We start from the raw sequence: 55165 nt of genomic DNA, 5'->3' as shown, positions 1-55165 counted from the left end.
GCTTTGCGTACGCCTGATCGATGTGAACGATCTTGGTCCCGCTGGCGCGTGATCCGTGAAACGCATAGGCCTCTACAGTGTGTTGATCGGCCTGATGATGGCCTCGCCTGCATCGGCACAAAACCTGTCGCTGGATTTTGGCGACGGCGGGTCCATCACCGCCGCGACGCTGCAATTGATCGCATTGATCACCGTGCTGAGCATTGCGCCGGGCATCGTGGTAACCGTGACATGCTTCCCGTTTATCGTGACCGTGCTGTCAATCCTGCGCCAGGGGATTGGTCTGCAGCAATCGCCACCGAATATGTTGATCGTCAGCATCGCACTCTTTCTGACGTTTTTCGTGATGGAGCCGGTTCTGATCGACTCATGGGAGCAGGGAATTCGACCGCTTCTGGATGAGCAGATCGACGTCGAAGAGGGTTTTCGACGAGGGTTCGAGCCGTTTCGCATATTCATGGCGGCGCAAGTCGACCCCGACACGTTTGCAACCATGTCCCGCATTCGGACGGATCTGAACCTGACCGAACCCAGCCCGGAAACCCCCCTCTCGGTCCTGATTTCGACCTTTCTGCTTTCGGAACTGTCCCGAGCGTTTCAGGTGGGGTTTCTGATCTTCCTGCCATTCCTGATTATCGACCTGGTCGTTGCGGCCGTGCTGATGTCGATGGGCATGATGATGGTGCCGCCTGCAATCGTATCGCTGCCGTTCAAGCTGGCGTTTTTTGTCGTTGCGAACGGTTGGGCGCTGGTGGCCGAAAGCCTTGTCAGGTCGTACCAATGAGGTCAGCGGCAGAACGACCCACCGCGATGCCGTGCCGTGTCGAAGTGGAAGTGATCCTTGTGAAACCGGTCTGAATCCGGGCCGAGAACCGTTCCGAAGATGCCGCACGCGCGCTGATGCATCTTGCGCAACTTTGCACCCGTGTCACGACGGTTCCAATCCTGCAGGAGCGTGATCTCTGACCCGTCACGCAGGCGGAACCCGGAAATGTCGATTGCCCGACCCTTGCCATGCTCGCTGATTTGCGCTCCGGGCTGATTGTTGCGCGTCCGGCAGGCATAGTGCGCCGCAACCTTGATCTGGGACACGCCACCGCCCGTGGTCCCGATCGCAGGCTTCATCCCCTTCTCGACCCATGTCTTTACGGCTTTGGCCGTCGTACAATCCATCAGCGCCTGCTGGCTGAACGGGATCCCCGAAACCGAGCGTACTTTGACCGCGTCCTGAATGCCGCAGGCGGACAGTCGGCCCGGAACAAACCCTACGGTTTCGCCCTGAATATCCGGATCGCCGCACACAGCTCCCTTCGCGCGTGCCCGGCGTTGCGCCATGGCCTTTTGCACCATGCTATCCGGTCGCAGGTTCGGACGGATCGACAGCCCGGTCGCCTGCGGAGACACGGCAGCAAAGGCGCGGGTTGCAAGGCTGGTCTGACTGTCAAGCGCGCGCTGGAAACCGGGATCCGCGACGTTCTCGATTTGCCGGGTCAACTGGCGGACAAGCGCTGCCTCAAGAAGGGCCGGGCGCGCGGTTGGCCGAATGTCCCGAAGCGCTCGGGCTGTCGCGGCGACAGCGGTGTCACCCCGCGCGACAGGTCTGAGGGATGTGTCGGGTGCCGCCAGCGCGGCTCCTGCCATCACGATCCAAACCCAAACCAGAACACTTGTTACACGCATTCGTACCCTTACCCAGATCGCCCAAAGTTCGGGGCCGCCGTATCCTGACCCGCCTCGATGATCCCGCGGCGGATCGCGCGCGTGCGGGTAAAGTAGTCATGGAGCAGCGGTCCGTCGCCCTGTCGGATGGCCCGTTGTAGCGCAAAAAGCTCTTCGGTGAAACGCCCGAGGATCTCCAGGGTTGCGTCTTTGTTCGATAGAAACACATCGCGCCACATTGTCGGGTCCGACGCAGCGATGCGGGTGAAATCACGGAAACCTGCGGCGGAATACTTGATCACTTCGCTGTCGGTCACGCGCCGCAGATCGTCGGCCACACCGACCATCGTGTAAGCGATCAGGTGCGGGCAATGCGAGGTGACCGCCAAAACGAGGTCGTGGTGATCCGGCTCCATCACATCGACATTTGACCCAAGCCCGCGCCAGTAGCGCGACAAGGTTTCAACCGCTTCGGGCGCGCTGCCTTCGGACGGGACGATCAGGCACCAGCGGTTGTCAAACAGCGTGGCAAAGCCCGATTCCGGGCCGGAATGCTCTGTCCCGGCCAATGGGTGGGCTGGGACGAAATGCACACCTTCCGGAATATGAGGCGCCACATCCGTGATGACCTGCCCTTTGACCGATCCGACATCGGTGACCGTTGCGCCCTGCTTCAGGTACGGCGCGATCTCTGCGGCGAGGTCGCCCATCACACCCACGGGAACGGCCAGAACAACAAGGTCAGCGTCGGTGACCGCCTCGGCCAGCGTCTCGCAGACCGTGTCGCAAAGTCCGATCCGACGCGCGGTGTCACGGGTTTCTGCGCTGCGGGCGTATCCGGTGACATGCCCGGCAAGGCCGCCGCGCTTCATCGCCCAGAACATCGAAGAGGCGATCAGGCCAAGCCCGATCAGCGCGACCCGGTTGTAAATCTGTGTCATCGCGCGCCCGCCTTGAACTGGCCAACTGCATGCGCCACGCGGCGGCAGCTGGCTTCGTCCCCGACGGTGATGCGCAGCGCGAAGGGCAGGTTGTAGGATCCCACCTGACGGACGATCAGCCCCTGTTTCTGCAGGTAGGTGTTGCAGGCCTCGGCCTCGGCCTCGTCGGTGAACCGGGCGAGGACGAAATTCGCCATGGACGTGTCACAGGGAACGCCATGCTCCGCCAGCGCCTCGGCCAGCCAGGCGCGCAGGCGGGTGTTTTCAAGACGGCACTTTTCCACATAGGCGGTGTCGCGGACGGCCGCTTCGGCTGCGGCAAGCGCGGTGCCGGACAGGTTGAACGGACCGCGGATGCGGTTGAGCACGTCAATCACCTCTCGCGGGCCATAGCCCCAACCGATGCGCAGCCCGCCCAGGCCATAGATTTTCGAGAAAGTGCGCGTCATAACGACATTGTCGCGGGCATGAACCAGCGCCGCGCCACCGTCGTAACCATCGACGAATTCGGCATAGGCGCCGTCCAGCACCAGCAGTGTTTGCGATGGCAGGTTTTCGGCAAGGCGTTCGATTTCAGCCAGCCCGATCATCGTGCCGGTGGGGTTGTTCGGGTTTGCGATGAACACGATCTTGGTCTTGTCGGTGCAGGCCGCAAGGATCGCGTCGACATCCGTCACGCGCTCGTGTTCAGGCACTTCGACCGGGGTTGCGCCGGCAGCAAGGGCGCAGATCTTGTAAAGCGCAAAGCCGTGTTCTGTGTGGATCACCTCATCGCCCGGCCCGGCATAGGCCTGACACAGGAAAGTGATGATCTCGTCAGACCCAACACCGCAGATGATCTGATCCGCGTTGAGGTCGTAGACCTCGGCAATGGCGCTGCGCAGAGCGGCATGATCCGTCGACGGATAGCGATGCAGTTCCAGCACGGACCTGCGCACCGCGTCCTGAACGGCGGGGCTGGGCCCGAACGGGTTTTCGTTCGAGCTGAGTTTCACCACGTTTGATACGCCGTCGATATGCGATTTGCCGCCAACATAAAGCGCAATATCCATGATCCCGGGTTGTGGTGTGATCTTCGTCATCTGAGCCTCCGCTATGGCAGACGGTTTAGCGGTGCGAACCGGCAAGGGAAAGCGACAAACCATCCCAGTGCGCTGCTGAATCAGGTGTGTGGCCGTTCAACGATACCCGCAAGGAGCGAGTCGTAGAGGTCTGGCGGCCCTTCGTACTCGGGACCACGGGAAAGGTCGATCACATGAACGTCTGATGCGCCGATCAGGTCGGGTGCGACATCGCCTGCGATGCCCAGGAACGAGTAGCCTGTATCGTCCCCGAACAACGCGGTCCCCAAGGCTTTGATGCTGGCGTGACGTTCGCGGGTCAGTTGGAAATGATCCCATGGTGTGACGTTGTTCACCGTGTCCGGCAGGTTGGGTTGGATATTCGACCAGATCAGATGCGTCCGGCCTGCGTAACCCGGAGACAGGAACGGCGCGGCCTGGTGGGTCAGTTTGCTGACGAGGCTGTTTTTCTGGGCAGGATCATCGAAGGTCCGTGCGATGTCCTGTTCGTGAAAAAAGCACACGCCGGGCAAGTCTTGGTGAAACAGCAGCACCTCCCATTCGACCACATACCCGGTCGTGTCCTGCAGCACGGAACGCAAGCTGCCATCGGCAGCGCGTCGGAGAATGGATTCGGTTCCGACAAGCGAGACGATATTCCAGTCGAACAGGGACCGCACGAAATGGGCCTCGGAACCCGGATTTCGCGCCTGAAAGAAATCGAACTGGAAGCGGTTGATGCAACTGCACCCAATGGTCAGCACGCGGGTCGGGGCACCGTCCATGGAAGGCTGAAACGTCAGGTGTCGTAGGTCGGATGGAACCGACCGGCAGGCGACGGGGTGAAAATCTCGCAGCCATCGGATGTGATCCCGATCGAATGCTCGAACTGCGCTGACAGGGACTTGTCCCGCGTCACGGCTGTCCAGTCATCGGCCAGAACCTTGGTTTCCGGGCGGCCCAGATTCACCATCGGTTCGATGGTAAAGAACATGCCTTCCTCAAGGCGCGGTCCGGTTCCGGGGCGCCCGTAATGCAGCACGTTGGGCGGCGCATGGAACACTCGGCCCAGCCCGTGGCCACAGAAGTCGCGCACGACCGACATGCGGTTCGCCTCCACAAAGGTCTGGATGGCGTGGCCGATATCACCAAACGTGTTGCCCGGCTTTGCGGCTTCGATCCCCTTGAACAGCGCGTCATGGGTGACCTGGATCAGGCGTTCCGCCTTGCGGCTCATTTTGCCCGCAACATACATGCGACTGGTGTCGCCGAACCATCCGTCCACAATCACCGTCACGTCGATGTTCAGGATATCGCCATCCTTGAGAGTCTTGTCGCCGGGAATGCCATGGCACACGACGTGGTTCACGCTGATACAGCTGGCGTGCTGATAGCCTTTGTAGCCGATGGTTGCCGACACAGCGCCCGCTTTTTCGACCTCGGTCCGAATGAAATCATCCAGCGCGGCGGTGGTCTGACCGACGAACACATGCGCGGCCACATCATCCAATATCCGCGCCGCCAGTTCGCCGGCTTTGCGCATGCCAGCGAAATCCGCTGCCTCGTGGATGCGGATCCCTTCGCGCGTCATGCGACCATCGTGGTTATTGTTCACAAGGGAACTCCAATAGCTCTTGTGTCGGTTTTAGCCCCCCGCGCCCGGTTTTGCCAGTGGCGCGACATTACGGCTCAGAGGGCGCAAGTATCTGGATTGGTTTGCCAAGCTGAACACCCTCGGGCGTGATGTGGCAATCCAAAGCCAAGGTTTCAACTCCGGCGGCCGTGGCGGTGTGCCAAGCCTGCGCATAGGTCGGGTCGATATCCCCGGCCAGGGTCATGCGATCGCAATCGGTCCGTTGCACGAGATAGAGCATGACCGCACGGTGCCCTTGCGCCACCATCTCGGTCAGTTCGCCAAGGTGCTTGGTGCCGCGCGCGGTCACGCTGTCGGGAAATTCTGCGAGGCCTCTCTGGCGCGACAGGGTGACGGATTTGACTTCGACATAGGTGTCGGGCCCGCCATCACGGGTCAGCAGAAAATCTATGCGGCTTTTCTCGCCATACCGCACTTCGGCGCGCAGATGGTCGAACCTGTCCAACCCCGGCACCTTGCGTGCTTCAAGCGCAGAACGGAGCATCCGGTTCGGCACCGCCGTATCGACACCGGTAAAATGCCCGTTCTCGTGTTCGACCAATCGCCAGCCGAATTTGAGCTTTTTCTTCGGATCGTCATTCGGCTCAAGCCAGATGCGCATCCCCGGATCGGCCAGCCCCATCATCGAGCCGGGATTGGCGCAATGCGCTGTCACCTCCTGCCCGTCTTCCAGCGTGACATCCGCCAGAAAGCGTTTGTACCGCCGGATTAGGGTGCCCGGCACAAGAGGGGTTTGAAAGCGCATAAGCCACGCCTATACCTGAGCAAAACCCGGATCAAGGAGGCAGCGCATGCCCAATCCAACCGCAGCCATGCTGGTGATCGGCGACGAGATCCTGTCAGGCCGCACCCGCGACGCCAACATGCACCATCTGGCGCAGGAACTGACGAAGGTCGGTATCGATCTGCGCGAGGTGCGGATCGTCAGCGATGACCGCGATGCGATCGTCTCGGCGTTGAACGATCTGCGTGCGTCACATGACACCGTGATCACCTCGGGCGGGATCGGGCCGACCCATGACGACATCACGGCCGATTGTGTGGCGGCGGCCTTTGGCGTGCAGATCGACGTGCGCGACGATGCGGCGGCCCTGTTGCAGGCGCATTACGACAGCCGCGGGATGGAATTCAACGACGCCCGCAAGCGCATGGCCCGCATCCCGGACGGCGCATCGCTGATCGAAAACCCGGTGTCCATCGCACCCGGCTTCACCATTGGCAATGTGCATGTGATGGCCGGCGTGCCGTCGGTCTTTCAGGCGATGGTCGCCAGCGTGATTCCAACGCTGACAGGGGGCGCGCCGATCCTGTCACAGACCTTACGCGTGGATCGCGGCGAAGGTGATATCGCCGGGCCACTGGGCCAGATCGCAGCCGATTTCCCGGATCTTTCCATCGGCTCCTACCCGTTCCAGCAGAACGGTGCGTACGGCTCGAACATCGTGGTGCGCGGCAGCGATGGCGCGCGGGTGGATCACGCGATGGCGCGGTTGTCCGAGCTTTTCGCATGACGACGCCATCGGTTCAGACGCTGTACGCGGTGACAGAGGCCACATGGCCGCCCGCAGATCGCACGCCGGCTGGCCCATGGATGCTGCGCAACGGGGCCGGGGGCGGCAAGCGTGTCAGCGCCGCCACCGCAGAGGGCGACTGGGGCGATGATGACCTGCCTGCCGCCGAAGCCGCGATGCGCCTCTTGGGTCAGGATGCGCTGTTCATGATCCGTGAAGGCGAGGATGCGCTTGATGCGGCCCTTGCCGACCGGGGGTACGAGGTGATCGACCCGGTGAACCTCTGGATCTGTCCAATCGACAAGTTGACCGATGTCGCCGTGCCTCGGGTTACTGCCTTTGCCATCTGGGAGCCTTTGGCGATCATGCGCGACATCTGGGAAGCGGGCGGCATCGGCCCGGCCCGCATCGCCGTGATGGAACGTGCAGAACTGCCCAAAACGGGTATCTTCGGTCGGATCAACGACAAACCCGCGGGCACCGGTTATTGCGCGATCTCCGAAGGTATCGCGATGGTTCACGCTCTCGAAATTGCCAAATCCCAACGCCGCAAAGGGATGGGCGTTTGGATGATGCGGCAAGCGGCGCATTGGGCCAAGGCCAATGGCGCGGACTGGATGAGCGTGATCTGTACGCAGGCCAATGGCGGAGCCAACGGCCTCTACGCTTCCCTCGGAATGCAGGTTGTGGGACAGTACCACTACCGCATCCTGCCAAACACAAGCGAAACAGAATGACCAAAGACACCCTTCCCACGGCACTGAACCTGCCGATGGTCGACCCATTGCCACCAGAGACGCAGAAATACTTCGACGTCTGTCAGGACAAGCTGGGAATGATCCCGAACGTGCTCAAGGCCTATGCCTTCGACATCGACAAGCTGAACGCCTTTACAGCGATGTATAACGATCTGATGCTGGCGGGCAGTGGTTTGAGCAAGCTGGAACGCGAGATGATCGCGGTGGTCGTAAGCTCGATCAACAAATGCTTCTACTGCCTGACCGCCCATGGCGCCGCGGTCCGCGCGTTGTCTGGCGATCCGAAACTGGGCGAGATGCTGGTAATGAACTGGCGCGTCGCCGATCTGCCGCACCGCCACCGGGCGATGCTGGCCTTTGCCGAGAAGATCACCAAATCCAGCTCCGAGATCGCCGAGTTTGACCGCGAGGCGCTGCGCGATGCCGGGTTCAGCGACCGCGATATCTGGGACATCGCCAATGTCGCCGGGTTCTTCAACATGACCAACCGCGTGGCCAGCGCCACGGATATGCGGCCCAATGATGAGTATCACGCGCAGTCGCGCTAAAGTTTTGGGATTATGTTTCGGGGCGAGCCTCTTTGGCCCGCCCGCGTCTGCACTGGACCTCGCCTTGCCCATCGGCGCGCGCGAAACCGTGTCGCGCATCACGCCTTCCGGCGGCTATGACCTGCCCATCGGTGCCTGGACCGAAGCAAATGGCGTGCCTGTCGCGGCGCTCGAAGGCGAAGTACGCAGAACGGCATGGCGCATTTCCGGCGCGGGCATCACGACGGGGCAAGTCCTTGGTCCGATCCGCGAACAGCTCATGGCGGATCGTTACGATATCTTCTTCGAATGCACGGCCCGCAGTTGCGGCGGCTTCGATTTCCGGTTCGGCATCGACGTTCTGCGCGCACCGAACATGTATGTCGATCTGTCGGACTATCGCTTCCTGTCCGCCAAATCTGCGGATGCGACCCAAGCGCTCAGCCTTCTGGTCAGCCGCGATGGCGACTCCGTCTTTGTGCAACTGATCGAGGTCGGCCCGCCCGGCAGGCCCGCCTTGTCCGTCTCGGCCGCTCGGTCGGTTGCGATCCCCGAAGATGCGGGCGATGTGGTGGCGCAATTGGAAAGTGCCGGCCATGTGGTGCTGGCGGACCTCGACTTCGCCAGTGGGTCGGCATCGCTTGGCGACGGATCGGTGCAATCGCTGGATGCGGTGGCGGCCTACCTGACGGCCAATCCGACCCGGCAGATCACCTTTGTCGGCCATACCGACGCAACCGGATCGCTTGAGGCCAATGTCGCCCTCTCGCGCCGCCGCGCCGAAGCCGCGCGTGCCTATGTCATCGCGCGCGGTGTGCCAGCGTCGCAGGTCGCTGCCGATGGCGTCGGCTTTCTGTCCCCCCGCACCACCAACCTGACCGAGGCGGGCCGAGAAGCGAACCGCCGGGTCGAGGCGGTTCTGATCTCGGTGAAATGAAAAAGGCCGAGGGAGGTACCCCCGGCCTGTCGTCGTTCTGAAAAGAGCAGCAGCTTATGCGGGCAGCTTGGCCTTGCGCAGATAAGGCAGCACGGTTTCGATCTTGCCGTATTTGGCGATGGCATCCGCGTCGCTGACCGACATCGGGACAATCACGTCTTGTCCAAGGGTCCAATTCGCAGGCATCGCCACATTTTCCCGCGCCGAGGTCTGCAGCGCATCCAGCGCCCGCAACACTTCGGCAAAGTTCCGGCCCACGGTCATAGGATAGGTCATTGACAGCTTCAGCTTCTTGTCAGGCCCGACGATGAACACAACGCGGACAGTCGCGCTGTCCGCCGGGGTGCGGCCATCCGGCAGCACGTATTCCGCAGGCAGCATGTCGAACGCCTTGGCAACCGTCAGGTCCTCATCCGCGATGATCGGGAACCCTGCTTTCGCGCCAGAGGTCGCCTCGATATCGCCCTTCCACTTCTTGTGGTCTTCGACACCATCGACGGAAATACCCATCACCTTGGTGCCGCGTTTTTCCCATTCGTCGGCCAGCTGTGCGACCGCTCCGAACTCAGTGGTGCAGACGGGTGTAAAGTCTTTCGGGTGCGAAAACAGGATGGCCCAGCTGTCGCCGATCCAGTCATGCAGTGTGATCGTGCCCTGATCCGTTTCGACGGTCAGGTTCGGAATTTCGTCGTTGATGCGCAGGCCCATATTTGCCTCCTTCTCGGGTTGGTCTTGGCCTTGTACATAAGCAGCGCAGACAGCGGTTACACCCCCTTGCAGGGCCGGATCGGGGGTGACACAGTGTCCCCTGAAATGCTCTGAGGGGAGACAATCAGATGATCGAGAAACGCCAGTTCTACATCAACGGGGCATGGGTTGATCCCATTGACGGCCGGGATCATCACGTCATTGATCCGTCGACAGAAGACCCCTGCGCGGTGATCTCATTGGGCGGGCAGGCCGACACCGATGCCGCTGTTGCCGCGGCAAAAGACGCGTTTCCGGCATGGATGGCGACCCCACCGGCAGACCGCATCGCACTGGTCGAAAAACTGCTCGAGATCTACCAGTCCCGCGGTGAGGAAATGGCGCAAGCGATGAGCTTCGAGATGGGCGCGCCCATCGACATGTCGCGCGCAAGCCAGGTTGGCGCAGGCACGTGGCACCTGCAGAATTTCATCGACGCGGCCAAGTCCTTCAAATTCGACCGCCCGCTGAATGACCATAGCCCGCAAGATCGCATCATCTACGAAGCGGTCGGCGTCTGCGCGCTCATCACGCCGTGGAACTGGCCGATGAACCAGGTCACGCTCAAGGTCGGTGCCGCCGCAATCGCGGGCTGCACGATGGTTCTGAAACCGTCCGAGGAAAGCCCGCTCAACGCGATGCTCTTTGCCGAAATGATGCACGAGGCCGGTTTCCCGCCGGGCGTGTTCAACCTGGTGAACGGTGACGGCGTGGGCGTTGGCAGCCAGCTTTCGGCGCATCCCGACGTGGATATGGTCAGCTTCACCGGCTCCAGCCGCGCAGGCAAACTGATCTCCAAGGCCGCCGCCGACACGCTCAAGCGGGTGCATCTGGAATTGGGTGGCAAGGGTGCCAACCTGATCTTCGCAGATGCCGATGAGAAAGCCGTCAAGCGCAGCGTGCTGCACATGATGCAGAACACCGGCCAGTCCTGTAACGCGCCGTCCCGGATGATGGTCGAAGCCCCGATCTATGACCGTGTGGTCGAGGAAGCGGGTGAGATTGCGTCCAAGGTCAGCGTCGGCCCGGCTTCCGCCGAAGGCCGCCATATCGGCCCGGTGGTGAATGCGACCCAGTGGCAGAAAATCCAGGACCTGATCCAGAAAGGCATCGACGAAGGCGCCCGCCTTGTCACCGGCGGTACCGGTCGCCCCGAAGGTCTGAACAAGGGCTTCTACGTGCGCCCCACGGTCTTTGCCGATGTCACCAACGAGATGACCATCGCCCGCGAGGAAATCTTTGGCCCGGTCCTGTCGATCATGAAGTTCGACACCGAAGAAGAGGCGGTTCAGGTTGCCAATGACACCGTCTACGGTCTGACCAACTATGTCCAAAGCCAGGATGGCGCGCGCCGCAATCGTCTGGCCCGCCAGCTTCGCTCGGGCATGGTGGAAATGAACGGCGTCGGCCGATCTGCCGGATCGCCCTTCGGCGGGATGAAACAGTCCGGCAACGGGCGCGAAGGTGGCGTCTGGGGGATCGAGGACTTCCTCGAAGTCAAAGCGGTCTCCGGCTGGGCTGCCGAATAAACACGACAAGGGGCAGGGGGCGTAGGTCCCCTGCTTCTTCTTTTTCCAAATACGCAAATCGCGCAGCCGAAGGCTGCGCAGGTCGGACGCCTCAGCGTCCGATACCCATCAAAACGGTGCTGCGACCCGAAACTTCATGCCTTCCCCACCATCAGGGTGCCGCAGTCTCAACTCCTCGGCATGCAGCATCATGCGCGGATATCGGTCCGCGGTCTCGGGCGCGTAAAGCGGATCACCAAGGATCGGATGCCCGAGCGCCAGCATATGCACTCTGAGCTGATGACTGCGGCCCGTCTGGGGATAGAGCTTGACCCGGCTTTCCTCATCTGACGCCTTCATCACCCGCCACTCCGTCACCGCCGGTTTCCCGGTCTCATGATCGACCTTCTGCAAGGGGCGGTTCGGCCAATCCACGATCAGCGGCAGGTCCGCCGTCCCGGTCTTTGGCTCCAGCCGTCCGGCAACGCGGGCCAGATAGGTCTTCTTCGTCTGCCGCTTTTCGAACTGCAGCCCCAGATGGCGTTGCGCGTGTGGCGTGAGACCAAAGACCATCACACCCGATGTGTCGCGATCCAACCGATGCACCAAGAGAACCTGTGGATACGCCGCCTCCAGCCGTGCAATCAGGCAATCGGCCAGTTCAGGCCCCTTGCCGGGCACCGACAGCAATCCGGCAGGTTTGTTCACGACGAGGATCTCGTGATCCTCGTGCAGGATGTCCAACGGACTATCGGGGGGTGCATAGGTCGTGTCCATCGGTGCCGTCTAGCACGCGTTGGCAGTACCAAAAAGCCCCGAGCGAAAGACTGTTTTTGCTTTGCGTTTTCAAAACTTCAGCCTAGCGTTTTTTAGGCCAACGCATTGGCCGCGTTCACGAAAAAAGTCTATAAAGTAACCAGGGGAAACGGCCATGCCTACAGGTCATCATTCAGGGACAGTCTACATTTGGTATCCGCACGGCGGACAGGTCGGACATGCATCAATGCATATCGGCGCCCACACAGAACGCAACGACACCGAATGGTATGTCAGTTGGTGGCCCGAAGGGAACAGCGTGTTCAACGAGTCCCGCAGTTGCAACACGTTGTCGGGCGATTGGTCCGGGGAAGGTGGCCTGCCGCACGTGGTCTACAAGGTCTATGGCGGCGATATAGACGTGATGAAGACGGTTTGGGACGCCTCTCGGAACAAGCCTGCCGCGCATTACGACATGTTCAAGAAGAACTGTTCTACCCTTGTGGCCCGCATTCTGAACGCTGGGGGCCATAAGAGGGACATGGGCAAATGGGCGCGCTTTACGCTGGCGCATCAGGCGATCTGGACCCCAGCCGCCGTTGCCCGGTATTGCAACGAACTGCGTGATGCAGGTGTCGCTGAAAAAACCAAAGCGGCCGGTTGCCCCACCAAGGGCAAGAAATGGGGCTATGCCGTAATCGGGATGCGCTGACCCCGGCTTAGCCCCTCACCCGCACGGACGACGGATCATACATCGGCTTGAGCGACGCCTCTGCTTTTACCCGTGTGCCCGCTACGTCAATCTCGTAGGTTGAGGCCAGCACCTGCTCTGCGCTTTCGCCGGCGCAGGGCAAGTAGCCCATGCCGATGGCGCCGCCCAGATGGTGTCCATAGGCACCCGAACTCAGATAGCCCACGATCTCACCATCCCGCAGGATCGGTTCGTGGTGGTAAAGCAGCGGTTCCGGCTCCGTCAGGCGGAACTGCACCATACGGGTTTGCAAACCGGCCTCGCGCTTTTGCAGAACCGCGTCACGCCCAATGAAATCCGGTTTCGAGGTTTTGACGGCAAAGCCCAGACCTGCCTCCAGAACGTGATCCTCGCAGGTGATGTCATGGCCAAAATGCCGAAACGCCTTTTCGATCCGGCAGGTGTCCATCGCGTGCATCCCGCACAGCGTCAGCCCGTGATCCTGCCCTGCCTCCCAGAGCGTTTCAAACACATGGCCCGCCTGATCAGCCGAGATATAAATCTCCCACCCCAGTTCCCCGACATAGGACACGCGATGCACCCGGGCGGTGCCGAGACCGATCTCGATCTCCTGAGCCGTGCCAAACGGGTTGGCGTCGTTCGAGAAATCATCGGGCGACACCGCCTGCATGACCTGGCGTGCATTCGGCCCCATCACCGCCAGCACAGCTTCGCCCGCTGTCACATCGGTGATGACCACCCGGCGGTCGCCCATATGGCGCTGCAGCCATGTCTGATCCGCCGCCCGTGTCGCGGCAGGGGTCACGACCAGATAGCAAGTCTCCGACAGGCGCGTGACGGTCACATCCGCCTCGATCCCGCCGCGTGTGTTCAGGAACTGCGTGTAGACGATCTTGCCCACAGGCACCGACATGTCGGCCCCGCAGACATGGTTCAGGAACACCTCAGAGTCCGGCCCTTCGACCCGCAGCTTGCCGAAGGAGGACATGTCGTACATGCCCACATTCTCGCGGATCGCCTTGTGTTCGCGGGCGACGTTGTCGAAAAAGTTCTGCCGCTTCCAGCTATAGGCGTATTCCGGCGTCTGGCCTTCGGTCGCATACCAGTTGGCCCGTTCCCACCCCGCGATTTCGCCCATGACAGCGCCGCGCTCGAGAAGCTGGTGATGGAACGGCGTCCGCCGCACACCGCGCGCGGTGGCTTTCTGCCGGTAAGGGTAGTGGTCGGCGTAGAGCAGACCCAAAGTCTCGGTCACCCGCTCCTTCAGGTAACGCCGGTTGCGCTGGAACGGTTGGGCGCGGGCGATGTCCACATCCCCCAGATCGAACGGCTTGGCCCCGTCTTCCATCCACTGCGCCAGCGCCATGCCCGCACCACCCGCCGACTGGATGCCGATGGAGTTGAACCCAGCGGCGACCCAGACATTGTCCATCTCGCGCGCTTGCCCAAGGTAATAGGCATTGTCGGGGGTAAAGCTTTCCGGCCCGTTGAAGAACGTGTGAATCCCCGCCTCGGCCAGCATCGGCATCCGGTTCACCGCCGCTTCGAGGATCGGCTCGAAATGGTCGAAATCTTCGGGCAGTTGGTCAAACTCAAAGCTTTCCGGGATGCCATTCATACCCCAGGGTTTAGATTTCGGCTCGAACGCACCCAGCATCATCTTGCCCGCGTCTTCTTTGTAGTAAGCGCATTCATCCGGGACCCGCAGCACGGGCAAGGCCTGCAAACCGGGGATCGGTTCGGACACGATGTAGAAATGTTCGCACGCCTGAAGCGGCACGTTCACGCCCAGCATCTGGCCAAGCTCGCGACCCCACATCCCCGCGCAATTCACCACGTGATCGCAGGAGATGGTGCCGCTGGTGCCGTCCTCGGCCGCCCAATCGACCGAAACGATCCGACGACCGTCCCGGTTCACGCCCGTCGCCTTGGTGCGCTCGAAAATCTGCGCCCCGCGCTGCCGTGCGCCCTTGGCCATCGCAAGCGCGATATTGGCGGGATCACCTTGCCCGTCGCTGGGCAGGTAGACGCCGCCCACAACGTCGCTTGTGTTGAGATGGGAGTACTTGTTCTTGATCTCAGCCGTGTCGATTTCCTCGACCGGAACGCCAAAAGCCCGCGCCATCGCTGCAGTCCGCCGCAACTCCTCGTGGCGTTCCTTGGTCAGCGCGACCGAGATGGACCCGACCTTGCGGAACCCGGTGGCAACGCCGGTTTCCTCTTCGATGGTCGAGTAGAGATCGGCGGTATATTTCGCGAGCTTCGTCATGTTCGACGACGCCCGCAATTGTCCGATCAGACCCGCCGCATGCCATGTCGTACCCGAGGTCAGTTGCTTGCGTTCCAGCAGCACCACATCGGTCCAGCCCAGCTTGGTCAGGTGATAGGCAACGGAACAACCGACGACACCGCCGCCGATGATGACGGCGCGGGCATGTGTGGGGACGCTCATGACGGAACTCCTGAATGGGTCATGCGGTGGAAACAGGGACACGGCACCGTGCCCCGCCTGCACAAGGTCAGCCTGTGTTGCGGGTTGGTCGTGTGCGTATTTGGAAAGAGAAGAAGCAAGGGGCCGCGAGTTAACCTTAATCCGGGTTTAAGCGTGAACGAGGAGTGCGGCCGCCTGTGGGTCATGTCGTCAGGCCTTCGAGAACCGCCGCGCCAATTCGGCGATATGGGCAGGATTGGTCTCGCAGCAGCCACCAAGAATCGTCGCCCCGTGATCGACCCAAGTTGTGGCCTGATCGGCATAGGCGTCAGGCCCCATGTCACGTCGCGCGGTCAGCGCATCGACCGTAGGTTTGTCCTTCAGGAATTCCTTGGTGATCTGGGTGAAGGCATTGGCATAAGCGCCAACCGGTTTGCCGCTGGCCTTGAGGACGTCAATCGCGGCCGGCATCGCTTCGGGCGCGGAACAGTTGGCGAGCAGAGCAGCGGCATCGCCACAGAGTGCAACCGTATCGGCCAATGCTTCGCCCGATCGCAGGCGGCTGCCATCCTCGTCATCGACCGAGAACGAGATCCAGACAGGTTTGCCCAGCTCTCGCGTCGCTTCCAGGGCCGCGCGCGTCTGAGCGGCGGAAATCACGGTCTCGAACAGCAGAATATCGCAGGCAGGTGCAAGGAGACCCGCAATCTCTGCCATCAGCTCGACCGCGATCTCATGCGCGGGTTGCAGATCGGCGCGGTAGGACGCGCCAAGTGGCCCAATGCTGCCCGCGATCTTGCCCGATCCATGGGCGTCACGCGCGGCCAACGCCATGTCGAGCGCGATACGATGCAGGTCTTCAAACCGGCCCTCATGCTCGGTTCCCGCCAGCCGGTCGCGGTGGATGGCATAGGTGTTGGTCGTGGCGATCTCTGCCCCGGCAGCAAAGTAATCCGCATGAATCTCGCGGACCAGATGGGGCATGTCGATCATCACTTGCGTGGACCACAGCGGTGTTGGCGGAGTGCCCGAACGGTGAATGAGTTCCTGACCCATTCCGCCGTCCAGTATGGTGATTGTCATGCGCGCAGCCTTTCGTTTTGCGGATCCCAGAGGGGTTCATCCTTCTGGACGACCGCTTTGCGCATTTCGCCGTAGATGTCGATCTCAAGTTCCGTACCGGGCACCGCCAGATCGGCTCGCAGCATACCAAGCGCGATGGAGGCGTTCACCCGATAGCCCCAATCGCCGCTGGTGGTTTCGCCCACGACCTGTCCGTCATGCCAGAGCGTTGACATGTAAGGCGCGTCGTAGTCGCCCGCATCGACGAGCAGCGTCACAAAGCGTTTGGTCACGCCCTGCTGCTTTTCGCTCTGAAGCGCGGCCTTGCCGGGGAAATCCTGCGGCTTGTCCAGCTTGACGAACCGGTCCAGCCCGCCCTGCAGCATGGTGTAGTCGGTCGAGAGATCGCCCTTCCAAGCGCGGTAGCCCTTTTCGATCCGCAAGGAATTGAGCGCGTACATGCCAAAGGGTTTGGCCCCCGCGCCCAGAATGGCGTCGTAGATCTCGGGTGCATCTTCGGTAAGGCAGTGCACCTCCCATCCAAGCTCACCTGCGAAGGACACGCGCAGCAGAACGCACGGTTTGCCGCAGACATTGGCCTCCTGGAACGACAGCCAAGGCAGCGTCAGGTCGGCATCCGTCAAAGGTGTCAGCATCTCACGCGATTTCGGCCCGGTCACGAGGAAACACTCGTATTTCGTCGTGCGGTCCTGCACGGTCAGCCCCTCGGGCAGATCGCGCAGCAGGACATCGCGGTCGTGCCATTGCGCAACGGCAGCCGTGATCAGCCAGATCGCCTCGTCGCTTTGCGGGATCACCGACATCTCGGTCAGGATGCGGCCCCGGTCATCCGGGAAATAGGCGAGGCCCACGCGTCCGGGCTTCGGCAGCACCGAACAGGTCAGCGCATCGACATGCGCACGCGCTCCCGGACCTTCGACCGCCAGACGGGTGAAGCCGGAAATGGCGATCACGCCAGCCGCATCGCGCACCGCTTCGCATTCTTCCTTGATCCGCTGCTGCCACGGGCCTTTCCGCGCCCAGGTCTGGGTTGCCTCCTCAGAGGTGTCATCACCCGGCTGCGCAAACCAATTGGCCCGTTCCCAGCCGTTATATGCCCCCGTCACGCCGCCCGCCGCGATGATCTTGTCATGCACTGGCGACAGTTTCTTGTCCCGCCCCGCAGGCCAGGCGTGACGCGGGAAGTGCATGGCGTATTCGTGGCCGTAGGTCTCGATCGCCTTCTGGTCGGAATAGTCCTGATCGGCGTAATCGGTGTAGCGGCGCGGATCGACGGCCCACATGTCCCATTCGGTCTGGCCTTCGGTGACCCATTCCGCCAGCACCTTGCCCGCGCCACCGCCCTGGGTAATGCCAAAGGTGAACACACAAGCCTCGAACGCGTTGGGTACACCCGGCATCGGGCCGATCAACGGCAAGCCATCCGGCGCATAAGGGATCGGTCCATTGATCACCCGGCCCACACCGGACGCACCCAGAATGGGCACGCGGGCCATCGCGTCCTCGATGTACCATTCGAGCCGTTCCAGATCGTCCGGGTAAAGCTGGAAGCTGAAATCGTCCGGCATTGGATCGTCCGGCGTGACCCAATGCGCCTTGCAGTTCCGTTCGTACGGTCCAAGGTTCAGACCGTACTTTTCCTGCCGCAGGTAGTAGGAGCTGTCCACATCGCGCAAGAGCGGCAGCTTTCCGTTTTCCTTCGACCACGCTTCCAATTCAGGCACCGGTTCGGTCAGGAAATACTGGTGGCTCATTACCGTCATCGGCACCGTGCGCCCGCCATAGGGCTTGAACCATTCGCCGACGCGCTGGGCATAGTATCCAGCCGCGTTCACCACCTTTTCGCAGGTGATGGCGCCCTTGTCGGTGTGTACGATCCACTCATCACCCTTGCGGCTCACGCCCGTGGCAGGGCAGAACCGTTCGATCCGTGCCCCCATCATCCGCGCACCCTTGGCCAAGGCCTGCGTCAACTGCGCCGGATCGATATCGCCATCGTCCGGGTCATACAAAGCGCCCGCCAGATCGTGCGTTTCGATGAAAGGATACCTCTCTTTGATGTCGCCCACTGCCATCATTTCAAGGTCAAGACCCTGATACCGACCCATAGCGCGGGCGCGTTCGAACTCCTGCATCCGCTCCTTTGTATGCCCAAGACGGATCGACCCGGTGACGTGGTAGTTCATCGGGTAATCGACCTCGTCCGCCAAGGTCCGGTAGAGCGACAGCGAATAACGCTGCATGTTCATCACCGCCCAGCTTGTGCTGAAGGACGGGCAGTTCCCGGCGGCGTGCCATGTGGAGCCTGCGGTCAGTTCGTTCTTCTCCAGAAGCACGCAATCCCAACCCGCCTTGGCGATGTGATAGGCGCAGGACGCACCAACGACGCCGCCGCCGATGATGACGACACGGGTGGTGGTGGGGAAATCGGACATAAGTGGTCTCCTCAGTTCCAGGCAAGGCGCAGCGCGAGCCCGCCAAAGACAATTGCGGATAGTTTGCCCAGCCAGCCAGACGCGCGCTGGATGCGGGCTGCGGCGAGGCCGGCAAACCCGCCGAGCACGCAGTAGACGGCAAGTTCCCCGAACGCGAGAAGCGTGCCGAGGATCAGGATCTGTTGCCAGACAGGGCCGATGGCTGGATCGGCGAATTGCGGCAGGAAGGCGAGCACGAAGAGGCCGACCTTCGGGTTCAGGATGTTGGTCAGAAACCCCCGCCGGAACGCGCGCCACGTGTCGCTGCGCCCTTCGCGACGGGCGGGGTCGGACGTGTCGGTCCATGTGTGGTAGGCCAGCCAGAGCAGATATGCTGCCCCCGCATAGCGCAATCCGTCATAGGCGATGGGATAGGTGACCAGCAGCACGGCCAGACCTGCCGCCGCGATCACCACGTGCCCCATGACCCCCAATCCGATTCCCGCTGCCGCCGCCATTCCCGACCGCGCGCCGCCGCGCATACCGCTGGCCAGCGTGAACATCATGTCCGCACCGGGGGTGATGTAGAGCACCAGCGCCGCGCCCATGAAGGTGACGTAGGTCCAAAGCGGAATGGAAAGGGCGAGGTCAAACATCGGTCAATCCTCGCGCTGCGGATCGTTGGGGTTGATGGCGTAGTAGTCGCCCTTGGTCTTGGTGTGGATGTGTCCGCGCAGGGTCAGGCCGGTTGGCCCGTCGATAGAACCGGTGGAGAAACAGATAAACGGATCATCCTCATGATCCCAGAACAGCGCCGATCCGCATGTGGGACAAAATCCGCGCCGGGCTTTCTCGGAGGACTGGTACCAGCGCACCTCGCCCCTGATTTCAAGGGTGCCGTCGGGCACGTAGGAGGACGCCCAGACATGCCCCGACTGCTTGCGGCACTGCGTGCAATGACAGGCCGCAGGCGCGCCCGCTGCGCCATGGGCGGTATAGGTGACCGCGCCGCAGAGGCAGCTTCCTGTCAGGGACACCGGGCCGGAGGGGGATGCGTCGCTCATCAATACACCGGAGGCGCGATGACCCAGATCACCACGGCGGGGTCATCATAGGGGTTGATCCATTCGAACGGTTCCGCCTTGATCCGGAAACTGTCGCCAGGGGTCAGGGTGAAGCGTCGGTCGCAGATGATGAGGTCGAGCTTGCCCGAAAGGATATAGCCCACCTCCTGCGTGGGCCGGGTGACGACCTCGCCAATGCGGCTGTGTGGCTGAAAGGTGGAATGCACCACCTCGAAATCGTCGGACAGGTCGGGCGAGAGCAGTTCTTCCACCAGCCCGCTGTCGCCGCTGCCGATGGGACGTCGCGCACCGGCGCGCACGACATACCCGGCCTCGTCCGCTGCGGCCTGTGGTGTTCCGAACAGGAGCGAAACGGGAACATCAAACAGCTTGGCGATATGGCGCAGATCGGTGACCGACGGCGCGGAAAGATCGCGTTCGATCTGGCTGACCCAGCCAACAGACCGCCCCAACCGATCCGCAATGTCCTGCAGCGTCAGCCCACGCGCCTTGCGCAGCGCCCGAATGTCCGCGCCTAGCGTCTTGCTGTGAAGAACAGGATCGTGCTGCACGACTCGCCCATGAAAATTCCGTCCGGAATTTCATGGCACGGTTTGATGAAAATTCAAAAGAAATTTTCACCATGGCGACACGGTCGCCAAATTTCTACAATTTGGACGGATGGAACCAAATCCGGGGTCGGCTGGCTGGTCTGGTATCAACTCAACTCAAGGACCACCCCATGAACCGCATCATCTACCTTGTCGGACTTATCGTCATCGTCATTGCCATCCTGTCCTTCATCGGCATTGCGTAAACCTAAGGAACGGTCGCAAATGTCGACCCAAGGATAGCTTCCAGTGCCTCTGCATCCGTTTGCGTAAATGCATCCGGCTGGTCGCTGTCGATATCAAAAACCCCCAGCAAACGCCCCTTGCCGTTCCAGACTGGCAAGACCAGTTCCGACCGGGTTGAGGAGGCACAAGCGATGTGGCCCGGGAACGCGTCCACATCGGGAACCAACTGAACCTCTCCGGTGCGGGCCGCAGCGCCGCAGACCCCGCGCGAGAATGGGATGGTCAGGCAGCCATGCCCGCCTTGATACGGCCCGATCTTGAGCAGCTCCGGCCCGGCCACACGGTAAAAGCCCGTCCAGTCGAAGCGGTCATCGGCGTGATGTACCTCGCAGGCGACAGTGGCCATCAGGCTGACCGCATCGGTTTCGCCTTCGGTCAGCGCGGCAATGGTTTTGGCAAGCGTCGTGTAATCGGCCATGTGATATTTGTGGGGGCCAGCCCCCACACCCCCGAGGTATTTGGAGCCCAAGGAAACCTAGATGCGTTCAATTGCGATGGCAGTGCCTTCGCCACCGCCGATGCAGATCGCAGCCACACCGCGCTTCAGCCCACGCTTTTCCAGCGCGTTGAGAAGCGTCACCATGATCCGCGCGCCCGAGGCGCCGATGGGATGGCCTAGGGCACAGGCACCTCCATTCACGTTCACGATGTCGCGGCTCAGCCCCATTTCATGCATGAACGCCATCGGCACCACGGCGAAGGCTTCGTTCACCTCCCAGAGATCCACATCGTCCTTGCTCCAGCCAATCTGGTCCAGCAGCTTCTGCGCGGCAGGGACCGGCGCTGTGGTGAACAGACCGGGGGCCTGTGCATGGCTTGCGTGACCCGCGATCCGGGCGCGGGCCCTGTCGCCTGCGGCCTCTGCCGTTGTCAGAACCAGCGCCGCCGCGCCGTCCGAGATGGACGAGCTGTTGGCAGGCGTCACGGTGCCGTCCTTGCGGAATGCAGGTTTCAATGTCGGGATCTTTTCGGGCCGCGCATTGCCGGGCTGTTCGTCTTCGGACACGATCACCTCGCCCTTGCGGGTCGAGATGGTGACCTGCGTGATCTCATGCTCGAAAGCGCCGGATGTCTGTGCGTCGAGCGCATTCGACAGCGATCGCAACGCATATTCATCCTGCGCCTCACGGGTGAACTGGAACGCCTCGGCGCAGTCTTCGGCAAAGGTGCCCATCAGGCGGCCCTTGTCATAGGCGTCTTCCAGACCGTCGAGGAACATGTGATCAATCACCTGACCGTGGCCGATCCGCGCCCCGCCGCGCATCTTGGGCAACAGGTAGGGCGCATTGGTCATCGACTCCATCCCACCCGCCACGATGGTGGTGGCACGGCCCAGGGCGATGGCGTCGAAGGCCATCATCGCCGCTTTCATGCCGGACCCGCACATCTTGTTGAGCGTGGTTGCTGGCACCTCTTCGCCCAGACCGGCGGCAAAGCCCGCCTGCCGTGCCGGGGCCTGCCCCTGACCAGCGGGCAGAACACAGCCCATCAGCACTTCGTCAACATCCGGGGTACCGGCCTGCTGCAAAGCGGCTCGGATGGCGGCGCCGCCCAGATCAACAGCGGACAGTTCGGAAAACGCTCCCTGAAAGCCCCCCATCGCGGTGCGCGCAGCCCCGGCGATTACAACCTCAGCCATGTGATCTCTCCCCGGTGTCATCTCTTTGGCCTTGCATACCGGATGGTAAGGATTGGCGTCTAGGGTGCCCGGCACATCAAATGCCGAGGCTCCATGGAACTGATCGTTGAACACCACGCTGCTGCCACGCTTATCCGCGTGAACGCCACGCGCATCGACGCGCCCACCGCGCTGCACTTCAAGGAAGAGATGCGGTCGACCACCGGAAAAGACGAAGGCCGGTTCATTCTGGATTTGCAGCACGTCACCTTTATCGACTCAAGCGGATTGGGTGCCGTTGTCGCGTCGATGAAGCAATTGCGCCCTGGGCAGACGCTCGAACTCGCGGCGCTGCAACCCATCGTCGACAAGGTGTTCCGACTCACGCGCATGGACACGATCTTTGCGATCCACGCAGACGCGGATCGGGCCGTTGCCTGCGAAAAAACCTGACTCACCGATTCTACTCGCGCTCTGCCTGCCCGCGTTGAACGTGGCAACGCCGGATGTTCTGCGTGCGTGTATCAATGCCTTGTCGGGCTCAAAAGCCGCGTCCCTCGGCGATGATGTCCAGATCGTTTTGGCAGAAGCCGTCAACAATATCGTAGAGCACGCCTATTCCGGTCTGGGTTTCGGTGCTTTGGCGCTGCGCATCTCTCTGTCCGGTCAGAGCCTGAGGATAGACCTGATCGACTGGGGATGCGCGTTTCCCAACCTGTCGCTCCCGGCAGGACACGCGCCCGAGCCAGAGGCGCTGAGCGAGGGTGGATACGGCTGGTTGTTGATTCGCTCTCTCGTTTCGACATTGGAATATCAACGGCACGCCGACTCGAACCAGCTTTCCTTGCATTTTGATCTGCGCTGAAGCCGTCTGGCCCGCCCCAGTTTGGCCGTGTTTCCAAAGATTGTCACCAAGGCGGAAATAGTCTTAAAATTAAAGGTAATTTGAAGAGTTTTTGAGAAACGATGCCAAGGAATGGTCGCAATCGTTCCGAATTGTGGCCTTGGTTGAACGGCATACAGCAAGGGTAGCTGCACAAAGCTTCACCTCGACGTCGCGCCGTTAACAGCCCCCACCCAGTGTGCGGCGTCGAGGTACTTCCTTCCCCCTTTGCATCATCGGATTGACGCGCCCCTGCGTCCGCCTATCTTACGCGGCAAAACGGAGGGACAACTTACATGCGTGATTTCCACATGCCAGGCCGCTCTGCGGTGATGGCAGCAAACGGTATGTGCGCCACATCGCACCCATTGGCCTCGCAAACCGCAATCGACATCCTGAAGCAGGGCGGCAATGCAGTCGATGCCGCGATTGCGGGCGCTGTTCTTCTGGGACTGTGCGAACCGGCGATGACCGGGATCGGCGGCGATTGCTTTGTCATGGTCAAACCGGCCGGGACCGAGGACATCATCTGCCTCAACGGATCCGGTCGGGCACCGGCAGCGCTGTCGGGTGCGGACCTGCGCGCCTCCGGTCTCGACAAGATGCCGCTCTTCGGGCGACCTGAACCCGTCACCATTCCCGGCGCGATGGATGCGTTCTGCCGCCTGTCCGAGGATTACGGGCGGCTTGGACTTGATGCCGTTCTTGCGCCTACGATTCACTATGCCGAAGAAGGCGTCCCGGTCGCCCCGCGCGCCGGGTTCGACTGGGCCAACCACCATGACAACCTGCATGGTGCGGCCCGCCAATTCTTCACCCACGGTGGCAAGCCGCCGCAGGTCGGGCATCTGTTCCGTCATCCGATGATGGCCGAAACGCTGCGCCGCGTCGCCGCTGAGGGCCGCAAGGGCTTTTACGAAGGCGAGGTCGCCGAGGACATGGTCTCCTCGCTGCGCGCCATTGGTGGTGTGCATACGCTAGAGGATTTCGCCAACACCCGCAGCGATTACACGACCCCGATCAGCGGCACCTACAAAGAGATCGAACTGGTCGAACATCCGCCGAACGGGCAGGGCGCTACGGCGATCCTGCTGAACAACATCCTTGCGCAGTTCGATCTGCCGTCGATGGACCCGTTCGGCCTTGAACGCGCGCATATCGAAGCCGAAGCGACCAAGCTGGCCTATGATGCCCGCGACCGCTTCCTGAGCGACATGGACCACATGACGCGCCTTGCGCATATGCTGGACCCTAAAACCGGCGAAAAACTGGCGGCCCTGATCGACCCCAAGCGCGCCATGCCAAGCGCGCGACCGCTGACTGAGGCGGTCCACAAGGAAACGATCTATCTGACCGTGATCGACAAAGACCGCATGGCGGTGTCGTTGATCTACTCGGTGTTCAAGGATTTCGGCTCGGGCGTGGCATCCGACAAATTCGGCGTGCTGTTCCAAAACCGTGGCGCGGGGTTCACTCTGGAAGAGGGCCATCCGAACGAGGCCAATGGCGGCAAACGCCCCATGCACACGATCATCCCGGCGATGCTGCGGAAGAACGGCAAGCTGCTGATGCCGTTTGGCGTGATGGGCGGGCAGTACCAGTCGACCGGGCACTCACGCTTTACCACCAACGTGGTCGATTACGGGATGGACCCACAAGCGGCAATCGATGCCCCGCGTTGCTTCACCGAATACGGCGACATGAAGGTCGAGAAGGGGTACTCCGATGCTGTGCATCAGGGGCTGGCCGATCTGGGTCACAGCGTCTCTGTGCCACCTGTCGGCATCGGTGGCGCACAGGCCATCCTGATTCACGAAAACGGTGTGCTCGAAGGCGCGTCTGACCCACGTAAGGACGGCTGCGCGATCGGCTACTGATCAAGGGCGCCCGGCTTTTCGGAAAGCCGGGCGCGCCCTTCGAAGAGGGGCCGCGCCTCAGTAGCTGTATTCGCGATAAATCCGGCTGATATCGCCGTTCCAGTCGCCATTGTAATGGTCGATAAATTCGTCGGCGAGCGTTTTGCCGGTTTCGACGCTTTCCTTGAGCGCGTTCAGAAAATGGGTCTCGTCAGGCACCAGACCACCCGCACCGGGGCGGGCGCGGGCCACCAGCCCGGCCTCCGAAATCTTCAAGGCTTCACGCGCCAGATCGTGCATCTTGATCCCGTTCACCTCGGCCTGCAGCCCGTCCACCGACGCGGCCACACGCAGCCCCTCGCGTGTCTCGGCATCCCAGTTTTTGACCAGATCCCACGCCGCATCCAGCGCCGACTGATCATAGGTCAGTCCAACCCAGAAGGCCGGCAGAGCACAAAGCCGCCGCCAAGGACCGCCATCCGCACCGCGCATCTCGATATATTTCTTCACCCGCGCTTCGGGGAAGATCGTCGTCAGGTGATCCGCCCAATCCGACAGTGTCGGCGTCTCACCCGGCAGCGCGGGCAATTCGCCCTTGAGGAAGTCGCGGAACGACTGCCCCAGCGCATTGTGGTACACGCCATCGCGGTAGACGAAATACATCGGCACATCGAGCGCGTATTGCACCCACGCCTCGAAGCCGAACCCGTCTTCGAACACGAAGGGCAGCATTCCGGTGCGCGCATCGTCCAGATGCCGCCAGACCCGCCCGCGCCAGCTTTTGTGACCGTTCAGCTTGCCTTCGAAAAACGGTGATGTGGCAAACAGCGCATTCGCCACCGGCTGCAATGCCAGCGCCACGCGCATTTTCTGCACCATGTCCGCCTCGGACGAGAAATCGAGGTTCACCTGAACCGTGCAGGTCCGCCGCATCATGGTCGTGCCAGCGGTGCCGACGGTCGACATGTAGCTGTCCATCAGCTTGTAGCGGCCCTTGGGCATCAGCGGCATGTCCTCGTGCCGCCAGATCGGCGCGGCACCGAGACCGATGAACCCGACACCGATCTTGTCGGCGATGTCCTTTACGTCGCGCAGATGGTCGTTCACCTCGTCGCAGGTCTGGTGGATTGTCTCGAGCGGTGCCCCCGACAATTCCAGCTGTCCACCGGGTTCAAGCGAGATGTTCGCACCGTCCTTCACCAGCCCGATCAGGTTGCCCCCCTCCACGACCGGTTGCCAGCCGTGCGCGTCGCGCAGACCCTGCAATACGGCAAGGATCGACCGCTCACCTTCGTAAGGCAGGGGCTTCAGGCTGTCTTTGCAATAGCCGAACTTTTCGTGTTCGGTGCCAATGCGCCAGTCTTCCTTGGGCTTGCAGCCAGAAGCCAGGTATTCCGCCAACTGGTCGTGATGTTCGATGGGCCCGCCACCGGACTGTGGGATGGACATGGCGCGTCTCCGGTCTGTCTGTTCTTCAATCGGGGTCAGCCTTGGGCTTAATTTTCGGGGCTGTCAATGCAGGCGCGCAATGCGTTTCTCAAGGTCTGGCCTGCGCCACAGCACAATTGGTCCGGTGGCCTCGTGTTTCAAGGTCGATGCGACACGGCCCGGACTGAGGCCGGGAAGGCTGGCAAAGGTGTCAAACAAGACGTCGGCCCCTTCGGCGTTCACGGGAATGTGCAGTGCTGGCCCGCCTTCATGGGTGATGACCCAGTGGCGCGGATGCTCGGTCGGATCGAGGCTCAGCGACGTGATGGCATCCAGATCGACCAACCCACCATTCAGCGGCCCGAAATACCCGATGCGCCGTTCCACCACCTGCACAACGCCCGGCCCGCCGCCACCCATCCGCGCGCGCCCGCGTTGCAACCCGGCAAAGAACAGCGCCGCCCCCAGAAACAGCGCGAGATAGCCGATCCACGTGAGCAGGCCGGGCGTGACGCCCACAACCCAATAGAGCCCAAGCAGCAGGATCGCCGCCCCCACCAGCGCTTCGCGCCAGCGCAGGATCTCGGCGCGTATTTCGGGGCGGATAAAGCTCATCGCGGGCCACCCGGTGCGGCACATCCGTCAAGGGACGTGCGATTTTCGGTCGACCGAAAATCCGTCACGCCCAATCCCCCAGACTGCTCTGCCACAGGGTCAGCGCCGCCACTGCAGCCGTATCGGCCCGCAGGATGCGCGGCCCAAGGCTGATCGGGCTGGCGCAGTCCATCCCCCGCAACCGTTTGCGTTCGTCCTCGGAAAACCCGCCCTCCGGCCCGATCAGGATCGCCCATGGCCCGGGGGCATCCGGCAAACGCCCACTTTCCCCGGCCAGCGCCTCGTCGCAGAACGCAATGCGCCGCTCAGCATCCCACTTGCCCAACACCCGATCCAACCGCGCAAGATCCGCCACCTCGGGCACAAACACTCCGCCACATTGCTCTGCCGCTTCGACCGCGTGGGCCTGCAGCCGGTCCTGCCGGATGCGTTCGGAATTGGTGTGGGCGGTCTGCACCGGGATCACCCGCCGCACGCCCATCTCCACCGCCTTTTCCACGATGAAATCAGTGCGCGCCTTCTTGATCGGTGCAAACAGCAGCCACAGGTCCGGCGGCATCACCTGCGGCTGCGACTGCTCGCGGCATACAAGGATGCCGCCGCGTTTGCCTGCCTCGGCCACCTCGGCCTGCCACTCGCCATCACGGCCATTGAAGAGCGCAACAAGATCGCCAACGTCCATCCGCATCACGCCAAACAGGTAATGCGCCTGCTCCCGCGTCAGAGGAACCGGTTGTACCGCCCCAAGCGGCTGCTCTACAAAAAGCCTGACTTTCGCGCGCGTATTCGAACTCATGGAGCAACACATATGCCCGGACCGCAGATTTCACCAGACCAGAGCGGTCAGGTCGCCGATGCCGTCACGGGCAATTGGGTCGACACGCTCGCCCCTGCGTGGACGCGCCCTTATCTCCGGCTCAGCCGTGCGGACAGACCCATCGGCACATGGCTGCTGTATCTGCCCTGCGTCTGGGGCACGCTTCTTGCCATGCTCTACACCGGGGAGACGCGGCTCTTTGATGCGTGGATCATCTTTGGCTGCGGTATCGGCGCGTTCCTCATGCGCGGAGCAGGCTGCACGTGGAACGACATCACCGACCGCGACTTTGACGGCTCTGTCGCCCGTACTGCATCGCGGCCGATTCCCTCCGGTCAGGTGACGGTGAAACAGGCATTGGCCTGGGCGGTGGTTCAGTCGCTTATCGCGTTCTGCATCCTGATCACCTTTCCCATTCAGGCGATCCTTCTTGGCATCATCGCGCTTGTGCCTGTGGCGATCTATCCCTTTGCAAAGCGGTTCACATGGTGGCCTCAGGTGTTCCTGGGCATCGCCTTCAACTGGGGTGCGTTGCTGGCATGGACAGCGCATACAGGACAGCTCCAATGGCCCGCCGTGTTCCTGTATGTGGCAGGCATGGCCTGGACGCTTTTCTATGACACGATCTATGCGCATCAGGACACCGAAGATGACGCGCTGATCGGGGTGAAATCGACCGCGCGGCTTTTCGGAGAGGCGACCCCGAAATACCTCGCATGGTTCCTTGTCCTGACCGTCGCCTTGATGGGTTACGCCATCATCCTTGCCGCTCCGCGCGGTGAGATCTTGGCGCTCGTGATCGCGCTGGGCGGGCCATGGGCGATGGGCTGGCACATGATGTGGCAGATGCGCCGGCTCAAGCTCGACGACATGGACCGCCTTCTGCACCTCTTCCGGTCGAACCGCGATGCCGGGCTGATCCCTGTGCTGTTTTTCGCCGCTGCCCTTTTCGCGTGATTGCCATCCGGGGCGCTGCAGCGTATCGCTTTGCCAACCTCAACTGACGCGGAACGTTGATGCGCCTGTCTTCTGTCTTCACACTCTTCGGTGCCTTCGCCACTGCAGCAGTCCTTAGCATCGGGGCGGCGTGGGTGGCGGCAGGGGCCGTTGAGGAAAGCTCGGAAAGGGCAGTGCGCACAGAGCTTGACCGCGACGCGCTGACATGGGCGGATGTGGACACGGACGGGCTGTTGGTCTTCCTGATCGGAACAGCCCCCACCGAGGCCGCGCGGTTTCAGGCGCTCAGCGCCGCTGGACGTGTGGTAGACTCTGCTCGGGTCATCGACCAGATCGACATCGTCGACCGCGACGGCATCGCCCCTCCGCGCTTTTCTGTCGAACTCTTGCGCAGCGACGACGGCCTGTCGATGATCGGGCTCCTGCCCGCATCTGTTGATCGGGAACTCCTGGTCGCCGAGATCACACGCGCGGTGCCTGATGTCCCTGTATCCGACCTTCTCGAAGTCGCGGAATATCCCGTGCCCGATGGGTTGGAGGATGCGATGGACTATGCGGTGTCGGTGCTGCGGGTGCTCGACCGCTCCAAGATTTCGGTCGAGGCAGGACGCGTGACCATCAAGGGCGCTGTCGAAAGCGAAGACGCCCGCCGCAGGGTCGAGGCCGATCTTGCCCGTCGGGCTGGCGATGAGATCCGGCTTGCCCTGAACATCAGCGCACCCCGCCCGGTCATTTCCCCGTTTACGCTTCGGTTTATCAAGGATGGCGACGGCGTGCGGTTCGACGCCTGTGCGGCCCCGACCGAAGAAGATCGGGATGAGATCGTCAAGGCGGCGGCCTCGGTCGGTGTGGAGGGTAAACTCGACTGCCGTCTGGGCCTTGGAACCCCGACAAACGAATGGGGGGCCGCCACGGCAATGGGCATTCGCGCCATCGACGCCCTTGGCGGCGGCAGCATCACGTTTGCCGATGCCGATGTCACGCTTTTTGCGTTGGAAGGCACCGATCAGTCACTGTTCGACCGCGTGGTCGGAGAGCTTGAAACAGACCTGCCGGATGTTTTCGTGGTCAATGCGACCCTGCCCACACCGCCCGAAGCGGCGCCCGAAGGCATTCCCGAATTTACCGCTACGCGCAGCCCTGAAGGTGACGTGCAATTGCGCGGCCGCATCAACAGCGAAATCGCCCGCACCACAGCCGACAGCTTTGCCCGCGCCGCCTTTGGCTCTGCCACCGTGCGCACCACCGCCCGCGTCGATGACACCCTGCCCGCAAACTGGTCCAGCCGCGTTCTGGCCGGTCTCGAAGCCCTGTCGCGGCTGTCGAACGGAGCGGTGACGGTGACCCCGGATGCCCTGACGATCAGTGGCAACACAGGCAACCAGAACGCCAGTTCCGAGATCGCGGGGCTTCTGGCCGAAAAGCTCGGAGACAGCGAACATTTCGAAATCGAAATCGCCTATCAGGAAAAACTCGATCCGCTGCTGGGCATCCCCACACCCGAACAATGCGAAGCCCAGATCGTCGAGATCATCGGCGACCGCAAAATCACGTTTGAGCCGGGTTCGGCCACGCTCGATCTCGCGACCCAGGACATCATGGACGAGATCGCAGAGCTGCTGCAGCTCTGTGGCGACATTCCCCTCGTGATCGCGGGCCACACCGACAGCCAGGGCCGCGAAGTGATGAACCAGCAACTCAGCCAGGACCGTGCCCAGGCTGTTGTCGACGCTCTGCGCCAGCGCCGCGTCTTGACCGCCAGCTACGAAGTGCGTGGCTATGGCGAGGAACAACCCATCGCCAGCAACGACACAGAGGAAGGCCGCGAGGCCAACCGCCGCATCGAATTCAAGTTGCGACGCCCTGAACCCGTGAAAGACTCGGAAACAACGCTCGAAGCCATTGAAGATTCCGCGCCAACAGACGAAACATCAACAACCGACGGCGCAGAGGACAGCGGCAATGGACAGAACTGAGTTTGTCATCACGACAGCGATCATTCTCTTCGTGGCATTCGGGCTCGGATGGTTTGCCAACTGGCTTGTGCATCGCTTCACCCGTGTGAGCCAGGCCGATATGGATCAGCTCGAACGCATGGCGCAGGAACTCCACGAGGCCGAAGAAACCCGCGATCAGGCGATCACCTACTTGCAACAGCGCGAAGCGGAACTCACCAACCAGCTTGCCCAGACCGAGGCCGAACTCGCCGCCGCCATGGAAGGCCTCCGCGATGCCCGGCACGAGGCCGAAGAGATGCGGGTGTATTTTGAACGGAAGAACGCGAACTAAGGGGCTGTCCGGGACCGATGGTGCCAAGGAGGCCAGTATGACAGTGTTCCGCCCGATCCTACTGATGCTAGGCACAGCACTTTTGGCTGGCCCGTCTTGGGCCGAAGGTGACGTGCCCCCCGGCACCGTGTTTACCTGCGATGAAGGCAGCACCAGTTCGCCCAGCATCCAGGTCGTCATTCCCACACGCCCAGATGGCATCGCAACGCTCATGCTCGAAAGTGAAGCGCTTGAAATGGCGCCGGTCCCTGTGGGGTCGGGCTTTGGTTACGACATCATGCTCCCCGCCGGGCATTTCCTGGTGCGTGGAAAGGGGGCCGAGGTGATGCTCTTTGTCGATGATCAGGATCCCAAACCCTGCATTCTGCAAGCCGGGTTCGACGCACCGGATACAGCCGCGCAAAGCAAGGCCGCGTCACTGGGCGGCAATGTCCGCACCGGACCGGGTACCGAATTCGCGCGCTCTGACGGGTTGGCTTACGAAGAGCCGGTGTCGATTTTGAACGCCACCGGTATCATCTTCGATGGCTACGAGTGGTTCGAAATCGAATACTCCGAAGGTCTGCGCGGCTTTCACTGGGGCGGCATCATGTGCGCGATGTCAGTGGATGTGGCGGGGGTCTTCGGCTCTTGCCCCGCCGACATCCAATAGTCTTACCGATCCGGCAACGGGATGAACTCCGCATCATCCCCGGGCGGTAACTGGAACCGCCCGGACGCCCAATCTCCGGCACGCCACGCCTCCTTGGCCTCTTCGATGCGCTCCTGTGAAGACGCCACGAAGTTCCACCAGATGTACCGCGATCCTTCCAGCGTTTCCCCACCCAAGAGCATCACCCGCGCGCCCATCGGCCCAGCCTGCAATGACAGCTTGTCTCCCGGACGGAACACCATCATCCGACCCGCCTCATAGGTTTCCCCTGCCACCGTCACGGACCCTTCGACGACATAAACCCCGCGATCCTCGTGATTGTCGGGCAACGGAATCGCAGCACCCGCCTCAAGCACCGCATCGGCATAGAACATCTCGGACGCGGTCTTGACCGGAGCACGTTCGCCCCACGCATCGCCAAGGATAAGCCGAACGGATTTGCCTTCGCCCTCAAGGAAAGGCAACGCCCCCACCGGCGCATGCTCGAACTCTGGCGCGCGGTCCTCGTGATCCTTGGGCAAGGCGACCCATGTCTGGATACCGAAAAACGGCATCGGATCGGTCTGCGTTTCGTCGTCGATGCGTTCCGAATGGGTGATCCCATGTCCCGCCACCATCCAGTTCACCGCACCCGGTTCGATCCACGCATCGGTGCCCAGACTGTCGCGGTGATGCATCCGTCCCCGATAGAGGTACGAAATCGTCGCCAGCCCGATATGCGGATGGGGTCGCACGTCCAGCCCCTTGGTCGGCAGAAACTCGGCAGGCCCCATCTGGTCGAAAAAGATGAACGGCCCAACCATCTGACGACGCGGCGCAGGCAGCGCACGACGCACCTCGAACCCACCCAGATCGCGGGCGCGCGGGATGATGACAGTCTCGATGGCGTCCACCTGATCTCCGGTGGGGCAATGCGGGTCAAGGGCTGGGTTCCAACTCATCGTGGTGCTCCTGTCTGTCTCTCAGCCTCAAGATAGGTTATATGCAAATTTGAACAATTAACACAAAAAGCGCATTTTTTGCGCGTATACGCACGCATCGGAGCAATGGTTAAAAAACCCTCAAAGGGTCCGACCCGGCCCCAATGTTTCGCGCGCGAAACATTGGGGCGCACTGGCTGACCTATCTCCGGCGCTTCCGTGACCGCTGCTTGCGTAGGCTGCTGCGCCCCCGCGCATGAAACTCGGGTGGCCGCTTGGACACCCAGTCAAAGAACCCGGCAAGCTTCGGATGCGCCCTCAACGCCTCGGGCGTGTTGAACTCCCGCGCCAACTCGGCCTCGGTCAGGGTTGCGTGGATTTCCTGATGGCAGATGTGATGCACAAGGATCGTCGGCCCGCCTTTGCCACCCTTCAGTTTCGGGACAAGATGATGCTGGCTTTGCTTCACCCCCGGCGGAATGGGGCGCAAACACAGCGGGCAGATTGGGGGGCAGATCGGGTCAGTCTCGGTCAATGCGGCTTGTCTCCGGTCCGCGAGGCTTGTGCAGAAGCGTGGGTCAAGGCATCTAGCTGAAACATAACGGCGAAAATTCAAGGGAATCGTCATGGATTGGGATCTGTCGGCGCAACCACCGATCGTCCAGACTGCGGTCGGTTACGCGATCCAGGGATACGAGATCGCGTTGGGGTGGCTCCTGTCCCCCGCCGCGTGGTCTCAATTCGCTTTGCTGATCCTGGCGTATTTCGCAGCAGTCGTTTTGACGCGACGCATCCGTCCGGTCCTGACACGGGTTCTCACGCCGCCAGAGGAAAGCATTTCCCTCCTGTCCCGGCTGCGGCGCGGGGTCCTCATGGCGGTTCCGCTGCTGTTGCCGGTGCTCGCCTATATGTTTGCCGCGATTGGCGAGCAGGTCACGCGGAGCATCTTCGGCACCGGAACCGTGATTGCCTTCGGCAAGGGTGTCTTCCTCTTCCTCGCCGCGCGCGTCCTTGTGCGCGACATCGTCAGCGACCCGTTCCTGAAACTGCTTGGGCGCTACGTGCTTTTGCCCGTGGTCGCGCTCTACGCGGTTGGTCTGCTTGATCTGCTGACCGAGCGCTTGGACAACACGATTGTTTCGCTGGGAAACATCTCGTTCTCGGTCATGGCTCTGCTGCGCGGTGTGATCGCGGGCGCGCTGCTGTTCTGGCTCGGGCGCTGGTCGAACGACCAATCCGCCGCGTACATCAATAAACAGCAAGAGATGCGTCCCGCCACGCGGCAGCTTGCGGCCAAGGCGGCAGAGCTTCTGATCTTCGGCCTCGCGTTTATCCTGCTGATGAACATCATGGGTGTGCCGCTTACCTCGCTCGCCGTGCTGGGCGGTGCGATTGGTGTGGGTCTCGGCTTCGGTCTCCAGAAAATCGCGTCGAACTATATCTCGGGTGTGATCCTGCTGCTCGAAGGGCAGGCGACCGTTGGCGACTATGTCGAGTTGGACAACGGTGAGGCGGGCACCATCGTCAAAACCACAGCACGGGCGATGATCCTTGAAACCTTTGACGGGCGCTGGATCGTGGTTCCGAACGAGGATTTCATCACCACCCGCGTGATCAACTATTCCGATCAGGGCAGCGCCAACCGGCTCGAAGTGGCGTTCTCGGTCAGCTATGACACCGACATCAATCTGGTGCCCGACATCATCGTAGACGCCGTTTCAAAACATCCCGGCGTGCTGCAATCCCCCGAACCGCCCGACGTAGAGCTGCGCGGCTTCGGTGACAGCGGCATCGACTTTGGCGTAGAGTTCTGGGTGAACGGCATTGACGACGGCAAGAACAAATATGCGTCCGACGTGCTGTTCCTGATCTGGAACGCGCTCAAGGAGCACAATATCGAAATCCCCTATCCCCACCGCGTTGTCGAACTGCGCAACGCACCCCCGAAAGAGTGACGGACGCGCTCGTCATCGGCGGTGGGCCAGCTGGCCTGATGGCGGCCGAGGCGCTGCTGACGGCGGGGCGGGTGGTCACGCTGGTCGAGGCCAAACCGTCGATTGGCCGCAAGTTCCTGATGGCTGGGAAGTCGGGATTGAACCTGACCAAGATGCAGGCCTTCGGACCGTTTCTGGCCTCCTACGGCGCGGGTTTGCATCCAACCATGCGGGCCTGTCTCAAGTCGTTTGGACCGGACGAGGTGAAGGCTTGGACCGAGGGTCTGGGTCAGACCACCTTTACAGGATCGACCGGGCGGCTGTTTCCCGACGCGATGAAAGCGTCGCCGCTGCTGCGCGCGTGGCTGGCGCGACTGGATGGGTTGGGGCTTGAACGGCACACTCGCTGGCGCTGGGTCGATTGGGAACGGAACATGCACCATTTCGAAACGCTCGAGGGCGCGCGTGTTCTGACCCCGCGCGTGACGGTCTTTGCGCTGGGTGGCGCAAGCTGGGCGCGGCTGGGATCGGACGGGCAATGGGCAGAGCGTTTCGCAGCGAACGGGATCGAGGTCGCACCGTTTCAGCCGTCAAATGTGGGGCTGGTGGTGGACTGGTCAGCACATATGACCCGCCATTTCGGCGCGCCGTTGAAGGGCATCGCCCTGCACGCGGGTGATCAGGTGTCGCGCGGCGAGGTCGTAATCTCCAAACGCGGTTTGGAGGGGGGCGGGGTCTATCCGCTCGTTCCTTGGCTGCGCCAAGGGGCTGATCTGACTTTGGACCTGTTGCCGGACCTCAGCCTTGAGGCGGTCACGGATCGGCTGTCGAAGCCAAAAGGCAAGGCCAGCCTGTCGAACCATCTGCGCCGGGTGCTGAAACTGTCCGCTGCGGCGCAGGCCATTCTGCGGGAGTTTGTGCATCCCTTACCGCATGATCCAGCCGCCTTGGCGCAGGTGATCAAGGCTGTCCCCATTCGCCATGCCGGATTGCGCCCGATGGACGAAGCGATCTCGACTGCGGGCGGCGTGTCCTTCGACGCGCTGGACGACACGCTTATGCTAAAGGATCGGCCCGGCACATTCTGCGCGGGCGAGATGCTCGACTGGGATGCGCCGACGGGGGGCTATCTGCTGACCGCCTGTTTCGCCACCGGGCTTTGGGCCGGGTGTCACGCGGCGGAATACGACAGGCCGTGACGTGACGTTGGGGCGTGACACGTCAACTTGACCCGTGTCAGGTGAAGCCAACGGAGGAGTTCTGCCATGTCACATTATCCGCATATGTTGGCCCCGCTCGATCTTGGGTTCACCACGCTGAAGAACCGCGTGCTGATGGGGTCGATGCACACCAATCTGGAAGAGACCGGCGACTGGAACCGCGTGGCCGAGTTTTATGCCACCCGCGCACGCGGCGGCGTGGCGCTGATGGTCACTGGCGGCATGGCGCCGAACCGCGAAGGCGGCGTGTTTCCGGGCGCGTCTGGGCTCTTCACCGATCAGGACATCGCGAACCATCGGATCGTCACCGACCGGGTGCATGAGGCCGACGGCAAGATCGCGATGCAGATCCTCCATGCGGGGAGGTACGCCTATGGTAAGGAATGTGTTGCACCTTCTGCGGTGAAATCCCCGATCTCTCCATTCCCGCCGATCGAGTTGGACGAGGATGGGATCGAGAAGCAGATCAGTGACATCGTGACCGCTGCGAAACGGGCGCAGGAAGCCGGGTATGACGGGGTCGAGGTGATGGGGTCGGAGGGATATTTCCTCAACCAGTTTCTGGTGACCCACACCAACAAACGTACGGATCGCTGGGGTGGGCCGTACGAGAACCGCATGCGCCTGCCGGTCGAAGTGGTGCGCCGCGTGCGCGAGGCGGTGGGGCCGGAGTTCATCGTGATCTACCGGTTGTCGATGATCGACCTTGTGCCGAACGGGTCGACGCATGAAGAGGTCGTTCAGCTTGCGCAGGCGATTGAGGCGGCTGGTGCCACGATCATCAACACCGGCATCGGCTGGCACGAGGCGCGGATTCCGACGATTGCGACGAGTGTGCCGCGTGCGGCCTTTGCCTGGGTGACGAAAAAGCTGATGGGCAAGGTGGGGATTCCGGTGATCACGTCGAACCGGATCAACACGCCCGAGGTTGCCGAGGACGTCCTGGCGACGGGATGCGCCGATATGGTGAGCATGGCGCGGCCATTCCTGGCCGATCCGGATTTCGTTTCGAAAGCGGCGGCGGGCAAAGGTGCGCAAATCGCGCCATGTATCGCATGTAATCAAGCCTGTCTGGATCACACGTTCCAGATGAAGATCTCGTCTTGCCTTGTGAATCCGAAGGCTTGTTTCGAGACAGAGCTGAAAGTTGAACCAACCGTTAATGCAAAGCGCGTTGCGGTGGTGGGTGCCGGTCCGGCGGGCCTGTCGGCGGCAATCACAGCGGCGGAGCGCGGGCATCAGGTGACGCTGTTCGACAAGGCCGACGAAATTGGGGGTCAGCTCAACATGGCCAAGCAGGTGCCGGGCAAGGAAGAGTTCTGGGGGCTGGTCGATTGGTTCCGCACGATGGTGGCGGAAACGGGCGTCACGGTGTCCTTGGGCAAAGAGGTTAGCGCGGACGATCTGACCGGCTTTGACGAGGTGATCATCGCAACGGGCGTTCTGCCGCGCGATCCGCAGATCCCCGGTCAGGACGGGCCGAACGTGTTGGGCTATGTGGATGTGTTGCGCGGCAAAGCGGCAGTTGGAGAGCGTGTGGCGGTTGTGGGTGCCGGGGGGATTGGGTTCGATGTGTCGGAGTATCTTGTGCACGAAGGCGAGAGCCCGACCGAGAACCTGCCGGAATGGATGAAGGAATGGGGTGTCGCCGATCCGGCAGAGCAGAGGTCTGGTCTGGTCCCGGAAGGGCCGCAACCGAGTGCGCCGGCGCGGCAGGTGACGCTGCTGCAGCGCAAGGCGGAGAAGCCGGGCAAGCGGTTGGGCAAGACCACAGGTTGGATTCATCGCGCGAGCCTGATGATGAAAGATGTGCAGATGAAGGCGGGTGTGAACTACGAACGCATTGACGCCGAAGGTCTGCACATCTCCTACGGCGAGGCACGGGAACGGCCTGAGGTGATCGCCTGCGATACGGTTGTTCTATGCGCCGGGCAAGTCTCGGAGCGGTCTCTGGCCGATGCGCTTGAGGCCAAGGGCGTGTCCTGTCACGTGATCGGTGGTGCTGATGTGGCCGCAGAACTGGACGCCAAGCGGGCGATTGATCAAGGTACGCGGTTGGCTGCTTCATTGTAAGGAACGGTTGGTCGCCTGATGCGTTGAGTGAACAGACGGTGGGGCACGAGGCCCCGCTTGGACATTCAATTCATCAGGAGGCTTATCGTGCCTGCAATCAATGACGCAAAAATCCTACTTGTTTCGACCCACGGCTTTGAACAATCCGAACTGGAATTCCCGCGCGACCAGCTGCGTGCCAAGGGGGCCACGCTGCATGTGGCGACGCCCGATGGCAACGCCATCAAGGGTTGGGAAGGCAGCGACTGGGGCCGTGAGGCGGAAGCCGATGCCAAGATCTCGGACGTTTCCGCAGATGACTACGACGCGCTGGTCATTCCCGGCGGTCAGATCAACCCAGACCTTCTGCGCGTAGACGAGGACGTGCTGAATCTGGTGCGTGCCTTCCATGATCAGGGCAAGACGATTGCCGCTGTCTGCCACGCGCCGTGGGTGCTGGTCGAGGCCGGTATCCTGAAAGGGCGCGATGCGACATCGTACCATTCGATCAAGACCGACGTGACCAACGCCGGTGCGACGTGGAAAGACGAAGCGGTCGTTGTGGATCAGGGCATTATCACGAGCCGTCAGCCGGAAGACCTCAAGGCATTCGTGTCGAAGATCGTGGAAGAGATCGAAGAGGGCAAACACCAGCGCAAAGCTGCGTAAGGTGTGACCCCCAGACGAAACGGAAAGCCGGGCCTTGCGCCCGGCTTTTTGTCATTCGGTGACGGTGATCGTGATCACGTCGCTGACCACAGGCGGGTTGTGAGGGACGTGGAAGTGGTCGCCCAGCACCAATTGAATTGTGTGCGTCCCGGCTGGCAGATCGAGGCTGGCCTGTGTTTGTCCGCCGCCGAAATGCAGGTGGTTTTCATCTGACGGGATGCCGTTGGCAATCAGTTCAGCGTCGTCTGCACCTTCGCCGAACGGCGCGCGGTTGAGCAGAATGTGGTGATGACCGGTCGCCTCTTTTTCGACACCAGCGGGGGCCACGCCCATTCCGGCAAGTCCGAAGATCACTGTGACCGGGGATTGCACGGTTGCGCCGTTTTCAAGGTTGATCACGTAGACGGTTGCGTCTGGCGCAGAGGGCGTTTCGCCTGCATGGACAAAACCTGCTGTGGCAAGGGCAATCGCGGCCCCGAGAATAAAACGTTTCATGAATACTTCTCCCTAGTGAGGAAGTGCGCCTTCCCCAAGGTCAAGAGTAGGCCGGGTTTTGTGGTTCGCAAAATCAAAGTTGCGCCAAAACCGGGTTTGGTTGCCGTTTCCCTGCCGCTGACGATCACTACAATTCCCCCGTATTGTCCGGTCTGCGCCTAAGTCGCGCCTGATTTGATGGTCATACCCAATCCAACGAAACACGAGGAATTTGTATGGACCGTCTTACCGAAATGGAGGCCTTTGCCACGGTTGTGGATCAGGGTGGCTTCACTGACGCGGCCAAGAAGATGGGGATTTCGAAATCCGCTGTCTCGAAGCATGTGTCCTCACTGGAGGCCCGGCTTGGTGCGCGACTGCTGAACCGGACGACACGTCGTGTGAGCCCGACCGAGATTGGTCTGGCGTACTATGACCGTGCGCGTCGGGTGCTGAACGATGCAGGTGAAGCTGATGCGCTGGTGACATCAATGCAATCCGCGCCGTCTGGGCTGTTGCGGATCAGCGTGGCAACCGATTTCGGTGTAAACCACCTGTCGCCGGTGCTGGGCGAGTTCCTGTCGGACTTCCCGGACATCACCGTGAACATGGTTCTGAACAACCGGTATGTTGAGCTGATCTCTGAAGGCTTTGACATGGCAGTGCGCATCGGGGAACTGGAAGACAGCACCCTGCGCGCACGCAAGTTGACCGAGACCACCAAACGGATGATCGCGGCACCGTCCTATTTCGAGAAATATGGCCGCCCGCGCCGGATCGACGATCTGAACGAGCACAAGCTCTTGCACTACTCGAACCAGTCGAGCGGCAATGTGTGGAAAGTGACAGCGCCGTCGGGCGAAAAGCGTCAGATTCGCACCGCAGGCTGGCTTTCGGTCAATGATGGGCAATCGCTGCTCAACGCCTGCGTCGCGGGCCTTGGCATCGCCTACCTGCCGTCCTTCCTATACGCCGATGCGATGGAAAAAGGACTGGTCGAAGATGCGATGCCGGATCTGCCCATCGACACGCAGGGCATTTACGCGGTCTATCCTCCGGGCCGGTTCACCCAACCCAAAGTCCGCGCCTTTATAGACTTTCTGGTTCACCAGTTTGCCGACAAGGGTCCGAAGGACTGGTAATCAATCCTCCCTCGTCTGTTCGCAGACCACCTTGACGCCCCGGATGCCATAGCCGGGGCGTTTTTTCGTGTCGGTTTCCGGGTTGCGACCGGGGCCTTGCGGGGGCAGTGTCTGGCGACCTCAACCCCTGCGCCGGAGATGCCGCTCATGCCGTTCACCCTTGCCACCTGGAACATCAATTCGGTCCGTCTGCGTGAAGGGCTGGTGGCAAAGCTGATGGCTGAGGAAGGGCCGGATGTTCTCTGCCTGCAAGAGTGCAAAAGCCCCGTTGAGAAGATCCCGATGGAGCAGTTCCGGGCGCTGGGCTATGGCCACATGATCGCGCGGGGGCAGAAGGGGTACAACGGAGTTGCCATCCTGTCGAAGCTGCCGATTGAAGATCTGGGCGATAAGGACTTTGCCAGCTTGGGTCACGCCCGCCATGTGGCGGGACGGTTGGAAAACGGGCTGACGATCCACAACGTCTACGTGCCTGCAGGTGGTGATGTGCCGGACCGTGAGGTGAACGAGAAGTTTGGGCAGAAGCTCGATTATCTGACCGAGATGCGGGACTGGTTTCATGCTGAAAAGCCCGAGAAGGCCATCCTGGTTGGTGATCTGAACATCGCGCCGCGCGAGGATGATGTGTGGTCACACAAGCAACTGCTCAAGGTGGTGAGCCACACGCCCATCGAGGTCGAGCATTTCGGGGAAACGCAGGATGCGGGTGGCTGGGTCGACGTGACCCGTCAGGATATTCCCGAGGGGCTGCTATATTCCTGGTGGAGCTACCGGGCCAAGGATTGGGATGCCGCGGACAAGGGACGGCGGTTGGACCATGTTTGGGCGACACCGGACATTTCGAACGCGGCACATTCCAGCCGTATCCTGCGGGACGCCCGTGGGTGGGAGCAACCCAGCGACCATGCGCCGGTGTTTGCGACGTTCGACCTGTGATTGCTTTCTCGTTTGAGAAATTATCTCTTCTTTTGATTCCATAGTGTGAAAAATTCCCAAGGATTATGCGTCGAGGCATGATTTTTGGGAAAACCGCTCTTTGTTGATCTGGCATGATACCGACAGGCATCAAGGCAAGGAGCATCCCATGGCAGTTCAAGACACCGACACAGCGGCGCGACCCGGCTTCCTGCGCGGCTTTATCGACCATCCGGCCAGCGTGAACGAAACCTACCTGCAGCATGCGGGCTTTGCGTTCGGCTTTGCCGGGCGGCTGTTCCTTGCGTCCATGGCGGCGCTGATCCATGCGATCATTCCACCTTTGTTCGAAACAACGGCCAGCCGGATGATCCGTCAGATGCACGCGCGGATTGAAGCGCGGCACAGCAAAGCCGGGCACTGACAATGTGTCGGTTGGCGGCGTATCTGGGACCTGCTGTTCCCATAGCGCATGTTGTCGTCGACCCGGCGCATTCGTTGCTTGAACAAAGCCAGCACGCAAACGAAGCGAAGCTGGCCGTACAGGGCGACGGGTTCGGCTTTGCGTGGTACGCCGAAGGCGAAGGTCCGGGGCTGTATCGGGATGTGCTGCCGGCCTGGTCCGACGGGAATCTTCTCAGCCTGTGCAAGATGATCCGGTCTTCGCTGTTCCTCGCGCATGTCCGCGCGTCGACGACGGGCGAGACAACGCGGCTCAATTGCCATCCCTTTGCGCATCGGCGCTGGTCGTTCATGCACAATGGTCAGGTGCCGGATATCGACCGCATCCGTCGTGCGCTTGAGGCGTTGCTGCCGGACGATCTGTATCTTGCACGGCGGGGCACGACGGATTCGGAATTGATTTTTCTTCTGCTGATGGCGCATGGGCTTGAGGACAATCCCGCCGAGGCAGTGCGCGCCGTTGTAGCACTTTTGCAGGAGCATAGCTGCTACGGGCAAGGCTGCGACGAAGCGGTGCGTCTCACCTGCGTCATGTCGGACGGCGAGTTGATCTACGCGTTCCGACATTCCAGCGATGCCCGAGCGCCGAGCCTGTATGCTGCGAAAACCAGCGAAGGTGGATGGATCCTGGCGTCAGAGCCATTGGATTCCAAGACGCTGAGTTGGGCCTCGATTGAACCCGATGTTTTGGTGACGCTGTCCTGCGGGGACATGTCCCGCATCAACCTGTTTTCCCGCGAACGACAGGTTGCCTAGTCAGAGTGGGCCCGCACGTTGAAAGACCGCGTGCGGGTCGCTTTGCATTTCCCATGATTCCCTGATCGGCACGGTCGCAACCCGGCTTATTTGATGCTACGCTTTGCGTGGTGGAAAAGGCGTTTGGCGCAACGTGTGCGGTTTATTTAGTTTAGCATTAAATTAGTTTGCCATGCGTCTGCTGCATGGATGTTATGCCTCTGGGGTACTGCCCCTAGGGAACCGGCCATGCTAGGAGCGCGTTAGATGGTTGAGCGATGTTGCGCGCAAGCAATTTGTTCAATGATAAACTAGTGGCCGCTGCGGCCAGACCAAGGGAAGAGGGATTATGAAAGACAGCCCGAACGATATTGACCCGGTCGAATCTCAGGAATGGCAAGACGCGATAGAAGACGTGATCCTTCGGGATGGCGCGGATCGCGCGCATTTCCTGCTCGACAAGGCGGTGCAACAGGCGCGCGCCGCTGGTGCCAAGCTGCCGTTCTCGGCGACCACGCCGTATCAGAACACCATTGCACCGGACGACGAAGTCGACATCCCCGGCGACATCGAGATGGAATGGCGCATCCGGACGATCAATCGTTGGAACGCGATGGCCACCGTTGTGAAACGGAACAAGGAAAGCAGCGAATACGGTGGGCACATTGCATCCTTCGCGTCTTCGGCTGCGCTCTATGACATTGGTCTGAACCATTTTTGGCGGTCGAAATCTGCCATTCACGGCGGTGATCTGGTGTTTTTCCAAGGTCACGTCATTCCCGGCATTTACGCGCGATCCTTTATGGAAGGGCGCATCAGCGCCGAAGAGCTTGAGAATTTCCGCTCTGAAGTTTCGGGTGGTGGTCTGAGTTCGTATCCGCACCCGTGGCTGATGCCGGATTACTGGCAGTTCCCGACCGTTTCGATGGGTCTGGGACCGCTCATGGCGATCTATCAGGCGCGGTTCATGAAATACATGCACAACCGCGGGCTTATCGACATGGGCGACCGCAAGGTGTGGTGCTTCCTTGGCGACGGCGAGATGGACGAACCGGAAAGCCGGGGTGCCATTGATCTGGCGCATCGCGAGGGCCTCGATAACCTGATCTTTGTTGTGAACTGCAACCTGCAGCGTCTGGATGGCCCGGTGCGCGGCAACGGCAAAATCGTGCAGGAGCTTGAGGGCGACTTCCGGGGTGCCGGTTGGGACGTGATCAAGCTGCTCTGGGGTCGTGGCTGGGACGAGCTGTTGGAGCGGGACACGTCCGGCAAGCTGCGCCAGTTGATGGATGAAACCGTCGATGGCGACTACCAGACGTTCAAGTCAAAAGACGGCGCGTATATCCGCGAGCATTTCTTCGGAAAGTATCCCGAGACGGCCGCTCTGGTGGAAGACTGGACCGACGATCAGATCTGGGCGCTGCGCCGGGGCGGGCATGATCCGAAGAAGGTGTATAACGCGTTCCTGCGGGCGACCAAAGCCAAGGGCACGCCGACCTGTCTGCTGGTCAAGACTGTCAAAGGTTACGGCATGGGTACCGCTGGCGAAGGCCAGAACACCACGCACCAGCAGAAGAAAATGCAGTTCGACCAGCTTAAGGCGATGCGGGATCGGTTCCAGATTCCGGTCACCGACGAAGAGCTGGAAAAGGACGTACCGTTTGTCAGCCTGAACAACGCGCAGAAAGCCTATCTGGCGGATCGCCGGAAAGAGCTGGGCGGGTCGTTCCCGGTGCGCCACTGGAGAGACGCGCCGAAGCTGGAAATCCCGGCATTGGATCAGTTCAAAGGTCAGCTTGAATCCACGGGTGATCGCGAGATTTCCACGACCATGGCGTTCGTGCGTATCCTGACGACGCTGCTCCGGGACAAGAAGATCGGCAAGAATATCGTGCCGATTGTGCCGGATGAAAGCCGCACCTTCGGGATGGAAGGTCTGTTCCGGTCGGCGGGCATCTACAATCCGCTGGGGCAGAACTACACTCCGCAGGATAAAGACCAGATGATGTTCTACAAAGAGAGCCTGGATGGTCAGGTTCTTCAGGAAGGCATCAACGAAGCGGGTGCTATGGCGGATTGGATCGCGGCGGCAACGTCGTATTCCAACCATGGCGTGCCGATGATCCCGTTCTTCATCTACTACTCGATGTTCGGTTTCCAGCGGATCGGCGATCTGGCTTGGGCCGCTGGGGACAGCCGTGCGCGGGGCTTCATGCTGGGCGGGACCGCCGGGCGGACCACGTTGAACGGCGAAGGGTTGCAGCACGAGGACGGGCATTCGCATATTCTTGCGGGCACCATTCCGAACTGCATCAGCTATGACCCGACCTTCAGCTATGAAGTGGCGGTGATCGTGCAGCACGGGTTGCAGCGGATGTTTGTCGATCAGGAAGATGTCTATTTCTACCTGACCTTGATGAACGAGAACTATCAGCATCCTGAAATGCCGATGGGCGCGGAAGAGGGCATCGTCAAAGGCCTCTATCGCTTCTCGAAAACTGCGAAGCCGGGCAAGAAGCATGTGAACTTGTTGGGGTCTGGTACGATCCTTGTGCAGGCGCTCAAGGCGGCTGAGATGCTGAAGGAAGATTTCGGTGTCACATCGGACATCTGGTCGGCCACGTCGCTGAACGAGTTGGCGCGGGATGGTCAGGATTGTGCGCGTCACAACCGTCTGAACCCGCTGGCCGAGCCAAAGGTGCCCTATGTCACCCAGCAGCTAGAGGGTGCGAAAGGCCCGGTTATTGCCGCGACCGACTACATGAAGAACTACGCTGAACAAATCCGCGCCTTTGTGCCGGGTCGATTCACGGTTCTGGGCACCGATGGCTATGGCCGGTCGGACAGCCGCGTGAACCTGCGCCGGTTCTTTGAAGTGGACGCCAACCACATCGCCGCCGCTGCGATGGTCGATCTCTACCGCGAGGGCGTGGTGACCGAGAAAGACCTGCAACTGGCTTTGAAGAAATACGACATCGACGGCGACAAGCCGAACCCGCGTCTGGTTTGAGCGGGAGGAGAACAAGACTATGACCGTAGAAGTTAAAGTACCCGACATCGGCGATTTCAACGATGTGCCTGTTGTCACCGTTCTGGTGAGCGTGGGTGATACGATTGCTGTGGAAGACCCGATTGTCGAACTTGAGTCCGACAAGGCAACGATGGAAGTGCCCAGCTCTGCCGCTGGTGTGGTGAAAGAGATCAAGGTGTCCGAAGGCGACAAGGTTTCCGAAGGATCGTTGATCCTGATCCTTGAGGCTGATGGCGCTGCCGCAGCGCCCAAGGAAGAACCCAAGGCAGAATTGTCCAAAGCGGAAGCCCCTGCCGCCGCTGCTCCGGCTGCGGCCCCTGTGGCGGCCAAAACCGATGCCGGGTTCGGCAAGATCCACGCCTCACCGTCGGTTCGGGCGTTTGCTCGTACCGTTGAGGTCGATCTGGCCACGGTGAACGGCACTGGTCGCAAGGGTCGTATCCTGCGTGAAGACGTGATGAAGGCGTTGAAGGCGACAGCGGCCCCGGCTGCTGCGGGTGGCGCTGTGTCTGGTGGCATGGGTATCCCGCCGATCCCGGCTGTGGACTTTTCCAAGTTCGGGCCGATCGAAGAGATCGAGATGCCCCGGATCAAGAAGATCTCGGGCCCGGCGCTGCACCGGTCCTGGCTCAACATTCCGCATGTCACGCATAATGACGAGGCGGACATCACGGATCTCGACCAATACCGCAAGGAAATGGACACGATGGCCAAGGACAACGGCTATCGCGTGACGCTCCTGTCCTTTGTGATCAAGGCGTCTGTGTCGGCTCTGAAAGAGCATTGGGAGTTCAATTCGTCGATCCATCCCGATGGCGACAAGCTGATCAAGAAGGACTTCTACAACATCGGCTTTGCGGCAGACACACCGAACGGCCTGATGGTTCCGGTGATCAAGGACGCGGACCGCAAGGGTCTGGTCGAGATTTCCAAGGAACTGATGGACCTGTCCAAGGCAGCACGGGAAGGCAACCTGAAGTCCAAGGACATGCAGGGCGCGACCTTTACCATCTCGTCACTGGGCGGCATCGGGGGCACCAGCTTTACCCCCATCGTGAATGCGCCCGAAGTGGCCATCCTGGGTCTGACCCGATCCAAGATGGCACCGGTCTGGAACGGCTCGGAATTCGTGCCGCGCCTGATGCAGCCGCTGTCGCTGTCGTATGACCACCGTGCCGTCGATGGGGCCTTGGCCGCGCGCTTCTGCGTGACGCTCAAGACCCTGCTGGGCGATATGCGCAAGTTGATGTGGTGAGGGGGACGATCTGATGGATGTTAAAGTACCCGATATCGGGGATTTCAAAGACGTACCCGTTGTGACTGTTCTGGTCAGCGTGGGCGATACGGTTTCCGCCGAAGACCCGCTGATTGAACTGGAATCCGACAAGGCCACGATGGAAGTGCCATCGCCTGCCGCCGGCAAGATCACCGAGATCAAGGTGGCCGAAGGTGACAAGGTGTCCGAAGGCACCGTGATCATGGTTCTGGAAAGCGCGGACGCCAAAGCGGACGAGGCGCCGAAGGCGGCAGAGGAAGCGCCTGAAGCGCCGAAATCTGTCGCGGCCACCGGCACAGCGTCTGGCAAGGGAGATGTGCATGCCGAAGTGGTGGTTCTGGGTTCTGGCCCGGGCGGTTACACTGCAGCATTTCGCGCCGCCGATCTGGGCAAGAAAGTTGTCTTGATCGAAAAGTATCCGTCGCTGGGTGGCGTGTGTCTGAACGTGGGCTGTATTCCGTCCAAGGCGCTGCTGCATGTTGCCAAGGTGATCACCGAGGCCGAAGAGATGTCGGCGCACGGGATCAGCTTTGGCAAGCCGAAGATCGATCTTGATGAACTGCGCGACTTCAAGAACAGCGTTGTCGGTCAGTTGACCGGCGGTCTGAGTGGCCTTGCCAAAGGTCGCAAGGTTCAGGTGGTCCAAGGCTATGGCACCTTCACCGGGCCAAACATGATCGAAGTGATCGGTGACAGCGGCAAGACCAATGTCAGCTTTGACCAGTGCATCATCGCGGCTGGCTCTGAGCCTGTGAACCTGCCGTTCATTCCGCATGACGATGAACGCGTGATCGACAGTACCGGGGCGCTGGAGCTGCGGGATATTCCGAAGCGGATGCTCATTCTGGGCGGTGGGATCATCGGTCTGGAAATGGCCTGTGTGTATGACGCGCTGGGGGCCAAGATCTCGGTTGTGGAGTTCATGGACCAACTGATGCCGGGCGCTGACAAGGACATCGTCAAGCCGCTGCACAAGCGGATCGAGGGCCGGTACGAGAACATCTGGCTCAAGACCAAGGTGACGGCGGTTGAAGCGCAGAAGAAGGGTCTCAAGGTCACGTTCGAGAACGACAAGGGCGAGACCTTTGAAGATACGTTCGACAAGGTGCTGGTTGCTGTTGGCCGCAAGCCGAATGGCAAGCTGATTGATGCCGAAAAAGCAGGTGTGGCTGTGGATGATCGCGGCTTTATCGCCGTGGACAAGCAACAGCGCACTGGCGTGCCGCATATCTTCGCCATTGGTGATGTGGTCGGCCAGCCGATGCTGGCGCACAAGGCGGTGCATGAGGGCAAGGTTGCGGCCGAGGTTTGTGCCGGGCACAAGCGGTTCTTCGATGCGTCGCTGATCCCGTCGGTCGCCTATACCGATCCGGAAGTGGCGTGGTGCGGCGTGACCGAAACGCAGGCCAAGGCGCAGGGCATCAAGTACGAAAAGGGCGTGTTCCCTTGGGCGGCCTCTGGCCGGTCCTTGGCGAATGGACGGAACGAGGGCATTACCAAGCTTCTGTTCGATCCCGAAGATGACCGCGTGATCGGGGCCTGCATCGTCGGTACCAATGCCGGTGATCTGATCTCGGAAGTGGCGCTGGCGATCGAGATGGGCGCAGACGCGGTTGATCTGGGCCACACGATCCACCCGCACCCGACACTGTCGGAAACGGTGAACTTTGCAGCCGAGATGTTCGAGGGCACGATCACCGATCTGATGCCGCCGAAGAAGAAAAAAGCCTAAGCGCAAAAGAAAAGGGGGCCGATCGGCCCCCTTTTTCGTTGGTCTGACTGTCGGCTTATATGCCGAGGAACGGCTGCGCGATGCGCGGCACCAAGCCCTTGAACTTGAGCGGTGCATCGGTGACTGCGAGGCAGATGCAATCCTCGGAAATGTCAGCTACAGGCGTGTGGTTCAGGTCTTCGCTGGCGACCTCGATATCGCCGCGGCCGAAATACCCGCCTTCATCCTGAAACGCTCCCTTCAAAACAAGCGTCAATTCAAGCCCGCTATGCCCGTGATCCGGAATGGCTGTGCCCGCCGGGATATAGAGCAGGCGCGCAGTCGCGTCTTTTGACGTGGGCAGGATCGCCTGTTTCACGCCCATGCCGGCCGAGCGCCAGCGCACGTTCTCAAGGCCTCCGCCGACATAGTCGATCAGGGGTGCAGGCAGAACATCGTCCTTGATCCTTGCCGAAACAGGCTTGTCCTGAACCTGCGTGTCCTGCGCATGGATCATGTCCAGAACTGTGTTCAGGCTGGCCTTCGACATCTCGACGGTGGTGCAGGTGTCGAGCACGGCGCCGCCCACAGCATCATAGCTGCCCAACGCTGCCCTGCATTCATCGCAGAGCGAGATATGGGTTGCGACGATCAGGTTGACGGCTTCGGGCAGGTCACCTGCCGAGTAGGCCATCAGGAGGTCGTCTGTAAGGTGGTGTTTAACGGTCATTTCAAGTTCACTTCATCGAGTGGCGCAAACGCTCAAGCGCCAACCTAATACGAGATTTGATCGTGCCCAGTGGCAGCCCGGTCTGATCGGCGATCTCGCTGTGCGACAGATCACCGAAATAGGCCTTTTCAATCAATTCTCTTTGTTTCTCGGGCAGATCGCGCAAGGCACGACCCAGTTGCTCGCTCTCCTGTTGCAGGCCGATCACGTCTTCCTGATCCGGCTCTGATTCCGGACCCCAAGGTAAGTCTTCGGGTTCCGGACGCCGCTGTTTGCGCAGCACGTCGATTTTCTTGTTCCGGGCGATGGTAAAAATCCATGTCGATGGACTTGCCCGTGTCGCATCGTAGAGATGCGCCTTGTTCCAAACGGTCACGAGCACTTCCTGCGCACATTCTTCAGCCAGTGCTGCATCCATTCCCGTTCGCATCAGGAATGCCTTTACCCGTGGGCCGAAATGGCCAAACACTCGTATAAACGCGCCTTCGTCCCGCGCATCGCGGACCGCAATCAGGTCGTCCACCCAAGGTACGACGTCGTTTGTCATTCCTGCAGTCAAAATATCCGTTCCGTTCGCGCCCATCCCGCCGGAATCGCGCATTTCCACTCCTTTGGCAACGGGAGCGATATGGCGATCCGAAGTGAGCACGGTTGTCGTGAACATGTAGAAGATACGGCTCAAGTACAGGTTTGGATCACAGATTATTTTCTTTTTCTTTTCATCCGGAGTGCAGAGTAGAGCGTAAACAGAACTAGACACACCAAAGAAAGAGACCAGCATGCCGTTTGAAGCCCGCGCCAGCGCCCCCAAGAAGATTGCCGTGATTGGCGCAGGGATTTCGGGAATGGGGGCAGCGCATATGCTGTCCGAAGATCACCACGTCACCCTGTACGAAGCGGAACCGCGTTTGGGCGGGCATGCGCGCACCATCGTCGCGGGCAAGAATGGCGACCAGCCTGTCGATACCGGGTTCATCGTTTTCAACTACGCCAACTACCCGCATCTTGCGCGGCTGTTCAAATCGCTCGACGTGCCGGTGACGAAGAGCAACATGAGCTTCGGGGCCAGTCTTGATGGTGGGCGTGTCGAATATGCGCTTGCGTCAATCGGGTCGGTCTTTGCGCAGAAAAAGAATCTCGTGAATCCCAAGTTCCTGCGGATGCTGGCGGACATCGCGAAGTTCAACAAGCGCGCACTGGACGCGACACGGGACCGAAGCCTGAGCCTTGGTATTTTTCTGGAGCAGTTGGGCACGGGCGAGTGGTTTCGAGAGTATTACCTGCTGCCGCTGACGGGTGCGATCTGGTCGACGCCGACGGAAAAGATCATGGATTTTCCGGCCCATGCGCTGGTGCAATTCATGGAGAACCACGCGCTGCTGTCTGCCACTGGCCAGCATCAATGGTACACGGTTCAGGGCGGGTCCATCGAATATGTCCGGCGTCTTGAGGCGTCGATGAAAAATCGGAACGTGACGCTGCGCCTCGGTGCGCCGATCGATGCGGTGCGCCGCGATGTCATGGGGGCCGAGGTCAAGGCGTACGGGTCAGAATGGGAGCGGTATGACGAGGTGGTGTTCGCCACCCATTCCGACGACACGCTGCGGCTCTTGGCAGATGCGACCCCGCTGGAGAAGCGGGCGCTGGGCGCAATCACCTACCAGCCGAACCGGATCGTTCTTCATGCGGATGCCAGCATCATGCCGAAGAAGCGGATTTGCTGGTCGTTGTGGAACTATACCGAAGCGGAAGCCAAAGAGCTGAACACGATTGACCTGACCTATTGGATGAACAGCCTTCAGCCGATCCCGGAAAACGACCCTCATTTCGTGACGCTGAACACCACCCGTCCGATCCGCGAAGAGCTGATCTACGACGAATGCACGCTGCGTCACCCGGTTTATGACCTTGATGCACTGGCGGCACAGGACATCGTGCGCGACATGAACGGCACACACCGGACATGGTTCTGTGGTGCCTGGATGAAGAACGGCTTTCACGAAGACGGGCTGGGCAGCGCGGTGGACGTGGTCGATGCGATCCGGGCGCGGAACGCGGTTGCGGTGGCTGCCGAATGAAGGTTGTCGATCATATCGTTGGCCACACCTATCACGGTCGAAAGGGAAGCACGGAAAACGCGTTTCGCTATTCCATCGACTACGTGATGCTGGACGCGGAGGCTGAGCCGAAAACGCCCTGGCTGTTTTCGCGTAACAAGGGCAACGTGGCCAGTCTTCAGGATGTGGACCATGGCGGTGCGCCGGGTGAAGGGCGCGGTGCCGCATGGGCGCGCGATGTGCTGGATGCGCATCAGGTCCGGGCGCGGGGTCGGTTGCTGCTGCTGGCACAGCCCCGCTTTCTGGGCCACGTGTTCAACCCGGTGTCGTTCTGGCTGGCGCATGATGAGAAGGACAATCTGGTGGCCGTGATCGCGGAGGTGTCCAACACCTTTGGCGACCGTCATTCCTATCTCTGCCGCAAGCCGGACAATTCGCCCATTGGGGCGTCGGACCGCTTGCAGGCGACAAAAATTTTCTATGTGTCGCCTTTTCAGCCCGTCGAAGGCGGATACGAGTTCCGCTTTGACATCCGGCCCGACAAGATCGGCATCTGGATTGACTATTCGCAAGCATCGGGTGGCCTGATCGCCACGCTTACAGGGCCGCGCAAGACGATCAGCAATTGGTCTATAATGCGGTCTGTGGTGCGGCGTCCGCTTGGGTCGCGGCGCGTGCTGGCCTTGATCCATTGGCAGGCGCTCAAACTTTGGTGGAAAGGGTCGCGATACCGGACCCGCACCGAACCACCTTTGGAAGAAGTCAGCCAGTGATGGTGGCGGATCGGCAAAACCTTGGCGCCTACGCGGTCTTCGCGGCGGTCCTCGCGGCAGCGGGTTTGCCGATCTATATCCATGCGCCGAAGTTTTACGTCGATGAATATGGTGTGAGCCTTGCGGCGCTCGGGACGGTGCTGTTCGCATTGCGTCTGCTGGACGTCGTGCAGGATCCGCTGCTTGGCAAACTTGCCGTTGCGGTAAGTCATGTTCAGGGGATCGCCGTCGGTGTGACATTGGCGATCATGGGCGCGGCGATGCTGGGGCTGTTCGCGGTCACGCCGCCGACAAACCCGATCCTCTGGTTCGCCGTGATGCTGACGCTGGTCTTTTCCGCGTTCAGCTTTCTGACCATCAACTTCTACGCGCGCGGCGTGCAGAAGGCCAGGACGCTGGGAGGCGACGTTGGTTACCTGCGGGTGGCGCGGTGGCGCGAGACTGGGGCATTGCTTGGGGTCTGTGTGGCCTCGGTTATGCCGTCGGTCTTTCTGGCGATCGCGTGGCCCGAATTCGTGGCCTATGCTTCTGTGTTTGCCCTCGCGTGCCTGATCGCCGGGATCGCGATGCACAACGAGTGGCGCGGCGCGACGACAGAGCCATCAGCCGGGTTCGGGATCGTCCTCAAGGATCAAATCTCGCGCCGTTTGCTGCTGATCGCGCTGGTCAACGCAGCGCCGGTTGCGGTGAGTTCAACGCTGTTTCTGTTCTTCGTGGAAAGCCGTCTGGATGCACCCGGTTGGGAAGGGCCGTTGTTGCTGCTTTTCTTCCTGGCGGCGGCGGCTGCCGCGCCGCTTTGGGGGGCTTTGGCAGAACGCATTGGTGCCAAGTCGGCGCTTTTGGCTGCGATGGTCCTGGCGATTGTAGCCTTCAGCTTTGCCATGACGCTGGGCAGCGGAGACACGGTTTGGTTCGCGATCATCTGCCTCGCGTCCGGCGCTGCGGTTGGCGCGGACCTGACGCTGTTGCCGGCGGTTTTCGCGCGCCGCATGGAGACCGTTGCGCCGAATGCGTCCGAGGGGTTTGCCCTCTGGGGCTTCGTGTCGAAATTCACACTGGCTTTTGCGGCCATCGCGCTTTTGCCCATCCTCGAAGCCAGCGGTTTCGTGTCGGGTGCCGACAACAGCGATGCCGCTCTGACGACTTTGACTTTGCTCTACGCAGGAGTGCCCTGCGCTTTGAAACTGGTGGCGATCGGCCTTTTGATCGCGACACCACTCGGAAAGGAATGACGTCATGGAGACTGTCTTTCTCGTTTTTCTCGGAGCAAGCCTGATGCTCATCCTCGGATACCTGAAGAACAGGTATTTCGGGTTTTACGGGCAGGTTCCGTCTGACTATCTGAATGCCCCCGGCGATGCGTTTGACCTGCGCACGCATCTTAATGGTGAAATCATTTGCGAAGGCGTGATCTACGGTCCCACCGGGCGCGTCACCTCGCGCTTTGTTGGTGATTTCGATGCAGCTTGGATTGGCAACACCGGCGTCATGAAAGAGCGTTTCCTCTACGACAGCGGTGACGAAGTGCTGCGCGAGTGGAATTTGACGCTGGGCAATGACGGTCATATTCGCGCAACAGCGTCGGATGTCGTCGGCGAAGGTCAAGGCGTTCAAAGCGGGCCGACGGTGCAGCTCAAATACAAATACAAGCTACCTGCAGAGCAGGGCGGGCATGTTCTGGATACCACGGACTGGATGTATCTTGCGCCCAATGGAACTATCGTGAACCGCAGCCAGTTTCGGAAGTATGGAATCAAAGTGGCCGAACTTGTGGCCACGATGCGTAGGAAGGAAGCGGCGTGATAGAGTGGGCAGGCAAACGGTATTGGTTGGTCGGGGCAAGCGAAGGCCTCGGCGCGGCTCTGGCGCACAAGATGAGTGCGGCGGGCGTCCATCTCGTGTTGTCTGCCCGCAGTGAGGACAAGCTGCGGGAACTGGCGGCCAGCCTTCCCGGCAAAGCAGATGTCGTGACTGTCGATGTTTCCGATGCGGAGTTGGTCAAAGCCGCTGCCGCGGCGGTGGGCGACATTGACGGAGTTGTCCAGATCGCCGGGGTCTATTGGCCGTTTGGAGCCAACAACTGGGATGCGGACCAGGCGACAGCGATGGCCGACATCAATTTCACAGGCGCGATGCGTTTGATGGGGGCTGTTGTTCCGAAATTCGTTGAGCGGGATGCCGGGCATATCGTTCTGACGGGATCGTTGTCTGGGTTCCGCGGTCTTCCGGGTGCTGCGGCCTATACCTCGTCGAAGGCTGGGGTGATGACTTTGGCAGAGTCGCTTTATGCCGATCTGCGTAAGACCAACGTGCGGGTGCAATTGGTCAATCCCGGCTTTGTGAAAACCCGTCTGACCGACAAGAATGATTTCAAAATGCCCTTCATCATGGAGCCCGAAGACGCCGCGCGCGAATTCTTCGAGCACATGAACACGGACGCGTTCAAACGCAGCTTTCCGACACTGTTTTCATGGGTGTTCCGGGGCAGCCAGTTCTTGCCGGATTGGCTCTATTATCGGCTGTTTGCGTAAGATCAAAGTCAAAGATTCCTTTCGCGCCCATGTTTCAGTGAACGGCATGGGAGATTCGAGATGGAACATATCAGTGCAAACAAGGTGGCCGCCGTCATCGTGATGGCGCGCGAGCTGGATCGCGCCGAGGGTGAGATGCGCGGCTTCATCGACCGGATGGACGAGGAAGAGCAGGCGGCTTTGGTCACGGTCATGTGGATCGGGCGCGGCGCGTTCGAGGTCGAGGAATGGGACGAGGCGTTCGAGACCGCGATGAACGAAGCCACGACACCGACGGCGGACTACCTGATCGGGACGCCGCATCTTGCGGACCATCTTGAAGCTGGTCTGGAGGCGCTCGGAATTTCGGCCATCGACGAGGAAAACCAGTTGATGTGATCCTCAGCGCAGGGCACGACCCTTGAGGATCGCGTCCGGACCGAATTTTTCCCGGATCGCATCGGTGGCCCGTTCTGCCATGGCGCGTTTGGTGCTTTGCGGGTCAAGAAGGTCCCCGGAGACATCGGCGCCTTCGGCGGTGCTCAGGTCACTGATCCCCGCGCCCAGAAGGCGGTAGGGGCCTTGGTCGCCGACCTGATCGAAAAGCGCGCGGGCGGTGCGATAGATGCGGTCGGCAATCTGGGTCGGATCGCTGAGCGACATGCGTTTCGTCACCAGCGTGAAATTCGATTTCTTGAGCTTCAGGGTCACCACGCGCCCGGCCAGACCTTTGGCCTTGGCGCGGTCTGACACCTTTTCGCACATCCGCCAGAGATGCCCATCCAAGAGGTCGGGGTCATTGGTATCTTCGTTGAACGT

General features: G+C 61.0%; 58 protein-coding genes (2 of these 58 running past the window's edge). 33 read left to right on the top strand and 25 right to left on the bottom strand.

Features of this window, described 5'->3' with window-relative positions:
• Positions 1-52: the 3' portion of a FliM/FliN family flagellar motor switch protein gene (locus ACMVPR_RS16025; protein WP_416883693.1), read on the top strand. 245 nt of this gene lie to the left of the window's left edge; the window shows 52 of its 297 coding nt (coding positions 246-297); the start codon falls outside the window, past its left edge; its stop codon occupies positions 50-52.
• A 42-nt stretch (positions 53-94) separates the two neighbouring features.
• Positions 95-784, top strand: coding sequence for a flagellar type III secretion system pore protein FliP (gene fliP / locus ACMVPR_RS16020; protein WP_416884671.1), 690 nt, complete (start codon positions 95-97; stop codon positions 782-784).
• 2 nt (positions 785-786) lie between these two features.
• Here the strand turns inward: fliP and ACMVPR_RS16015 are convergent, their stop codons facing one another.
• The 6 genes from ACMVPR_RS16015 to sfsA form a co-directional block, all read right to left on the bottom strand.
• The gene (locus tag ACMVPR_RS16015; protein WP_416883692.1) at positions 787-1680 is read right to left on the bottom strand and encodes an extensin family protein; all 894 of its coding nucleotides are present in this window, start codon (positions 1678-1680) and stop codon (positions 787-789) included.
• 8 nt (positions 1681-1688) lie between these two features.
• Positions 1689-2600 carry a prephenate/arogenate dehydrogenase family protein gene (locus tag ACMVPR_RS16010; protein ID WP_416883691.1) on the bottom strand — a complete coding sequence of 304 codons (912 nt, stop codon included), beginning with the start codon at positions 2598-2600 and terminating at the stop codon, positions 1689-1691.
• Positions 2597-3682 carry a histidinol-phosphate transaminase gene (gene hisC / locus ACMVPR_RS16005; RefSeq protein WP_416883690.1) on the bottom strand — a complete coding sequence of 362 codons (1086 nt, stop codon included), beginning with the start codon at positions 3680-3682 and terminating at the stop codon, positions 2597-2599. Before hisC ends, ACMVPR_RS16010 begins: the two co-directional genes overlap by 4 nt.
• Positions 3683-3762: 80 nt before the next feature.
• A complete protein-coding gene (locus ACMVPR_RS16000) occupies positions 3763-4446 on the bottom strand; it encodes a hypothetical protein (protein ID WP_416883689.1) in 684 nt (227 codons plus the stop codon).
• A gap of 14 nt (positions 4447-4460) precedes the next feature.
• Positions 4461-5252, bottom strand: coding sequence for a type I methionyl aminopeptidase (map, locus tag ACMVPR_RS15995; RefSeq protein ID WP_416883688.1), 792 nt, complete (start codon positions 5250-5252; stop codon positions 4461-4463).
• 91 nt (positions 5253-5343) lie between these two features.
• Positions 5344-6060, bottom strand: a complete 717-nt coding sequence (sfsA, locus tag ACMVPR_RS15990; RefSeq protein ID WP_416883687.1) for a DNA/RNA nuclease SfsA — start codon at positions 6058-6060, stop codon at positions 5344-5346.
• Between the two features lie 46 nt (positions 6061-6106).
• On the opposite strand from sfsA, the gene ACMVPR_RS15985 reads away from it, so the two are divergent.
• From ACMVPR_RS15985 to ACMVPR_RS15970, 4 genes are read left to right on the top strand one after another with little or no spacing between them, the layout of a single operon-like run.
• The gene (locus tag ACMVPR_RS15985; protein ID WP_416883686.1) at positions 6107-6826 is read left to right on the top strand and encodes a competence/damage-inducible protein A; all 720 of its coding nucleotides are present in this window, start codon (positions 6107-6109) and stop codon (positions 6824-6826) included.
• The gene (locus ACMVPR_RS15980; RefSeq protein ID WP_416883685.1) at positions 6823-7563 is read left to right on the top strand and encodes a GNAT family N-acetyltransferase; all 741 of its coding nucleotides are present in this window, start codon (positions 6823-6825) and stop codon (positions 7561-7563) included. Before ACMVPR_RS15985 ends, ACMVPR_RS15980 begins: the two co-directional genes overlap by 4 nt.
• The gene (locus ACMVPR_RS15975; RefSeq protein WP_292268839.1) at positions 7560-8132 is read left to right on the top strand and encodes a peroxidase-related enzyme; all 573 of its coding nucleotides are present in this window, start codon (positions 7560-7562) and stop codon (positions 8130-8132) included. Before ACMVPR_RS15980 ends, ACMVPR_RS15975 begins: the two co-directional genes overlap by 4 nt.
• Positions 8104-9048 carry an OmpA family protein gene (locus ACMVPR_RS15970; RefSeq protein ID WP_416883684.1) on the top strand — a complete coding sequence of 315 codons (945 nt, stop codon included), beginning with the start codon at positions 8104-8106 and terminating at the stop codon, positions 9046-9048. The genes ACMVPR_RS15975 and ACMVPR_RS15970 overlap by 29 nt, the downstream gene beginning before the upstream one ends.
• Before the next feature lie 54 nt (positions 9049-9102).
• On the opposite strand, the gene ACMVPR_RS15965 is transcribed toward ACMVPR_RS15970, so the two are convergent.
• Positions 9103-9756, bottom strand: a complete 654-nt coding sequence (locus ACMVPR_RS15965) for a peroxiredoxin (protein ID WP_292268835.1) — start codon at positions 9754-9756, stop codon at positions 9103-9105.
• 128 nt (positions 9757-9884) lie between these two features.
• On the opposite strand from ACMVPR_RS15965, the gene ACMVPR_RS15960 reads away from it, so the two are divergent.
• Complete coding sequence (locus ACMVPR_RS15960; RefSeq protein WP_416883683.1) at positions 9885-11324, top strand: aldehyde dehydrogenase family protein; 1440 nt, start codon at positions 9885-9887, stop codon at positions 11322-11324.
• A 108-nt stretch (positions 11325-11432) separates the two neighbouring features.
• On the opposite strand, the gene ACMVPR_RS15955 is transcribed toward ACMVPR_RS15960, so the two are convergent.
• On the bottom strand, positions 11433-12080 hold the full coding sequence (locus ACMVPR_RS15955) for an RluA family pseudouridine synthase (RefSeq protein WP_416883682.1): 648 nt from the start codon (positions 12078-12080) through the stop codon (positions 11433-11435).
• A gap of 226 nt (positions 12081-12306) precedes the next feature.
• Between ACMVPR_RS15955 and ACMVPR_RS15950 the strand changes: the two genes are divergently transcribed.
• A complete protein-coding gene (locus ACMVPR_RS15950; protein WP_416883681.1) occupies positions 12307-12771 on the top strand; it encodes a hypothetical protein in 465 nt (154 codons plus the stop codon).
• Positions 12772-12778: 7 nt separating this feature from the next.
• Here the strand turns inward: ACMVPR_RS15950 and ACMVPR_RS15945 are convergent, their stop codons facing one another.
• From ACMVPR_RS15945 to ACMVPR_RS15920, 6 genes are all read right to left on the bottom strand, one after another.
• Positions 12779-15223 carry a GcvT family protein gene (locus ACMVPR_RS15945; RefSeq protein ID WP_416883680.1) on the bottom strand — a complete coding sequence of 815 codons (2445 nt, stop codon included), beginning with the start codon at positions 15221-15223 and terminating at the stop codon, positions 12779-12781.
• Between the two features lie 189 nt (positions 15224-15412).
• Positions 15413-16285 carry a homocysteine S-methyltransferase family protein gene (locus ACMVPR_RS15940; RefSeq protein ID WP_416883679.1) on the bottom strand — a complete coding sequence of 291 codons (873 nt, stop codon included), beginning with the start codon at positions 16283-16285 and terminating at the stop codon, positions 15413-15415.
• Positions 16282-18720: a GcvT family protein gene (locus ACMVPR_RS15935; protein WP_416883678.1), complete on the bottom strand. Its 2439-nt coding sequence runs from the start codon at positions 18718-18720 to the stop codon at positions 16282-16284. Before ACMVPR_RS15935 ends, ACMVPR_RS15940 begins: the two co-directional genes overlap by 4 nt.
• A gap of 11 nt (positions 18721-18731) precedes the next feature.
• Positions 18732-19355, bottom strand: a complete 624-nt coding sequence (locus ACMVPR_RS15930; RefSeq protein WP_416883677.1) for a LysE family translocator — start codon at positions 19353-19355, stop codon at positions 18732-18734.
• Positions 19356-19358: 3 nt separating this feature from the next.
• The gene (locus tag ACMVPR_RS15925; RefSeq protein WP_416883676.1) at positions 19359-19763 is read right to left on the bottom strand and encodes a GFA family protein; all 405 of its coding nucleotides are present in this window, start codon (positions 19761-19763) and stop codon (positions 19359-19361) included.
• Positions 19763-20335 carry a helix-turn-helix domain-containing protein gene (locus ACMVPR_RS15920; protein ID WP_416883675.1) on the bottom strand — a complete coding sequence of 191 codons (573 nt, stop codon included), beginning with the start codon at positions 20333-20335 and terminating at the stop codon, positions 19763-19765. The genes ACMVPR_RS15925 and ACMVPR_RS15920 overlap by 1 nt, the downstream gene beginning before the upstream one ends.
• A 71-nt stretch (positions 20336-20406) precedes the next feature.
• Between ACMVPR_RS15920 and ACMVPR_RS15915 the strand changes: the two genes are divergently transcribed.
• A complete protein-coding gene (locus tag ACMVPR_RS15915) occupies positions 20407-20580 on the top strand; it encodes a hypothetical protein (RefSeq protein ID WP_416883674.1) in 174 nt (57 codons plus the stop codon).
• Positions 20581-20582: 2 nt separating this feature from the next.
• On the opposite strand, the gene ACMVPR_RS15910 is transcribed toward ACMVPR_RS15915, so the two are convergent.
• On the bottom strand, positions 20583-21038 hold the full coding sequence (locus ACMVPR_RS15910; RefSeq protein WP_416883673.1) for a GAF domain-containing protein: 456 nt from the start codon (positions 21036-21038) through the stop codon (positions 20583-20585).
• A gap of 57 nt (positions 21039-21095) precedes the next feature.
• Positions 21096-22259 carry a thiolase family protein gene (locus ACMVPR_RS15905; protein ID WP_416883672.1) on the bottom strand — a complete coding sequence of 388 codons (1164 nt, stop codon included), beginning with the start codon at positions 22257-22259 and terminating at the stop codon, positions 21096-21098.
• Positions 22260-22352: 93 nt separating this feature from the next.
• On the opposite strand from ACMVPR_RS15905, the gene ACMVPR_RS15900 reads away from it, so the two are divergent.
• The 3 genes from ACMVPR_RS15900 to ACMVPR_RS15890 all read left to right on the top strand — a co-directional run bounded on the left by ACMVPR_RS15900 (position 22353) and on the right by ACMVPR_RS15890 (position 24998).
• Entirely contained in the window at positions 22353-22691 is a 339-nt protein-coding gene (locus tag ACMVPR_RS15900) for an STAS domain-containing protein (RefSeq protein WP_300584507.1), read from the top strand.
• A complete protein-coding gene (locus ACMVPR_RS15895) occupies positions 22672-23103 on the top strand; it encodes an ATP-binding protein (protein ID WP_416883671.1) in 432 nt (143 codons plus the stop codon). The genes ACMVPR_RS15900 and ACMVPR_RS15895 overlap by 20 nt, the downstream gene beginning before the upstream one ends.
• 314 nt (positions 23104-23417) lie before the next feature.
• Complete coding sequence (locus ACMVPR_RS15890) at positions 23418-24998, top strand: gamma-glutamyltransferase family protein (RefSeq protein ID WP_416883670.1); 1581 nt, start codon at positions 23418-23420, stop codon at positions 24996-24998.
• A 57-nt stretch (positions 24999-25055) separates the two neighbouring features.
• Here ACMVPR_RS15890 and ACMVPR_RS15885 read toward each other — a convergent pair whose 3' ends face one another.
• The 3 genes from ACMVPR_RS15885 to ACMVPR_RS15875 form a co-directional block, all read right to left on the bottom strand.
• Positions 25056-26426: a glutamate--cysteine ligase gene (locus tag ACMVPR_RS15885; protein WP_416883669.1), complete on the bottom strand. Its 1371-nt coding sequence runs from the start codon at positions 26424-26426 to the stop codon at positions 25056-25058.
• A 63-nt stretch (positions 26427-26489) separates the two neighbouring features.
• Positions 26490-27020, bottom strand: a complete 531-nt coding sequence (locus tag ACMVPR_RS15880; protein ID WP_416883668.1) for a hypothetical protein — start codon at positions 27018-27020, stop codon at positions 26490-26492.
• 64 nt (positions 27021-27084) lie between these two features.
• On the bottom strand, positions 27085-27816 hold the full coding sequence (locus ACMVPR_RS15875; protein WP_416883667.1) for a 16S rRNA (uracil(1498)-N(3))-methyltransferase: 732 nt from the start codon (positions 27814-27816) through the stop codon (positions 27085-27087).
• A 12-nt stretch (positions 27817-27828) separates the two neighbouring features.
• On the opposite strand from ACMVPR_RS15875, the gene ubiA reads away from it, so the two are divergent.
• Genes ubiA through ACMVPR_RS15855 form a run of 4 tightly spaced genes read left to right on the top strand, consistent with a single transcriptional unit; the run spans position 27829 to position 31735 of the window.
• Positions 27829-28794: a 4-hydroxybenzoate octaprenyltransferase gene (ubiA, locus tag ACMVPR_RS15870; protein ID WP_416883666.1), complete on the top strand. Its 966-nt coding sequence runs from the start codon at positions 27829-27831 to the stop codon at positions 28792-28794.
• A gap of 59 nt (positions 28795-28853) precedes the next feature.
• Complete coding sequence (locus ACMVPR_RS15865) at positions 28854-30770, top strand: OmpA family protein (RefSeq protein ID WP_416883665.1); 1917 nt, start codon at positions 28854-28856, stop codon at positions 30768-30770.
• Positions 30757-31083 (top strand): hypothetical protein, encoded by a 327-nt coding sequence (locus ACMVPR_RS15860; protein WP_416883664.1) that lies wholly within the window; start codon positions 30757-30759, stop codon positions 31081-31083. The genes ACMVPR_RS15865 and ACMVPR_RS15860 overlap by 14 nt, the downstream gene beginning before the upstream one ends.
• A 37-nt stretch (positions 31084-31120) precedes the next feature.
• Positions 31121-31735, top strand: coding sequence for a hypothetical protein (locus tag ACMVPR_RS15855; protein ID WP_416883663.1), 615 nt, complete (start codon positions 31121-31123; stop codon positions 31733-31735).
• A gap of 2 nt (positions 31736-31737) precedes the next feature.
• Here the strand turns inward: ACMVPR_RS15855 and ACMVPR_RS15850 are convergent, their stop codons facing one another.
• Together ACMVPR_RS15850 and ACMVPR_RS15845 are read right to left on the bottom strand one after the other, a co-directional pair.
• Positions 31738-32676 carry a pirin family protein gene (locus ACMVPR_RS15850; protein ID WP_416883662.1) on the bottom strand — a complete coding sequence of 313 codons (939 nt, stop codon included), beginning with the start codon at positions 32674-32676 and terminating at the stop codon, positions 31738-31740.
• A gap of 181 nt (positions 32677-32857) precedes the next feature.
• Positions 32858-33172, bottom strand: coding sequence for an HNH endonuclease (locus tag ACMVPR_RS15845; RefSeq protein ID WP_416884670.1), 315 nt, complete (start codon positions 33170-33172; stop codon positions 32858-32860).
• Between the two features lie 109 nt (positions 33173-33281).
• Between ACMVPR_RS15845 and ACMVPR_RS15840 the strand changes: the two genes are divergently transcribed.
• From ACMVPR_RS15840 to ACMVPR_RS15825, 4 genes are all read left to right on the top strand, one after another.
• Complete coding sequence (locus ACMVPR_RS15840; protein WP_416883661.1) at positions 33282-34610, top strand: mechanosensitive ion channel family protein; 1329 nt, start codon at positions 33282-33284, stop codon at positions 34608-34610.
• Entirely contained in the window at positions 34607-35788 is a 1182-nt protein-coding gene (locus ACMVPR_RS15835; RefSeq protein WP_416883660.1) for a TIGR03862 family flavoprotein, read from the top strand. Before ACMVPR_RS15840 ends, ACMVPR_RS15835 begins: the two co-directional genes overlap by 4 nt.
• 66 nt (positions 35789-35854) lie before the next feature.
• Positions 35855-37882, top strand: a complete 2028-nt coding sequence (locus tag ACMVPR_RS15830) for an FAD-dependent oxidoreductase (protein ID WP_416883659.1) — start codon at positions 35855-35857, stop codon at positions 37880-37882.
• Between the two features lie 87 nt (positions 37883-37969).
• Entirely contained in the window at positions 37970-38530 is a 561-nt protein-coding gene (locus ACMVPR_RS15825; RefSeq protein ID WP_416883658.1) for a type 1 glutamine amidotransferase domain-containing protein, read from the top strand.
• A 51-nt stretch (positions 38531-38581) separates the two neighbouring features.
• On the opposite strand, the gene ACMVPR_RS15820 is transcribed toward ACMVPR_RS15825, so the two are convergent.
• Positions 38582-39025 (bottom strand): DUF4399 domain-containing protein, encoded by a 444-nt coding sequence (locus tag ACMVPR_RS15820; protein ID WP_300584537.1) that lies wholly within the window; start codon positions 39023-39025, stop codon positions 38582-38584.
• A 215-nt stretch (positions 39026-39240) separates the two neighbouring features.
• On the opposite strand from ACMVPR_RS15820, the gene ACMVPR_RS15815 reads away from it, so the two are divergent.
• The 7 genes from ACMVPR_RS15815 (at position 39241) to lpdA (ending at position 48297) form a co-directional block, all read left to right on the top strand.
• On the top strand, positions 39241-40146 hold the full coding sequence (locus ACMVPR_RS15815; RefSeq protein WP_292265852.1) for a LysR family transcriptional regulator: 906 nt from the start codon (positions 39241-39243) through the stop codon (positions 40144-40146).
• A 147-nt stretch (positions 40147-40293) separates the two neighbouring features.
• A complete protein-coding gene (locus tag ACMVPR_RS15810) occupies positions 40294-41082 on the top strand; it encodes an exodeoxyribonuclease III (protein ID WP_416883657.1) in 789 nt (262 codons plus the stop codon).
• Positions 41083-41230: 148 nt separating this feature from the next.
• Positions 41231-41485: a DUF6356 family protein gene (locus ACMVPR_RS15805; RefSeq protein ID WP_416883656.1), complete on the top strand. Its 255-nt coding sequence runs from the start codon at positions 41231-41233 to the stop codon at positions 41483-41485.
• A 2-nt stretch (positions 41486-41487) separates the two neighbouring features.
• Positions 41488-42279 (top strand): class II glutamine amidotransferase, encoded by a 792-nt coding sequence (locus ACMVPR_RS15800; RefSeq protein WP_416883655.1) that lies wholly within the window; start codon positions 41488-41490, stop codon positions 42277-42279.
• 328 nt (positions 42280-42607) lie between these two features.
• Positions 42608-45268 (top strand): pyruvate dehydrogenase (acetyl-transferring), homodimeric type, encoded by a 2661-nt coding sequence (aceE, locus tag ACMVPR_RS15795; RefSeq protein WP_416883654.1) that lies wholly within the window; start codon positions 42608-42610, stop codon positions 45266-45268.
• Between the two features lie 19 nt (positions 45269-45287).
• Positions 45288-46544, top strand: a complete 1257-nt coding sequence (gene aceF / locus ACMVPR_RS15790; protein WP_416883653.1) for a dihydrolipoyllysine-residue acetyltransferase — start codon at positions 45288-45290, stop codon at positions 46542-46544.
• 13 nt (positions 46545-46557) lie between these two features.
• Positions 46558-48297 (top strand): dihydrolipoyl dehydrogenase, encoded by a 1740-nt coding sequence (gene lpdA, locus ACMVPR_RS15785; protein ID WP_416883652.1) that lies wholly within the window; start codon positions 46558-46560, stop codon positions 48295-48297.
• A 55-nt stretch (positions 48298-48352) separates the two neighbouring features.
• On the opposite strand, the gene ACMVPR_RS15780 is transcribed toward lpdA, so the two are convergent.
• On the bottom strand, positions 48353-49006 hold the full coding sequence (locus ACMVPR_RS15780) for a ChrR family anti-sigma-E factor (RefSeq protein WP_300584551.1): 654 nt from the start codon (positions 49004-49006) through the stop codon (positions 48353-48355).
• Positions 49007-49013: 7 nt separating this feature from the next.
• Positions 49014-49553, bottom strand: coding sequence for a sigma-70 family RNA polymerase sigma factor (locus ACMVPR_RS15775; protein WP_300584553.1), 540 nt, complete (start codon positions 49551-49553; stop codon positions 49014-49016).
• Positions 49554-49785: 232 nt separating this feature from the next.
• Here ACMVPR_RS15775 and ACMVPR_RS15770 point away from each other — a divergent pair, with 232 nt between their 5' ends.
• The 6 genes from ACMVPR_RS15770 to ACMVPR_RS15745 are packed head-to-tail and all read left to right on the top strand — an operon-like array spanning position 49786 to position 54745.
• Positions 49786-51084 (top strand): NAD(P)/FAD-dependent oxidoreductase, encoded by a 1299-nt coding sequence (locus tag ACMVPR_RS15770; protein WP_416883651.1) that lies wholly within the window; start codon positions 49786-49788, stop codon positions 51082-51084.
• Positions 51081-51836 (top strand): DUF1365 domain-containing protein, encoded by a 756-nt coding sequence (locus tag ACMVPR_RS15765; RefSeq protein ID WP_416883650.1) that lies wholly within the window; start codon positions 51081-51083, stop codon positions 51834-51836. Before ACMVPR_RS15770 ends, ACMVPR_RS15765 begins: the two co-directional genes overlap by 4 nt.
• Positions 51836-53068 (top strand): MFS transporter, encoded by a 1233-nt coding sequence (locus ACMVPR_RS15760; protein ID WP_416884669.1) that lies wholly within the window; start codon positions 51836-51838, stop codon positions 53066-53068. The genes ACMVPR_RS15765 and ACMVPR_RS15760 overlap by 1 nt, the downstream gene beginning before the upstream one ends.
• Positions 53069-53072: 4 nt before the next feature.
• The gene (locus ACMVPR_RS15755) at positions 53073-53639 is read left to right on the top strand and encodes a DUF3833 family protein (protein ID WP_292269617.1); all 567 of its coding nucleotides are present in this window, start codon (positions 53073-53075) and stop codon (positions 53637-53639) included.
• Positions 53636-54367 (top strand): SDR family NAD(P)-dependent oxidoreductase, encoded by a 732-nt coding sequence (locus ACMVPR_RS15750; protein WP_416883649.1) that lies wholly within the window; start codon positions 53636-53638, stop codon positions 54365-54367. The genes ACMVPR_RS15755 and ACMVPR_RS15750 overlap by 4 nt, the downstream gene beginning before the upstream one ends.
• Before the next feature lie 60 nt (positions 54368-54427).
• Positions 54428-54745, top strand: coding sequence for a DUF3775 domain-containing protein (locus ACMVPR_RS15745; RefSeq protein WP_416883648.1), 318 nt, complete (start codon positions 54428-54430; stop codon positions 54743-54745).
• A gap of 3 nt (positions 54746-54748) precedes the next feature.
• Here the strand turns inward: ACMVPR_RS15745 and ACMVPR_RS15740 are convergent, their stop codons facing one another.
• A protein-coding gene (locus ACMVPR_RS15740) for a DNA polymerase IV (RefSeq protein ID WP_416883647.1) crosses the window boundary here: on the bottom strand, positions 54749-55165 show its end. The gene runs 837 nt beyond the window's last position; 417 of the gene's 1254 nt are visible here — the last part of the coding sequence; the start codon falls outside the window, past its right edge; it ends in the stop codon at positions 54749-54751.

Origin of the sequence: Marivita sp. (genome assembly GCF_048006345.1) — a bacterium.
Taxonomy (GTDB): domain Bacteria; phylum Pseudomonadota; class Alphaproteobacteria; order Rhodobacterales; family Rhodobacteraceae; genus Marivita.
This window is presented reverse-complemented; position numbering and strand designations above follow the sequence as displayed.

Excerpts from the sequence above, each read along its gene's own strand:
- ACMVPR_RS15860 (WP_416883664.1), top strand. The coding sequence starts at position 30,757 with ATGGACAGAACTGAGTTTGTCATCACGACAGCGATCATTCTCTTCGTG.
- ACMVPR_RS15975 (WP_292268839.1), top strand. The coding sequence starts at position 7,560 with ATGACCAAAGACACCCTTCCCACGGCACTGAACCTGCCGATGGTCGAC.
- ACMVPR_RS15760 (WP_416884669.1), top strand. The coding sequence starts at position 51,836 with ATGGTGGCGGATCGGCAAAACCTTGGCGCCTACGCGGTCTTCGCGGCG.
- ACMVPR_RS16010 (WP_416883691.1), bottom strand. The coding sequence starts at position 2,600 with ATGACACAGATTTACAACCGGGTCGCGCTGATCGGGCTTGGCCTGATC.
- ACMVPR_RS15820 (WP_300584537.1), bottom strand. The coding sequence starts at position 39,025 with ATGAAACGTTTTATTCTCGGGGCCGCGATTGCCCTTGCCACAGCAGGT.
- ACMVPR_RS15955 (WP_416883682.1), bottom strand. The coding sequence starts at position 12,080 with ATGGACACGACCTATGCACCCCCCGATAGTCCGTTGGACATCCTGCAC.
- ACMVPR_RS15755 (WP_292269617.1), top strand. The coding sequence starts at position 53,073 with ATGGAGACTGTCTTTCTCGTTTTTCTCGGAGCAAGCCTGATGCTCATC.
- ACMVPR_RS15805 (WP_416883656.1), top strand. The coding sequence starts at position 41,231 with ATGGCAGTTCAAGACACCGACACAGCGGCGCGACCCGGCTTCCTGCGC.
- ACMVPR_RS15915 (WP_416883674.1), top strand. The coding sequence starts at position 20,407 with ATGGCGACACGGTCGCCAAATTTCTACAATTTGGACGGATGGAACCAA.
- ACMVPR_RS15890 (WP_416883670.1), top strand. The coding sequence starts at position 23,418 with ATGCGTGATTTCCACATGCCAGGCCGCTCTGCGGTGATGGCAGCAAAC.
- ACMVPR_RS15800 (WP_416883655.1), top strand. The coding sequence starts at position 41,488 with ATGTGTCGGTTGGCGGCGTATCTGGGACCTGCTGTTCCCATAGCGCAT.
- ACMVPR_RS15770 (WP_416883651.1), top strand. The coding sequence starts at position 49,786 with ATGCCGTTTGAAGCCCGCGCCAGCGCCCCCAAGAAGATTGCCGTGATT.
- ACMVPR_RS15935 (WP_416883678.1), bottom strand. The coding sequence starts at position 18,720 with ATGTCCGATTTCCCCACCACCACCCGTGTCGTCATCATCGGCGGCGGC.
- ACMVPR_RS15865 (WP_416883665.1), top strand. The coding sequence starts at position 28,854 with ATGCGCCTGTCTTCTGTCTTCACACTCTTCGGTGCCTTCGCCACTGCA.
- ACMVPR_RS15780 (WP_300584551.1), bottom strand. The coding sequence starts at position 49,006 with ATGACCGTTAAACACCACCTTACAGACGACCTCCTGATGGCCTACTCG.
- ACMVPR_RS15970 (WP_416883684.1), top strand. The coding sequence starts at position 8,104 with ATGATGAGTATCACGCGCAGTCGCGCTAAAGTTTTGGGATTATGTTTC.
- ACMVPR_RS15765 (WP_416883650.1), top strand. The coding sequence starts at position 51,081 with ATGAAGGTTGTCGATCATATCGTTGGCCACACCTATCACGGTCGAAAG.
- ACMVPR_RS15965 (WP_292268835.1), bottom strand. The coding sequence starts at position 9,756 with ATGGGCCTGCGCATCAACGACGAAATTCCGAACCTGACCGTCGAAACG.
- ACMVPR_RS15980 (WP_416883685.1), top strand. The coding sequence starts at position 6,823 with ATGACGACGCCATCGGTTCAGACGCTGTACGCGGTGACAGAGGCCACA.
- ACMVPR_RS15875 (WP_416883667.1), bottom strand. The coding sequence starts at position 27,816 with ATGAGTTCGAATACGCGCGCGAAAGTCAGGCTTTTTGTAGAGCAGCCG.
- ACMVPR_RS15910 (WP_416883673.1), bottom strand. The coding sequence starts at position 21,038 with ATGGCCGATTACACGACGCTTGCCAAAACCATTGCCGCGCTGACCGAA.
- ACMVPR_RS15930 (WP_416883677.1), bottom strand. The coding sequence starts at position 19,355 with ATGTTTGACCTCGCCCTTTCCATTCCGCTTTGGACCTACGTCACCTTC.
- ACMVPR_RS15925 (WP_416883676.1), bottom strand. The coding sequence starts at position 19,763 with ATGAGCGACGCATCCCCCTCCGGCCCGGTGTCCCTGACAGGAAGCTGC.
- ACMVPR_RS16015 (WP_416883692.1), bottom strand. The coding sequence starts at position 1,680 with ATGCGTGTAACAAGTGTTCTGGTTTGGGTTTGGATCGTGATGGCAGGA.
- ACMVPR_RS15815 (WP_292265852.1), top strand. The coding sequence starts at position 39,241 with ATGGACCGTCTTACCGAAATGGAGGCCTTTGCCACGGTTGTGGATCAG.
- fliP (WP_416884671.1), top strand. The coding sequence starts at position 95 with ATGATGGCCTCGCCTGCATCGGCACAAAACCTGTCGCTGGATTTTGGC.
- ACMVPR_RS15900 (WP_300584507.1), top strand. The coding sequence starts at position 22,353 with ATGGAACTGATCGTTGAACACCACGCTGCTGCCACGCTTATCCGCGTG.
- ACMVPR_RS15985 (WP_416883686.1), top strand. The coding sequence starts at position 6,107 with ATGCCCAATCCAACCGCAGCCATGCTGGTGATCGGCGACGAGATCCTG.
- lpdA (WP_416883652.1), top strand. The coding sequence starts at position 46,558 with ATGGATGTTAAAGTACCCGATATCGGGGATTTCAAAGACGTACCCGTT.
- aceE (WP_416883654.1), top strand. The coding sequence starts at position 42,608 with ATGAAAGACAGCCCGAACGATATTGACCCGGTCGAATCTCAGGAATGG.
- ACMVPR_RS15745 (WP_416883648.1), top strand. The coding sequence starts at position 54,428 with ATGGAACATATCAGTGCAAACAAGGTGGCCGCCGTCATCGTGATGGCG.
- ACMVPR_RS15880 (WP_416883668.1), bottom strand. The coding sequence starts at position 27,020 with ATGAGCTTTATCCGCCCCGAAATACGCGCCGAGATCCTGCGCTGGCGC.
- ACMVPR_RS15885 (WP_416883669.1), bottom strand. The coding sequence starts at position 26,426 with ATGTCCATCCCACAGTCCGGTGGCGGGCCCATCGAACATCACGACCAG.
- ACMVPR_RS15810 (WP_416883657.1), top strand. The coding sequence starts at position 40,294 with ATGCCGTTCACCCTTGCCACCTGGAACATCAATTCGGTCCGTCTGCGT.
- ACMVPR_RS15840 (WP_416883661.1), top strand. The coding sequence starts at position 33,282 with ATGGATTGGGATCTGTCGGCGCAACCACCGATCGTCCAGACTGCGGTC.
- sfsA (WP_416883687.1), bottom strand. The coding sequence starts at position 6,060 with ATGCGCTTTCAAACCCCTCTTGTGCCGGGCACCCTAATCCGGCGGTAC.
- ACMVPR_RS15950 (WP_416883681.1), top strand. The coding sequence starts at position 12,307 with ATGCATATCGGCGCCCACACAGAACGCAACGACACCGAATGGTATGTC.
- ACMVPR_RS15775 (WP_300584553.1), bottom strand. The coding sequence starts at position 49,553 with ATGACAAACGACGTCGTACCTTGGGTGGACGACCTGATTGCGGTCCGC.
- map (WP_416883688.1), bottom strand. The coding sequence starts at position 5,252 with ATGACGCGCGAAGGGATCCGCATCCACGAGGCAGCGGATTTCGCTGGC.
- ACMVPR_RS15850 (WP_416883662.1), bottom strand. The coding sequence starts at position 32,676 with ATGAGTTGGAACCCAGCCCTTGACCCGCATTGCCCCACCGGAGATCAG.
- ACMVPR_RS15960 (WP_416883683.1), top strand. The coding sequence starts at position 9,885 with ATGATCGAGAAACGCCAGTTCTACATCAACGGGGCATGGGTTGATCCC.
- ACMVPR_RS15940 (WP_416883679.1), bottom strand. The coding sequence starts at position 16,285 with ATGACAATCACCATACTGGACGGCGGAATGGGTCAGGAACTCATTCAC.
- ACMVPR_RS16000 (WP_416883689.1), bottom strand. The coding sequence starts at position 4,446 with ATGGACGGTGCCCCGACCCGCGTGCTGACCATTGGGTGCAGTTGCATC.
- ACMVPR_RS15905 (WP_416883672.1), bottom strand. The coding sequence starts at position 22,259 with ATGGCTGAGGTTGTAATCGCCGGGGCTGCGCGCACCGCGATGGGGGGC.
- aceF (WP_416883653.1), top strand. The coding sequence starts at position 45,288 with ATGACCGTAGAAGTTAAAGTACCCGACATCGGCGATTTCAACGATGTG.
- ubiA (WP_416883666.1), top strand. The coding sequence starts at position 27,829 with ATGCCCGGACCGCAGATTTCACCAGACCAGAGCGGTCAGGTCGCCGAT.
- ACMVPR_RS15830 (WP_416883659.1), top strand. The coding sequence starts at position 35,855 with ATGTCACATTATCCGCATATGTTGGCCCCGCTCGATCTTGGGTTCACC.
- ACMVPR_RS15945 (WP_416883680.1), bottom strand. The coding sequence starts at position 15,223 with ATGAGCGTCCCCACACATGCCCGCGCCGTCATCATCGGCGGCGGTGTC.
- ACMVPR_RS15855 (WP_416883663.1), top strand. The coding sequence starts at position 31,121 with ATGACAGTGTTCCGCCCGATCCTACTGATGCTAGGCACAGCACTTTTG.
- hisC (WP_416883690.1), bottom strand. The coding sequence starts at position 3,682 with ATGACGAAGATCACACCACAACCCGGGATCATGGATATTGCGCTTTAT.